Annotated in this window: 52 protein-coding genes and 1 other RNA gene (1 of these 53 running past the window's edge); 36 read left to right on the top strand and 17 right to left on the bottom strand. The window is 53.0% G+C overall.

Features of this window, described 5'->3' with window-relative positions:
* On the bottom strand, positions 1-925 hold the 5' portion of the coding sequence (locus tag SA339_05265; protein ID MDW5562618.1) for a glutathione-independent formaldehyde dehydrogenase. The gene continues 257 nt to the left of window position 1, outside the view; only the first 925 of its 1,182 coding nucleotides appear in the window; it begins with the start codon at positions 923-925; the stop codon falls past the left edge of the window.
* Between the two features lie 199 nt (positions 926-1,124).
* Here SA339_05265 and SA339_05260 point away from each other — a divergent pair, with 199 nt between their 5' ends.
* The 5 genes from SA339_05260 (at position 1,125) to SA339_05240 (ending at position 5,793) form a co-directional block, all read left to right on the top strand.
* A complete protein-coding gene (locus tag SA339_05260) occupies positions 1,125-2,510 on the top strand; it encodes an FAD-binding oxidoreductase (GenBank protein MDW5562617.1) in 1,386 nt (461 codons plus the stop codon).
* A 102-nt stretch (positions 2,511-2,612) separates the two neighbouring features.
* Positions 2,613-3,410, top strand: coding sequence for a hypothetical protein (locus SA339_05255; GenBank protein ID MDW5562616.1), 798 nt, complete (start codon positions 2,613-2,615; stop codon positions 3,408-3,410).
* A gap of 327 nt (positions 3,411-3,737) precedes the next feature.
* Positions 3,738-4,029, top strand: an RNA gene (gene rnpB, locus SA339_05250) — RNase P RNA component.
* Positions 4,030-4,301: 272 nt separating this feature from the next.
* A complete protein-coding gene (locus tag SA339_05245; protein MDW5562615.1) occupies positions 4,302-4,775 on the top strand; it encodes a DUF835 domain-containing protein in 474 nt (157 codons plus the stop codon).
* Between the two features lie 127 nt (positions 4,776-4,902).
* Positions 4,903-5,793 carry a hypothetical protein gene (locus SA339_05240; GenBank protein MDW5562614.1) on the top strand — a complete coding sequence of 297 codons (891 nt, stop codon included), beginning with the start codon at positions 4,903-4,905 and terminating at the stop codon, positions 5,791-5,793.
* On the opposite strand, the gene SA339_05235 is transcribed toward SA339_05240, so the two are convergent.
* A complete protein-coding gene (locus SA339_05235) occupies positions 5,794-6,012 on the bottom strand; it encodes a 4Fe-4S binding protein (GenBank protein ID MDW5562613.1) in 219 nt (72 codons plus the stop codon). It lies immediately after the preceding gene.
* Positions 6,013-6,136: 124 nt separating this feature from the next.
* Between SA339_05235 and SA339_05230 the strand changes: the two genes are divergently transcribed.
* From SA339_05230 to SA339_05220, 3 genes are all read left to right on the top strand, one after another.
* Entirely contained in the window at positions 6,137-7,903 is a 1,767-nt protein-coding gene (locus SA339_05230; protein ID MDW5562612.1) for an adenosylcobalamin-dependent ribonucleoside-diphosphate reductase, read from the top strand.
* Positions 7,904-7,969: 66 nt separating this feature from the next.
* Entirely contained in the window at positions 7,970-9,289 is a 1,320-nt protein-coding gene (locus tag SA339_05225) for a TrpB-like pyridoxal phosphate-dependent enzyme (protein MDW5562611.1), read from the top strand.
* 153 nt (positions 9,290-9,442) lie between these two features.
* The gene (locus SA339_05220; GenBank protein MDW5562610.1) at positions 9,443-9,985 is read left to right on the top strand and encodes a DUF835 domain-containing protein; all 543 of its coding nucleotides are present in this window, start codon (positions 9,443-9,445) and stop codon (positions 9,983-9,985) included.
* Positions 9,986-10,100: 115 nt separating this feature from the next.
* Here the strand turns inward: SA339_05220 and SA339_05215 are convergent, their stop codons facing one another.
* On the bottom strand, positions 10,101-10,640 hold the full coding sequence (locus tag SA339_05215; protein MDW5562609.1) for a DUF835 domain-containing protein: 540 nt from the start codon (positions 10,638-10,640) through the stop codon (positions 10,101-10,103).
* A 119-nt stretch (positions 10,641-10,759) separates the two neighbouring features.
* Here SA339_05215 and SA339_05210 point away from each other — a divergent pair, with 119 nt between their 5' ends.
* Positions 10,760-13,447, top strand: a complete 2,688-nt coding sequence (locus SA339_05210; protein MDW5562608.1) for a tetratricopeptide repeat protein — start codon at positions 10,760-10,762, stop codon at positions 13,445-13,447.
* A gap of 64 nt (positions 13,448-13,511) precedes the next feature.
* Here SA339_05210 and SA339_05205 read toward each other — a convergent pair whose 3' ends face one another.
* Complete coding sequence (locus tag SA339_05205) at positions 13,512-13,823, bottom strand: hypothetical protein (protein MDW5562607.1); 312 nt, start codon at positions 13,821-13,823, stop codon at positions 13,512-13,514.
* A gap of 129 nt (positions 13,824-13,952) precedes the next feature.
* Between SA339_05205 and SA339_05200 the strand changes: the two genes are divergently transcribed.
* On the top strand, positions 13,953-14,657 hold the full coding sequence (locus SA339_05200; GenBank protein ID MDW5562606.1) for an HAD hydrolase-like protein: 705 nt from the start codon (positions 13,953-13,955) through the stop codon (positions 14,655-14,657).
* 24 nt (positions 14,658-14,681) lie between these two features.
* Entirely contained in the window at positions 14,682-15,062 is a 381-nt protein-coding gene (locus SA339_05195; protein ID MDW5562605.1) for a RidA family protein, read from the top strand.
* Here SA339_05195 and SA339_05190 read toward each other — a convergent pair.
* A complete protein-coding gene (locus SA339_05190) occupies positions 15,057-15,641 on the bottom strand; it encodes a winged helix-turn-helix transcriptional regulator (protein ID MDW5562604.1) in 585 nt (194 codons plus the stop codon). The two genes, SA339_05195 and SA339_05190, sit on opposite strands and share 6 nt — an antisense overlap.
* Before the next feature lie 183 nt (positions 15,642-15,824).
* Between SA339_05190 and SA339_05185 the strand changes: the two genes are divergently transcribed.
* Positions 15,825-18,308: a heavy metal translocating P-type ATPase gene (locus SA339_05185; GenBank protein ID MDW5562603.1), complete on the top strand. Its 2,484-nt coding sequence runs from the start codon at positions 15,825-15,827 to the stop codon at positions 18,306-18,308.
* Positions 18,309-18,600: 292 nt separating this feature from the next.
* Here the strand turns inward: SA339_05185 and SA339_05180 are convergent, their stop codons facing one another.
* The 8 genes from SA339_05180 to SA339_05145 all read right to left on the bottom strand — a co-directional run bounded on the left by SA339_05180 (position 18,601) and on the right by SA339_05145 (position 26,403).
* A complete protein-coding gene (locus SA339_05180; GenBank protein MDW5562602.1) occupies positions 18,601-20,199 on the bottom strand; it encodes an FAD-binding oxidoreductase in 1,599 nt (532 codons plus the stop codon).
* A 505-nt stretch (positions 20,200-20,704) separates the two neighbouring features.
* Positions 20,705-21,022, bottom strand: a complete 318-nt coding sequence (locus SA339_05175) for a GIY-YIG nuclease family protein (protein MDW5562601.1) — start codon at positions 21,020-21,022, stop codon at positions 20,705-20,707.
* Between the two features lie 97 nt (positions 21,023-21,119).
* Positions 21,120-22,049, bottom strand: a complete 930-nt coding sequence (locus SA339_05170; protein ID MDW5562600.1) for a methyl-coenzyme M reductase family protein — start codon at positions 22,047-22,049, stop codon at positions 21,120-21,122.
* Positions 22,049-22,606, bottom strand: a complete 558-nt coding sequence (locus tag SA339_05165) for a methanogenesis marker 17 protein (protein ID MDW5562599.1) — start codon at positions 22,604-22,606, stop codon at positions 22,049-22,051. The genes SA339_05170 and SA339_05165 overlap by 1 nt, the downstream gene beginning before the upstream one ends.
* Positions 22,606-23,838: a methanogenesis marker 15 protein gene (locus SA339_05160; protein MDW5562598.1), complete on the bottom strand. Its 1,233-nt coding sequence runs from the start codon at positions 23,836-23,838 to the stop codon at positions 22,606-22,608. The genes SA339_05165 and SA339_05160 overlap by 1 nt, the downstream gene beginning before the upstream one ends.
* Positions 23,835-24,269, bottom strand: coding sequence for a methanogenesis marker 5 protein (locus SA339_05155; protein MDW5562597.1), 435 nt, complete (start codon positions 24,267-24,269; stop codon positions 23,835-23,837). The genes SA339_05160 and SA339_05155 overlap by 4 nt, the downstream gene beginning before the upstream one ends.
* Positions 24,266-24,667, bottom strand: a complete 402-nt coding sequence (locus tag SA339_05150; protein MDW5562596.1) for a methanogenesis marker 6 protein — start codon at positions 24,665-24,667, stop codon at positions 24,266-24,268. Before SA339_05150 ends, SA339_05155 begins: the two co-directional genes overlap by 4 nt.
* The gene (locus tag SA339_05145; GenBank protein MDW5562595.1) at positions 24,664-26,403 is read right to left on the bottom strand and encodes a methanogenesis marker 3 protein; all 1,740 of its coding nucleotides are present in this window, start codon (positions 26,401-26,403) and stop codon (positions 24,664-24,666) included. The genes SA339_05150 and SA339_05145 overlap by 4 nt, the downstream gene beginning before the upstream one ends.
* A gap of 465 nt (positions 26,404-26,868) precedes the next feature.
* Between SA339_05145 and SA339_05140 the strand changes: the two genes are divergently transcribed.
* The 9 genes from SA339_05140 to SA339_05100 all read left to right on the top strand — a co-directional run bounded on the left by SA339_05140 (position 26,869) and on the right by SA339_05100 (position 34,036).
* Positions 26,869-27,000, top strand: coding sequence for a hypothetical protein (locus SA339_05140; GenBank protein MDW5562594.1), 132 nt, complete (start codon positions 26,869-26,871; stop codon positions 26,998-27,000).
* Positions 26,940-27,299, top strand: a complete 360-nt coding sequence (locus SA339_05135) for a hypothetical protein (GenBank protein ID MDW5562593.1) — start codon at positions 26,940-26,942, stop codon at positions 27,297-27,299. Before SA339_05140 ends, SA339_05135 begins: the two co-directional genes overlap by 61 nt.
* A 668-nt stretch (positions 27,300-27,967) precedes the next feature.
* Positions 27,968-28,606: a hypothetical protein gene (locus SA339_05130; protein ID MDW5562592.1), complete on the top strand. Its 639-nt coding sequence runs from the start codon at positions 27,968-27,970 to the stop codon at positions 28,604-28,606.
* Positions 28,603-28,935, top strand: a complete 333-nt coding sequence (locus SA339_05125; protein ID MDW5562591.1) for a hypothetical protein — start codon at positions 28,603-28,605, stop codon at positions 28,933-28,935. Before SA339_05130 ends, SA339_05125 begins: the two co-directional genes overlap by 4 nt.
* Positions 28,932-29,174 (top strand): hypothetical protein, encoded by a 243-nt coding sequence (locus SA339_05120; protein MDW5562590.1) that lies wholly within the window; start codon positions 28,932-28,934, stop codon positions 29,172-29,174. The genes SA339_05125 and SA339_05120 overlap by 4 nt, the downstream gene beginning before the upstream one ends.
* Positions 29,174-29,983 carry a DNA cytosine methyltransferase gene (locus SA339_05115; GenBank protein ID MDW5562589.1) on the top strand — a complete coding sequence of 270 codons (810 nt, stop codon included), beginning with the start codon at positions 29,174-29,176 and terminating at the stop codon, positions 29,981-29,983. The genes SA339_05120 and SA339_05115 overlap by 1 nt, the downstream gene beginning before the upstream one ends.
* A gap of 293 nt (positions 29,984-30,276) precedes the next feature.
* Positions 30,277-31,023 (top strand): recombinase family protein, encoded by a 747-nt coding sequence (locus tag SA339_05110; GenBank protein ID MDW5562588.1) that lies wholly within the window; start codon positions 30,277-30,279, stop codon positions 31,021-31,023.
* A gap of 208 nt (positions 31,024-31,231) precedes the next feature.
* Positions 31,232-31,423 (top strand): hypothetical protein, encoded by a 192-nt coding sequence (locus SA339_05105; protein ID MDW5562587.1) that lies wholly within the window; start codon positions 31,232-31,234, stop codon positions 31,421-31,423.
* A gap of 243 nt (positions 31,424-31,666) precedes the next feature.
* On the top strand, positions 31,667-34,036 hold the full coding sequence (locus SA339_05100; GenBank protein ID MDW5562586.1) for a hypothetical protein: 2,370 nt from the start codon (positions 31,667-31,669) through the stop codon (positions 34,034-34,036).
* A 76-nt stretch (positions 34,037-34,112) separates the two neighbouring features.
* Here SA339_05100 and SA339_05095 read toward each other — a convergent pair whose 3' ends face one another.
* Positions 34,113-35,252: a hypothetical protein gene (locus SA339_05095; GenBank protein MDW5562585.1), complete on the bottom strand. Its 1,140-nt coding sequence runs from the start codon at positions 35,250-35,252 to the stop codon at positions 34,113-34,115.
* 146 nt (positions 35,253-35,398) lie between these two features.
* Positions 35,399-36,517, bottom strand: a complete 1,119-nt coding sequence (gene alr, locus SA339_05090; GenBank protein MDW5562584.1) for an alanine racemase — start codon at positions 36,515-36,517, stop codon at positions 35,399-35,401.
* Positions 36,518-36,734: 217 nt separating this feature from the next.
* Between alr and SA339_05085 the strand changes: the two genes are divergently transcribed.
* The 14 genes from SA339_05085 (at position 36,735) to SA339_05020 (ending at position 55,757) form a co-directional block, all read left to right on the top strand.
* A complete protein-coding gene (locus SA339_05085; GenBank protein MDW5562583.1) occupies positions 36,735-38,399 on the top strand; it encodes an AAA family ATPase in 1,665 nt (554 codons plus the stop codon).
* A 16-nt stretch (positions 38,400-38,415) separates the two neighbouring features.
* On the top strand, positions 38,416-39,585 hold the full coding sequence (locus tag SA339_05080) for a hypothetical protein (GenBank protein MDW5562582.1): 1,170 nt from the start codon (positions 38,416-38,418) through the stop codon (positions 39,583-39,585).
* A gap of 405 nt (positions 39,586-39,990) precedes the next feature.
* Entirely contained in the window at positions 39,991-40,236 is a 246-nt protein-coding gene (locus SA339_05075) for a hypothetical protein (protein ID MDW5562581.1), read from the top strand.
* 210 nt (positions 40,237-40,446) lie between these two features.
* The gene (locus SA339_05070; GenBank protein MDW5562580.1) at positions 40,447-41,715 is read left to right on the top strand and encodes a hypothetical protein; all 1,269 of its coding nucleotides are present in this window, start codon (positions 40,447-40,449) and stop codon (positions 41,713-41,715) included.
* 173 nt (positions 41,716-41,888) lie between these two features.
* Positions 41,889-42,344, top strand: coding sequence for a hypothetical protein (locus SA339_05065; protein ID MDW5562579.1), 456 nt, complete (start codon positions 41,889-41,891; stop codon positions 42,342-42,344).
* Positions 42,345-42,735: 391 nt separating this feature from the next.
* Complete coding sequence (locus SA339_05060) at positions 42,736-43,038, top strand: hypothetical protein (protein ID MDW5562578.1); 303 nt, start codon at positions 42,736-42,738, stop codon at positions 43,036-43,038.
* A gap of 9 nt (positions 43,039-43,047) precedes the next feature.
* Positions 43,048-45,237 (top strand): hypothetical protein, encoded by a 2,190-nt coding sequence (locus tag SA339_05055; GenBank protein MDW5562577.1) that lies wholly within the window; start codon positions 43,048-43,050, stop codon positions 45,235-45,237.
* A 39-nt stretch (positions 45,238-45,276) separates the two neighbouring features.
* The gene (locus SA339_05050) at positions 45,277-48,717 is read left to right on the top strand and encodes a putative Ig domain-containing protein (protein MDW5562576.1); all 3,441 of its coding nucleotides are present in this window, start codon (positions 45,277-45,279) and stop codon (positions 48,715-48,717) included.
* A complete protein-coding gene (locus tag SA339_05045) occupies positions 48,714-50,192 on the top strand; it encodes a hypothetical protein (protein ID MDW5562575.1) in 1,479 nt (492 codons plus the stop codon). Before SA339_05050 ends, SA339_05045 begins: the two co-directional genes overlap by 4 nt.
* Positions 50,179-50,682 carry a hypothetical protein gene (locus SA339_05040; GenBank protein ID MDW5562574.1) on the top strand — a complete coding sequence of 168 codons (504 nt, stop codon included), beginning with the start codon at positions 50,179-50,181 and terminating at the stop codon, positions 50,680-50,682. The genes SA339_05045 and SA339_05040 overlap by 14 nt, the downstream gene beginning before the upstream one ends.
* Before the next feature lie 7 nt (positions 50,683-50,689).
* Positions 50,690-52,096, top strand: coding sequence for an AAA family ATPase (locus SA339_05035; GenBank protein MDW5562573.1), 1,407 nt, complete (start codon positions 50,690-50,692; stop codon positions 52,094-52,096).
* 376 nt (positions 52,097-52,472) lie between these two features.
* The gene (locus SA339_05030) at positions 52,473-52,979 is read left to right on the top strand and encodes an archaellin/type IV pilin N-terminal domain-containing protein (GenBank protein ID MDW5562572.1); all 507 of its coding nucleotides are present in this window, start codon (positions 52,473-52,475) and stop codon (positions 52,977-52,979) included.
* Positions 52,980-53,131: 152 nt separating this feature from the next.
* Entirely contained in the window at positions 53,132-55,321 is a 2,190-nt protein-coding gene (locus tag SA339_05025) for a P-loop NTPase fold protein (protein ID MDW5562571.1), read from the top strand.
* Between the two features lie 214 nt (positions 55,322-55,535).
* Entirely contained in the window at positions 55,536-55,757 is a 222-nt protein-coding gene (locus SA339_05020; GenBank protein MDW5562570.1) for a hypothetical protein, read from the top strand.
* A gap of 61 nt (positions 55,758-55,818) precedes the next feature.
* Here SA339_05020 and SA339_05015 read toward each other — a convergent pair whose 3' ends face one another.
* Positions 55,819-56,682 carry a hypothetical protein gene (locus SA339_05015; GenBank protein MDW5562569.1) on the bottom strand — a complete coding sequence of 288 codons (864 nt, stop codon included), beginning with the start codon at positions 56,680-56,682 and terminating at the stop codon, positions 55,819-55,821.
* 6 nt (positions 56,683-56,688) lie between these two features.
* Positions 56,689-56,982, bottom strand: a complete 294-nt coding sequence (locus SA339_05010; protein MDW5562568.1) for a hypothetical protein — start codon at positions 56,980-56,982, stop codon at positions 56,689-56,691.
* Positions 56,983-57,304: 322 nt separating this feature from the next.
* On the opposite strand from SA339_05010, the gene SA339_05005 reads away from it, so the two are divergent.
* Positions 57,305-57,646 (top strand): hypothetical protein, encoded by a 342-nt coding sequence (locus SA339_05005; GenBank protein ID MDW5562567.1) that lies wholly within the window; start codon positions 57,305-57,307, stop codon positions 57,644-57,646.
* The last annotated feature ends 25 nt before the right edge of the window (positions 57,647-57,671 follow it).

The raw sequence follows: 57,671 nt of genomic DNA, 5'->3' as shown, positions 1-57,671 counted from the left end.
GGTCCTCCTTCATGTACACGCCGATCACACCCAGATGGCCGGCCGGGTTGATCAGCCTCGCCAGATCGCTGAGCACCTGGTTGGGATTGAACTGCTGAGGGTCGGCGCGGTCGTTGGCCTGGTAGCCGACGGCATCGATGCCGCACTCCACCCCCATCAGCTTCTCCTCGGGATGGAGGGATTTGCTCACCACCGCGGTGCCCTGTCTGAGCTCCATGATCTGCTTCACCGGATCGCCCTCAGTGAAGTTGATCGGTATGGCTCCAATTGACTTCGCTAGCTCAAGCCTCTTCTCCGATCTATCCACCACGTACACCTCGCTCGCGCCCTTCAGAATCGAGCAGTACGCCGCCAGCAGCCCGACCGGACCGGCACCGAAGATACCCACGGTACGACCCGGCGCAACCATGGCCATCTCCGTGGCGTGGTAGGAAGTAGGAAAGATATCGGCAAGGAGCACGTAATCGTCTTCCTTTTCGTCACCCGGCTTGCCTGGTAGCGGTAGGCATGCCCAGTCCGCCTGGGGCACCCTCAACAGCTCGGCCTGACCGCCCGGATAGGGACCCATCTCCACATACCCGTACGCCGCCCCCGCACTGGCCGGATTCATGGTGAGACAGGCGCTGCTGTAACCCTTCAGGCAGTTCAGGCAGGTGCCGCAGGCGACGTTGAAGGGCATGACCACTCGATCACCCTCCTTAATCATCTTCACACCCTCCCCGACCTCCTCCACTACACCCATGGGCTCGTGGCCAAGGATCATCCCCGGTTTGGCCGGAGTATGCCCATCATACATGTGCAGATCGCTCCCGCAGATTGCGCTTGTTGTCATCCTGATAATCGCATCGTTAGGTCCCTCTATCCTGGGGTCTGGTACCTCCTTGACGTCCACCGAACCCGGTCCATCGTACACAACAGCTTTCATAGTCCTATTGGTCCTCCCCCGGAGGGGGAAGTCACGTTCCCATTGCTGGGTATTTCCACTTTCGCTATCACCGGAGCGATGGGGTCGAGGGCGGGACGATGGTCGGGCGGCCGACGGCGGGACCGGATCGCACCCTCAAACGGTACGATTGAACCGTTCATATCCTTCCATATACGTCCAAATATGAGATGATGCCAAAATGGATCGGATGGTCAACGAACTTAGGGGGAGCACACTGCATCGGACGCAGGACGAACTAGCCGGGATAAGAGGTGAGGTCCTCCGTCCAGGAATGATGGCCTACGATCGAGCGAGGGCATTATACAACGGCATCGTCGATCGCCGCCCCGCCATGATCGTGAGGTGTGCGGGGTCCGAAGATGTCGTCCGCTGTGTTCGCTACGCCCGCCAGAACGATGTTCAGGTATCGGTGCGAGCAGGTGGTCACGGAGTCGCTGGAAACGCCCTTAACGATGGTGGACTGGTGATCGATCTTACCGCCATGAGGGGGGTTCTCATCGATCCCACTGAACGGACGGCCAGGGTAGGAGGTGGCGCCCGGTGGATGGATCTCGACCCCGTCGCCCAAAGACTGGGTCTTGCCACCACCGGAGGGAGGGTATCCTCCACCGGAATCGCTGGCTTCACCCTCGGAGGAGGGGCCGGTTGGCTCATGTCTCGCTTCGGCCTGGCGTGCGACAACCTCAGGGCAGCGACCCTGGTCACGGCCGACGGGGGGATGGTAGCGGCCAATGATGACGACGAGCCGGACCTGATGTGGGCGCTGAGGGGGGGTGGCGGGAACCTGGGAGTGGTCACCTCCTTCGAGCTCGCATTGCATCCCATCGAGGTCACCCTGTCCGGCCTGCTCCAATGGCCCCGCTCGCAAGCCCGTGAGGTCCTGCGGACATTCCGCGACCTGGCCATGGAAGCACCGGATGAGCTGGGCCTCGTGTTCGCCTGCGTGACCGATCGGGGAGGACGGCCGGCCATCACTGTCACGGTCTGCTGGACGGGCGGACTAGAGGAGGGCGAAAGGTGCCTCTCTCCGCTACGCTCCCTCGGTCCCCCGGAGGTCGATACCATTGGGCCGATGCCCTACGACAAAGTACAGAAAATGCTGGATTACACAGGCGTGTGGGGATCCCGCAACTACTGGAAATCCGGCTACATCCCGCAACTGACAGATGAAGCTATGGATGAGTTGGTGGCAGGGACCGATGCCATGCCCTCCCCCCTCTCCGCCATCCACCTGTGGGCTCACCATGGCGAGGCTAACAGGGTACCCGAGGACGCTACAGCCTTTCCCAACCGCGGCTTCCCCTTCAACCTCCACATCATCGGGGCCTGGACCGACCCCCGTGATGATATGGGGGGCATCGCCTGGAGCCGGGAGTTATACGAACGCATGCGGCCCCATTTCTCAGACCGCAGTTATGTGAACTTCGACGATCTCAGGGAGTCTGCCAGAGTGGTCAGCGCCTACGGGTCCAATTACCAGAGGCTGGTCGATATCAAGACAAGATATGACCCTGATAACATGTTCCGTTCCAACCAGAACATCAAGCCCCGTCCGGCGAGGTAGCCGGGAGAAGGTTTCTACTGCCGTATAATATATTTCATTATTGATAGAATCAGTATCTCAGCAAATAAGGCTTAGATACTTCCTAGGGAAGATTAGGGCCTCATGGCAACGGAATCGTTGCGGTGCAGCAAGTGCAGTAAGCCCTTCGTCAAGATGAGGGCGGCCAACGGTGTCAGGACAATCTTGAGCGTGATCACCATGGGCATCCTTTTCCTCGGCATCATGGAATTCGCTTGGGAGGAGCCGCTGTATCCTGGGATCACCTTCGCCAGCCTTAACACGATGATCGCCGCCTTCGTCGTGTTCGTGCTGGTGAACGTCGCCGCGGACCAGACCATCAGGGACGAGAAGAAGAAGCGCACGGTGAGCGGGAGCTTGTTGTGTGACGAGTGCAAGGTGAAATACAACGCTGAGGTCGAGCAGAAGAAGGTCGACGAGCAGAACGAGCTTCAGCGGTGGATCGCCGAACTGGAAGCGATGAAAAGCAAGGATCCCGCACTTCGTAACATTATCGTGGAATGGAGCACTGCCAATGCCGGAGCGACCCCCGACCGCGGGACCGTGGGCGAGTTCCAGACCGCCATGAACCTGGAGAAGGCTGGTAACTACGAGGGGGCGGCCCAGATCTTCGAGAGACATAAGCTGTGGACCTACGCGGGCAAGGCCAGAGAGAAGGATCGTGTACAGATGATCAAACATGTCACCGTGGACATGAACCAGCTGCTGGAGCAGATCGGCACCAAAGGTCTAGCCATTCCCTACAAGTGCCAAAACTGTGGGGCAGGCATTACCATCGACAAGAATTCCAGCGCATCCGGCCTAAAATTTTGCTCGTACTGCGGGACGGCTTACAACATCGAGGACATGTCCCGGATCGTCCAGGAAGCCCTGGCGATTTGAAGGCCCGGAAGGAACGCCGAGCGGTAGGAAGGACGAAGAGACCCTCGCTCGGTTCAAACCACACCCTCAATTCGTAACCGATTATAGATCCCTTCATCTCGTCCGGCCTGCCGTTCCCTATATATTATATCTGATAATATATTATGATAATTAGAATAATAGAATGCATGAAATGTCGGACATCAATGTTATATAATCACAGAATATGTCCGACAATTGTCTGTCATACGCTCGCGCAGCGGAAATTATACTAATTTGTAAATATATACATAAGTCCTGGCACCTGTGAGAATGTTATTATATGTCCTTGGCTTAGGAAAGGGTGTCAGGAGAGGGAGGGCGGCCGACGGTAGGGTCACAACCCAGCTGAGGAAGGTCCCCCCTCCACGAGAAAGGTGGGTCGCGCGAGCGGCCTGGTGAGAGCCAGGGCAAGGGCCCAGAAACGACACAGCCATGATCAAGGATGATCTGCCTGGCAGTGACGCTGGTCATGGATTTGGTGAAACGGCGACTCCCCACCGGAGCAAGCCCAAACAGTCGGGATGACGGCTCAGGACCGACGGGTAGGGTGCTTAGTTGAATGCTGCCTGAAACAGAAGGGGGCCTACTACCCTCACCTGACACTTTTTCCGTCCATATTTTTTTGTACCCATTTTTACATCCACTACCCAGCATTCGGTGGTAGAGCATGTTATTATCGTTATCAATAAGATTAAGTTTCTATTGATACGTTCACTTTTTTGACTATGCCAGATTTTATTTACGTATTAATAAAGTGTAAAATCACGCTCTTACAGCGGCGTCATTATCACTTTTTGATAATTACTAACGGGCAACCAACTAATATTCACACGCGCTCATGGAATTAGTCCTGATAACGGAGGTAACCAAATGAAGCTGTCCAAGGGGAAGTTCTATCTGTTCGAGGAGCGCGTACCGTTGAGGACTCACCAGGTCCTCAGAAAGGAACTCGATAAGGGTCGCAAGGCACTCTACATATCCAAGAACCCGCCCCGACTTCTCAGGAGCCAGCTCGATTTCGACGAGCAGATGCTGGAGACCATGTGGCTGAGCACCAGGCCGAACCCCGAGTGCATCCCGCCGATGAACCTCCAGGCGTTCGAGAAGTACATCAACAGCTTCCTATCCGACAACAAGGAAGGGATCATCGTCCTCAACGGCCTGGACGTCCTGGAGATGTGGAACGGATTTCGTCCGGTCCTTGATGTGCTGGCGAGGGCCACCGGCAAGGTCAACGAGGACGGAAGCAACCTGATCATCAGCCTCGATCCCCGCAACCACTATCCTCAGAAGCTGGAGAAGCTTGAGCATATCTCCGACGAGGTAGTGTCCAGCTACGCGTAGGCAAACCCATTCCCTTCGCCCCGTTTTACTGACCTTCTCATTCGTGCCATCACCATTCTTACGCTGACCAGGGACTGGGGCTGCGCTATGGCCAACGATTAAATGCGGCTCGAAAGATGACGTAGCCATGGACCCCCGCCTATCTGAGATCGCGGAGACCCTGGCCCGTGATGCCGCGTCCGGGGCCGCAGGAATGCACGCATCGATCCTCAACGGCCTGCTGTCGATGCCTGAGCAGGACCTAGTCACCATACCGGCCCCGGAATGGGAGGATTTTGCCGTGGCCATCCACCGCGCCAAGCCAAGCATTGCCCCGGTGTTCAATGTTGCCAACACCATCATGCTGATGACGGCTCAGGGGGCAGGAGGTCCAGCATCCCTGAGAAAGGCGCTATCGGAGGCGCTGGAGCGGGAGAAAGGAAGCGGCATGCGCATCGCCGAGCACAGCGCCAGGCTCATAAAGGGTCGCTGTTTCATGACGACATCCTACTCCGCAACGGTGGCCCAGGTGCTCTCGGCCCTGGCTAAGGATCGGGAAATTAGGATCACAGTAGCTGAGTCCACGCCCGGAGGGGAGGGGCGTCAGTTCGCCAAGGTCCTCGCGGCGCAGGGCATGGAGACCGAGGTCATCTACGATTCCACGGTCTTCGCGAGAATGGGGCACCTTGATGGAGCGATTGTGGGGGCGGACTCGGTCACCGCTTCAGGCCTGGTGAACAAGGTGGGCACCAGATCCCTGGCGGAGGCAGCGGGGGCTTATGAGCTCAAGGCCTATGCGGTCTGCGGGTGGAGCAAGATATGTCCGGTGGTCCTATCCGACCTGTCGACGTCCACCAAGACTCTGGGCGACCGGCTCACTGAGCATGTGCAGGTCTTCGAGAGCTCCCCCCTCGAGCTGTTCTCGAGCATCATCACCGACCAGGGGGGGCTTACCTCGGCCGACCTGCGCAGGGAGCTGAAGGTGAGAGAAGTGGCCCAGGCCTGGTACTCCCGAGGTATCCTCCAGAGAACGGACTGATCAACACGAAGAGTGTTTGATGGCGCCGCGGGGGCAAGCGTCCACGCACTGGCAGCACTCTATGCACTCATCGATCCTTACCGGGACGGCCTTCCCCTCGACCAGATCATAGACGTTCGTGGGACAGACATTGATGCAATCCTCTTGAGCATCGCAAAGCTCCTGGTCTACCTCGATGGTGAAGCTGTTGCCCGAGTTCTCGTATTTCTTGACGGTCATGGGAGATGTTCTCCTTGCGAACAGATACGGGCGGGTACTCTATAATAGAATATTGAGGCCGCCGTCTTCCCCGCCCGACGATCTCGAGATAGGGATATAGCTCCCGATCATCTATCGTAGATCGATGCCCGATCTACCATCGTTCTCTCCTAACGCCCTCCAGGTCCTGGAGAGACGGTATCTGAGTAAGGATGAGAACGGAAAGGTCCGAGAGAGCCCGGACCAGATGTTCAGGAGGGTATCATCCAATATCGCTGCGGTGAGCGAGCGGTACGGGGACCGAAGGAACGAAGAGAGGGAATTCTACAACGCCATGCGGTCGCTGGAGTTCCTTCCCAACTCCCCGACCCTGATGAACGCCGGGACCAACCTCCAGCAGCTCTCCGCCTGCTTCGTGATCCCGGTCCTGGACTCGATCGAAAGCATCTATGATGCTATCAAGTTCGGGGCGGTCGTGCAACAGACTGGGGGAGGAGTGGGGTTCTCGTTCTCCCGCCTCCGACCGGAGGGCGACGTGGTCCGCTCGACGGGAGGGGTCGCTTCCGGACCAGTGTCGTTCATGAGGGTATTCGACGCCGCCACCAATGCTATCAAACAGGGGGGGCGGCGTAGGGGAGCGAACATGGGGGTGCTGAGAGTGGATCACCCCGACATCGAGAGGTTCATCGCCGCCAAGGACGACCTCTCCTCCCTGCCGAACTTCAACCTCTCGGTGGCGGTCACCGACGACTTCATGGCCAAGGCGGTGAGGGACGAGGACTACGACCTCATTAACCCCCGCGATGGCCGGAAGGTCAGGACCATCTCCGCCTCCTATGTCCTGGACCGCATAGCTGCCTCGGCCTGGCGGGGAGGGGACCCCGGAACGCTATTCATCGATACGGTGAACCGCAATAACCCCACTCCTCAGCTGGGGGCTTTCGAAGCCACCAATCCCTGCGGAGAGGTACCTCTCCTCCCATTCGAGGCATGCAACCTGGGCTCGGTGAACCTCGACCGCATGACTGAGGACGGGAGGGTGGATTGGGACCGGTTGGCGAGAACGGTGGACCTGGGGGTGAGGTTCTTGGACAACGTCATCGATGCCAACCGCTATCCCCTGCCCCAGACGGCCGAAGTGGTCCGAGGCAACCGCAAGATCGGCCTGGGGATCATGGGTTTCGCCGATCTCCTTGTTCGATTGAAAATCACCTATGGCAGCCCCCACTCACTGGAACTGGCCGACCGGCTCATCGAGTTTATTCGACGGGAGGCGGAGCGAGCATCAAAGGCTATCGCCGAGTCCCGGGGCAGCTTTCCGAATATCGAGAGGTCGACGATCACGGGACCGCAGCGCAACGCCACTCTACTGTCCATCGCGCCCACCGGTACGATAAGCATGATCGCCGGATGCTCGTCGGGGATCGAACCATACTATGCCGTGTCGTTCGTCCGGAACGTGCTGGAAGGGCAGCACTTCGTAGAAATCCTCCCTCTCTTTCTGGAGGCGGCCAGGGAGGGCGGCTTCCTAACCGACGAGTTGCTGGGGAAGCTCTCGTCCAGCCCCTCGGCCCAGCACCTGGCAACGATCCCGGAGGAGGTGCGACGGCTGTTCGTTACCGCTCACGATGTTCCTCCAGGTGCGCAGGTCGAGATGCAGGCGGCCTTCCAGAGGCGAGTGGACAATGCCGTCTCCAAAACTATCAACCTGCCTGCCGGCACTCCCTGGCAAGAGATCCGTCAGATCTTGGTCCACACCCACCGCCGGGGGTGCAAGGGAATCACTGTCTACCGGGAGGGTTCCAAGCCAGGCCAGGTATTGACTGCTATCGGGGACGCTCGCTCCTGCCAGGTATGCGGTCGCACCCTTCACGGAGAGGAAGGAGCGATGCAATGTGATACTTGCGGATGATAATGTACAATATTATACAACGTTACGCATAGTTGTTATATACTCGCCTGACTTTTCTCCCCGAACATGGCAATAAATCCCAATGATAAGGTCATGCTCAACGTCGACGACATTCCCCGCCAATGGTACAACATCGCTGCCGATCTCCCGTTGCCCATCCCGCCGCCGCTGAATCCCCAGACCATGGAGCCAGCTAAGCCGGAGGACCTGGCGGCCATCTTCCCCAAGGCGGCCATTGCCCAGGAGATGTCCACCGACCGGTACATCGATATCCCCGAGGAGGTCAGGGACGCCTACCTTATGCTCGGACGACCTTCCCCGCTGCAGCGGGCTAGGAGGCTGGAGGCATATCTCAAGACCCCGGCCAAGATCTACTTCAAGCGGGAAGACCTGTCTCCCGCCGGCTCGCATAAGCCCAACTCGGCCATCGCCCAGGCATACTACAACATGAAGGAGGGTGTGGAGAACCTAACCACGGAGACCGGGGCTGGGCAGTGGGGAAGCGCTCTGGCCCTGTCCTGTGCCCACTTCGACATGAACTGTACCGTGTTCATGGTCCGAGTATCGTACGACCAGAAGCCGTTCCGCCGTCTGATCATGGAGACCTATGGTTCCAAGGTGCACGCGTCACCGAGCAGTGTCACCGAGTTCGGAAGGAAGGTCCTGAAAGAAAGGCCGGACCACCCCGGAACGCTGGGCATAGCTATCTCCGAGGCTATCGAGATGTGCGTGAGCCAGCCCAACACCAAGTACTCCCTGGGGAGCGTACTGAACCACGTTATGCTGCACCAGACGGTCATCGGGCAGGAGGTCAAGAAGCAGCTGGAGATGATCGATCTCGTCCCCGACTATATGATCGGCTGCGTAGGCGGCGGCAGCAACTTCGCCGGTTTCTCCTTCCCCATGATTGGAGATAAGATAAAGGGAAAGATCGACACCGAGTTCATCGCCGTCGAGCCATCGTCCGTTCCCTCGATGACCAAGGGCGAGAACCGCTACGACTTCGGCGACACCGCGGGCATGACCCCTCTGCTTAAGATGTACACCCTGGGACATGACTTCGTACCCTCCCCCATCCACGCCGGCGGGCTAAGGTACCACGGTATGGCTCCAGCGGTCTCTGCGGTCGCCGCTCAAGGCTTCGCCAGGGCGGTCTCTTACGAGCAGAACCAGACCTTCGAGGCGGCGGTCACCTTCGCCCGCACCGAGGGCATCATCCCCGCGCCCGAGTCCTCGCACGCCATCAAGGCGGCCATGGACCTGGCGCTCGAGGCCAAGCGGAAGGGCGAGGAACAGACCATCGTGTTCAACCTCTCCGGACACGGCCTGCTGGACATGGGTGGCTATGCCAAGTACCTCCATGGAGATATGAACGGGTCCCAATGAGGGCCCCAACCCTCTTTCCCCCCCTTCCCGGCGGACGGCAGGGCTGAGATATATCTAAAGTCCAAAATGTTTATGTGGTTGGTTTTTTATATGTCAAAGCTAATGTTCAATATGCACCAGAATTGATTCTGGGAATATGGAAGTGACCTCCCTTTGCCCATTCCCCAAAGAGGCCATACGAATAGCATCAACGCCCTGGGCGTCAATTCAGGGGACCCAGAGTTCCTGTTCGATTATGGCAGGATATACCTAGTCTGCGAAAAGAGACTGGACCGAACGCTGCGCATCCTGCAGGAGTTCCATTACTCGGGATCCAAGACCCTCTGCGTTACCCGTCTCCATCCCGACCTGTTGCAGGAGAGGATGCCCGGAATGACGGTCGAATCTGCCTGGCTGAGTGAGCGTTACGGCATAAACAACATACCTCCAAATCAGTTACAGAGGATCTCCCAGCGCATAGGCTCGTTCCTGCTGGGAAAGAAGAATGCCGTGGTCCTCCTCGAGGGCATTGAGTACCTCGCCACATTCAATGATTTTCTCAAGGTCCAGATGTTCCTCGAGAACGTCAACGACCAGATCATGTCCTCCAAGGCCATTCTGCTCGTACCTCTGGACCCAGAGTCCATGGACATGAGGTCGATGGCCAAGCTGAGACGTTTCGCCGAGGTCGTCGCCCCCCAGTACGGCGCCCTCTGACCTGTCCCCGACGTTCTACCGTGATGGTCTCGCCCCTAAAACGTTCGAAAAAGGGGCGACGATAAGTCGGAATTGGTCAAGCAGCGATAGTAGAAACAAGGGGGGGGCCCCAGGCTCAGACCCTAAGGCTGGCCTTCTGGGGCGCGTTGGCGGTCCTGGCCGCTACAGCCGGGCCTTCGCCCGACACTTTGGCCTTAATCTCTTCCGCAGTGTAGTGAGGGAAGGCGGCCCAGAGGGTGTCCAGGTCCTTCTGCTCGAAGGTCAAGGGGTCCATAGCCACTATGAGCTCCACCTTAGCATCCTTGAGGAGGGAATCAATCTGCTCGAGGATGCCCAGGACCTTGTTCATGTCGTTGAAGAGGAGGAGGTACTCCAGCCCATCAAGGAAAATCGTACCCCCTGACCGGCCCCGGAGCTCCGTGCGGATGACCTTGAGGAGCTGGTTGAGGGCTTTAGGGGCGATGACATCATCCCCGCTCTGTCCGCTGAGCCAATATCTCTTGGACATCTCCAGACCGTACTTCTGGGCCACATAGTCGGGGTGCAAGCGAGTGATGCAAAGACCGCTGGTGGACCGACCCACCATCTTAGAGTATAGCTGGTAACCGTTGCGGGGATAGTCCTCGATGAGCAACGATATCTTTGAACCGTTCATCAACTTGACCACCTATCTATTTTCATACCCGGTTTCGTTTTGTGCGTATATAAAACAATTTTGAGCATGCTCCTTTTCATCTAGAAAAATATTATTCCTACAACCCACATCCATCCTCGTTGAACCGTTCATCCAGGAAGGCCCTTCTTACAGTCCGAGAAAGGGTCATGTTGCATCTCCTGGCTTATCAAAGATACCTGCAAGATTCGGACGCTCCGGCAGCTATCACTCAAGAAGGGATAGCTGAAGCGGTCGAGGTTGGACGCAACAATGTCTCCAAGATCGTCAACACCATGAGCGACGAGGGCATTATCGAGGTCCATACAAAGCATGTTAAGGGGTTCGCCAGCGTCAAGAAGGTGTATTTTCTCACCCAGAAAGGCTACCAGGACGCCCTCAATCTGAAGGTGGAGATCGAACGTACAAGAATCAACATCGTGGATTTTGACGGCAAGGTCCACGAGGACGAGATGGGCAAGCTGTCCTTGTACCTGCCCAAGAGGTATGCGTTTCTCGACCTCGCCCTGGGTGTCAGCCGAGGCAGCTTCGACTGCTCCTCCTTCCACGAAAGCAAGGTAAAGGAGGAGCGCAGGTTCGTTGATTACACCGACCGCAAGCCCATGGTGCGCACCTTCTATGGGCGGCAGAAGGAGCTGCAGGAGCTCAACCAGTTCCTGGACTCGGGGACATCGAAGATCACGGTAGTTTGCGGTATCCCGGGGATCGGGAAGACCACCCTGCTGGCAAAGTTCGTGCAGGACATCCGGGAGCAGCGGCATGTGTACTGGTACCGGGTCCATGAATGGGTCAATCTGAAAATCCTCCTTACTCCGGTGGCGGAGTTCCTATCCCAGCTGGGCAAGAAGGGGCTGGAACGATACCTGTCGAGGACGGAAGGGCCAGCGGTGGGGGAGGTGTGCGCCATCCTGGAGATGGACCTCAAGGACCTCCCCACGGTGTTCATCATCGACGACGTACAGAAGGGCGACCGTACCGTGCAGGAGTTCCTGGGGGCGATGGTCAACGTCCTCGAATCGCTGGAGCAAGTCGCAATGATCTGCACCAGCCGAGAGATACCTTCGTTCTACTCCCGCACCGCCGTCTTCAAGGGCCTGGTCCACGAGATGATGCTGGAGGGCCTGGACGTGGAAAGCTCCCTCCGGTTGATGAGGAACAGGGAGCTGCCGGAGAACGAGCTGATGGACATCTATCGCGCCACCCGTGGGCACCCGCTCTTCCTCGAACTGGTGGACGACCCTCGGAGCGCGCTGGGTAAGAACGTTAGAATGTTCATCGAGCAAGAGGTGTACTCCAAACTGGACATCACCGAGAGGCGGATCATGGACATCTCCTCGGTGTTCCGATATCCCGTCCTGGTGGATGCCTTCTTCACCATGGAAGAGGAGATCGCCAAGGACCTGGGAGTGGTGCAGAAGGAGATGGAGTACAAGGACTATCTGGTCGACTACGATACCATCGACTCCCTCCTTTCGAAGTCCCTGCTCCATGAGTCGGTGGGCCGGATGATCGGCATGCACGACCTGCTCAGGGACTTCTTCTATTCCCGTCTGTCTCCCAGGCAGCGCATCACCTATCACAAGGCAGCGTCCCGGTACTACCTCCTCGACACCTCTGCTCCCGCGCATGTGGAGGCGCTGTACCACTGCCTGATGGCGAAGGAGTACAGCACCGCCATACGCATTGCCGCCAGCAACGGTCGGGAGATCATATCGAAGGGGTATAGCCTGCCGTTCGCTCCCCTGCTCACCTCGCTCCGCGCCCAATGCGAAAACATCGATCGCAGCGAGAAGATGGAGCTCCTCCTGCTGGAAGGTGATATCCTGGAGGTCAGGGGAGAGTGGGACCAGGCTATCGCCCGTTTCGAGGAGATCATTTCCCTGACCGTGCCGGAGAAGGACCGGAGGCTACTGGCCGAGGTCAATCGCCGGCTGGGCGTCATCTACCTGCGGCGGTCGGCGTTCGACAAGGCCGAGGAATACTTGGTCCGCAGCCTGGGCCTCGCTGAGGATATAAAGGACCCCCACGCCCTGGTGGAGACGTACTACGACCTGGGCGGAGTGCTTCAGAACCGTGGCCGCCACCAGGACGCCATGGCCGCCTTCCGCCGGTCCATGGAGCTAGCACAGAGCACCCTGGACGACATGGGGCTGGGCATGGCCCTATACGGCATAGGCAGAGTATACTCGTCGCTCATCGATCACACTCAAGCTATAAAGTACAAGAAGGAGGCGCTGGAGGTCATCGAGCGCACCGGGGACGTGGATAACATTGCGAGGATATGCATCGGACTGGGCACCAGCCTGGCGGAGATGCGTAACTTCTCCGAGGCGGTGAAGTACCATGAGCGGGCGGTGGAGATGGGGCGGACTTCAGGCAACCTGGAGCTGCAGGGCTACGCCCTCCGCAACGCCGTGGTGGTGTACGTGGAGATGGATGAGCTGGAGCAGGCCCAGGAGTACATCAACCAGGCCAGCAAGATCTTTGAGAAACTTGGCAACCACGTGCTCATGGCAGACATGCACCTGATGCGGGGATACATCTACAACAAGCGGATGGAGTGGGAGTGGGCCAAGGTGGAGTTCGCCGATGCCCTGGAGACCATCCGCAAGCAGGACGCCCCTCTCCTGCTGGGCCGCTGGCTCTACGAGATCGCCCAACAGTTCATAAAGAACGGGGACAGGGAGGGGGCCATGCGGCTTTTGAACGAGGCGCTGGAGCTGACCACCCACGGGTCCGCGGAAAACCTGAAGAAAGAGGTCGAACAAGCTTTGGCGAGCATAGCGTGATTATCTTAAAAAATGAATAAAACAAAGGTCCACTGTCCCCGAAGGGAACAGTGAGGCCATCGGTTTAGTGGGGGTCGATACCGGGTATTATGTGGGGATCGATGCCCGGGATGATGTGGGGGTCGATACCGGGTATTATGTGGGGATCGATGCCCGGGATGATGTGGGGGTCGATACCGGGTATTATGTGGGGATCGATGCCCGGGATGATCAGGTTGGCGATCGACAGGTCGAGCGCCATCACGATCATGGCGAACGCTGCTATGATCAGAGCTGCGAATCCTATCAGGGTTATTGTCCGGATTTTCATTTTCCTCACCGTTTCTTGCTGTAGACAGCGTGTGGATTTGTGAATATAAAAGAGGTCGTTGAGCATGCTCCGAATACCTTTAAATATCATAACTGCGAAAAACGGTGATTTTATGGTCATCTGGCCAACCACTTTTATTCGTGATAATTGTTGGTCGTGAACTTTCCTAAATAGGAGGAGAATCATGGGGCGGGCGTGAGAGCGCCCATGCTATACGGACGGGAGGTCCGGGGGGTCGTCCTGGACCTTGATGGAACGCTGGTCAACACCACCGTCGATTTTATAATAATGAAGAAGCGGGTGACCGCCGAGCTGGTGGACCGAGGGATCCCAACATCCCTCCTCGATCCTAAGCGGACGACCGCAGACCACATCGAGCGGGCAGCCGATTACCTTGAGGCCAAGGGGCGAGGAGAAGAGGTCGGCAATCTGCACCGTTCGCTTCGGGAGATAATGAACAACACCGAGATGGAGCATGTCTCCGCGACCACCGCGGTACCTGGGGCCGGGGAGTGCCTTGGCCGACTCAGGGAAGGGGGGCTCAAGCTCGGGGTCCTCACCCGGGGTTCCCGTGGGTATGCCCTCGCCGCCCTGCGCCATGCCGGCTTGGACATGCACTCCGAGGCCATCGTATGCCGGGACGATTTTCCCGAGGAAGAAGCCAAGCCCAACGGCAAGGCGATGGTCCGGACGGCGGGCCTGATGTCCCTCCGCCCCGCGGAATGCATCCTCGTTGGGGACCACGCCATGGATCTCGCCTGTGCCCGGTCGGTGTCCGCCAGCTTCGTGGGCGTGCTCAGCGGCAGCTTCAGGGCTGAGGACTGGGCTCGCAGCGGGTGCGAGGTCGTGATCGACAGCGTAGCATCGCTTCCGGGACTGCTCTTTGACGGCAAGGCCTAAGAACGGTAAGTCCGATGTTGGGGCATGAAGAGGACCATAGCCACGGACCAAGCCCCTCGAGCGATCGGCCCATACTCTCAGGCGGTCAGGGCGGGAGAGCTTGTGTTCTGCTCCGGTCAGCTCGGTATGGATCCGGGCAGCGGGCAGCTGGTGGGACCGGATGCGGGGAAGCAGGCGGAGCAGTGCCTGATGAACCTCCAGGCGGTGCTGGAGGCGGCGGGATTTGGTCTGGAGGACGTGGTTAAGACGACGGTGTTCCTGACCGACATGAATGATTTCGGCGAGGTGAACGCCGCCTACGGATTGGTGTTCACGGTCGACCCACCGGCCCGCAGTGCTGTTGCCGTAGCCGCCCTGCCCAAGGGGGCGAAAGTGGAGATCGAAGCCATCGCCTGCCGCTCATGAGCGGCCGTGGGAGCGCATGGCAGCCCTGCATTCTTCAGAACATAAGAAGTGTGTTCGGACGCTGTCCCTAAGCCGCAGGGGCTCGTCCCGGATCTCCCTGCCGCAGTGCCCACAGAGCATTATCGGATTGACACCGGGAGCCACCACCGCCCGGTCCAGTTCCTTGTCCACGCTGATGACGCTGGCGATATCATATTCTAAGACCTGGGGTATGGACGCCAGCCGAGCGGCGAAGTCGTTGATCATGTGCCCATCGATAAATGTACATACGAGCAATAGTCTGCCGCTGCTGAGATGGAACACCTGGCGGACCTGATCGTCCCGATCGAAGTTACGCGCCACCTCCGACAGCTCGGAAGGCCTCGCCTTGACCGTGACCATCACACTGATCTCACCCATCCTCTCGGGGTCCAGTTCCGCGTGGTATCCCCGGATGACGCCCATGCGCTCCAAGTTGCTGACTTTATTGCTGACGGTGGGCACCGAGATTCTCACCCGCTCCGATACTTGGCGGAAGGATAGCCGGCCATTGCCCTGAAGTACGTTTAGGATGTTCACATCGTTCTCGTCTAGGCCCATTACGAATTGTTTGAGAGCATACAATTTATATTGTTTTTCCAACGCTCGAACGACAGCGAGCGTTGACCTTCCGTTCGTACGATCGAGCCGCCGTGTTTCCAGCTCTCGTTTAGGGCAAAGGTACTAGGGCTGCCAAGAGAATTACTTTGTGTGAAAGAACCCTGTGACGAGGACGTTTGCCCGATGCCACCGCCCAAGCCATTACCGGGATCGACCAGGTCGGCGACGTTCGGAGTAACCGGGATGACCTGCGCATCGTGCGCGGGCATCGTAGAGGAAACGATCTCCGGGCTGCCGGGAGTAAGGGAGGCCACGGTGAACCTGGCCACAGAGAAGGCCCGGGTGTCGTACGACCCCGCACTGATCGATGCGGAGAGGATCGTGGAAGCGGTCCGGGCCGCAGGTTACGGCCTGGCGGTGGACCAAGTGACTCTGGGCATCAAGGGAATGGTCTGCGCATCCTGCGCCAGCGTCATCGAGACGGCACTCATGGCCGTCGACGGGGTGTTCTCTGCCAACGTCAACCTCGCCATAGAGAAGGTTTCCGTGCGGTTCAACCCCGAAGAGGTGACGGTCGCGGCCCTCAAGGCGGCAATCGTCGAAGCTGGCTATGAAGTCATCGAGGCCGAGACCCTGGACACGGAAATGGCTGAGCGGGCGAGAGAACAGAGGAAACAGCTCACCCTGCTGGTGTTCTCCCTCTCCCTCAGCGTGCCGATCATGATCCTTATGCTCGGGTTCGACTACCTGGGATGGGCCGACGCGCTGGGAATCATGGGCAGCGAAGGATACATCCTCTTCGCCATGGCTACTCCTGTCCAGTTCATCGCTGGATACCAGTTCTATGTCGGCACTTACTACGCGTTCCGGAACCGCCGGGCGAACATGGACACCCTCATCGCCCTAGGTTCTTCGGCGGCGTACCTATACTCCGTGGCGGTGGTCTTCTTCCCGTCGTTAATCCCCTTCCACCAGCACACTTACTTCGACACCTCGGCGATGATCATATCCCTGATCCTGTTCGGTAAGTACCTGGAGGCAAAGGCTAAGGGCCGGACCTCCCAGGCCATCCGCAGCCTGATCGGATTGCAGGCCCGCACCGCCCGGGTGCTAAGGGACGGACAGGAGATCGAGGTTCCGGTCGAGCTGCTGAAGGTCGACGATCTGTTCGTCGTCCGCCCCGGAGAGAAGGTCGCTACCGACGGCATGGTCGTGGAGGGAGGCTCGGCGGTCGATGAGAGCATGATCACCGGGGAGTCGATACCGGTGGACAAGACCGCTGGTTCCCCGGTGGTCGGAGGGTCGATCAACAAGAACGGGGTGCTCAAGGTCCAGGCCTCCAGGGTGGGCAAGGACACCGCCCTCGCCCAGATCATCAGGCTGGTGGAGGACGCTCAGTCGTCGAAGGCGCCGATCCAGAGGTATGCCGACAATGTCTCTGCATGGTTCGTCCCAGCGGTCATCGCCATCGCCACGGTCAGCTTCCTGGCGTGGTACCTGTATGCTTACGGAGCAGTGGTGGGAGGGGATGAGGAGTTCGTCTTCTCCCTCATAATCTTCATCTCCGTTCTGGTCATCTCATGTCCCTGCGCCCTGGGGCTGGCGACCCCCACTGCCATCATGGTGGGTTCGGGGAAGGGGGCGGAGAACGGGATCCTATTCAAGAGCGCGGAGGCGCTGGAGATCACCGGGAAGGTCCAGATAGTGGTCATGGATAAGACCGGGACCATCACCAAGGGCGAACCGGAGGTGACCGACATCTTCGTGGTCAAGGGCACCGAGGCCGAGGTCCTGACGACGGCCGCGGCGGCGGAGAAGGGGTCCGAGCACCCACTGGCCGAAGCCATCGTACGGCGGGCGCAGGGAGATGGTCTCTCCCCCCCTGACGCGTCTGACTTCGAAGCCGTGCCCGGGCTGGGAGTGAGGGCCGAGGTCAACGGCCGGAACGTCCTCATCGGCAACCGCAAGATGATGGATGCCAGTAATGTAGACATCTCGGCGGCCCAGGCCGACCTTCGGAGGATGGAGGAGGACGGTCGCACCGCTATGCTCGTTTCCTCGGACTCCCAGCTCATCGGGATCATCGGCGTGGCCGATGTCATCAAGGAGACATCCCGGGAAGCGATAGCTGAGCTGAGGAGGATGGGCATCGAGGTCATCATGCTCACCGGCGACAACCCGAGGACGGCCAAGGTCATCGCCTCCCAAGTGGGCATCGACAAGTACATTGCCGAGGTGCTACCAGAGAACAAGGCGCAAGAAGTGGCAAGGTTACAGGCCTCGGGTAAAAAGGTCGCCATGGTTGGTGATGGGGTGAACGACGCCCCCGCTCTGGCGCAGGCCGACGTGGGCATCGCAATCGGCAGCGGGACCGACGTGGCCATGGAGACCGGGGACATTGTCCTCATACGCAGCGATCTCATCGACGCCGTGGCCGCCATCCAGCTGTCCCGAAGGACGATGACCAAGATCCGCCAGAACCTATTCTGGGCCCTCGGCTACAACTCGGCGGGAATACCGATTGCGGCGGGAGTTCTATACCCATTCTTCCACGTGCTGCTCAACCCCATCGTGGCCGCCGCGGCTATGGCCATGAGCTCGGTGTCCGTTGTCTCCAATGCCGCGCTGCTGAAGAGATACACACCAGAGATCAAGAAAAAGCCCTGACCTATTGGTCACGTCCTTCCGCTTCGAAAAGCCTTGGCGAGCTTTCCTGCCCATACCCACAGCCCTAGGTATCGAGATGCCGACGCCGACGTAACTTGCGAAATGGACGGAGCGCGGTCCTAGATCGGGCACGAAGAACGGACGCACATATGCATCAATTGTACATTGGTAAAAGTTCGAGGCCGCTCATATGGGCGTCTAAGAACTCGTGAACGGGAGGTACGGCGTCGTTCAAGCTTCAGATGTCAAGAAAAACGAGATCGAAGGAGTTTGAAAGGAAGAGGTTTCGACCTTACTCCTTCTTCAGGGGGTCGTTCTTGTGCTGATCGAAGCGCTCCTTCTCCAGCTCTTCGAGGGCGAGCTTCTTGGACTTTTCATCGATCATCTTGTCCTTGGGCAGGGTTTTCTTGGCGAGGGACATTGCGCCCATACCTGCGCTGAACAGACCTGCTCCGACCTTGAGCTTGAAGCGAGTCTCCATCCCTAGCAGCTTGCCCGGGTTCATGATCTCCTTGGGGTCGAGGGCGTTCTTTATCGCCATCTCGATCTCGTAGCCCTCGCCGCGGAGAGGCTTGAGCTGGGAACTCATGAACAGCCCGAAGCCGCCCATCAGCCTGCCCCCGTGCTCCTTGGCGACATCTCCCGCCTTATAGGCGAACGACAGGGAGGTCATCGACTTGGTTAGGGATTCCTTATCAAAGAGGTAGTAGGGCATGAACATGACCGAGTTGCGGTCGACCGCGATCCCGATGATCGCTCCCTCCATCTTCATGTCGTCCATGAGCTTGTAGAGGCCCTTCACCATGTCCGCGTAGGCGCTGACCGGCACTAAGGTCTCCGAGGCGCTGGTCCCGAGGCCGAGCATGGAGCTGCGGTACTCATAGCAGCGCTCGTCCCACTCGTGCTGGGCGAGCTCGTAGCTCTCCTTCTTGCCACCGTGCTTGGCCACGATGTCGTCGATTATCTTCTCCTCGTAGTCGACCATGGCCTTGTCACCCTCCAAAGTTACCAACCAAAGGCAGCCGACCTCGGGGGCATGGTGCCCGATCTTGCGCAGGTACTTGAAATGGTTCCCGTCGGACCAGGCGACATGAAGCGGCTGGACCTTGGTGCGGGTGAGGTCCTTCATGGGCGCGCCCACCTTATCGAGGCTCTCGAAGGAATAGGCGAGGGGCTTGAGGACCTCAGGCTTGGGGAACAGCTTCAGGGTGACCTCGCAGATCACGCCCAGGGTGCCCTCGTTACCGACGAACAGCCTGTTGAGATTGTATCCCGTCATGTTGTCGGCCAGGGAGTCGAAGCCGGTGTTAATGATAGCCCCACTGGGAACGACGACCACCATGTTGCGGATGTTGTCCGCGGCCGAGCCATACTTGTAGTTGCCCATGCCCACACCGCTCATGGCAATCCATCCCGCCACGGAGGCGTTGGGGAAGCTGCTGGGGTAGGAGCCGAGAAGGAATCCCTTCTCCCACGCGGCATCATACACCGCCTTCCACGATGCTCCTGCCTGGCAGGTGATGGTCATGTTATCCTCATCGACCTTGATGACATTCTTCATCCTGGCGACCATATCGATGGATATGCCACCGGCCGCTGGTACGCCCGCTGCAACGTATCCGGTCGCAGCCCCCCTGGGGGTGATCGGCACGCCCGCTTCGGCCGCGATCTTCACGATCTTCTGGACGTCCTCGGTAGAGCTGGGACGTACCACGACATCGGGGACGACCTTGAACCCCAGGTCCACTTCCTTGGGCAGGCCAGTCGAATCATGGCTGTAAAGCAATCTCTCCATCTCGCTGGTCTTGACGTTCTCCGCTCCGATGGCGGCCACGAGCTTCCTCACATAGGGTTTCTGTGACTTCTCAGAAGTATCGGCAACAGCTTCCATATAATACCCTCTGGGTGTTGGGAAATCTTGACCTGATAGTCGCATTGATGTATAAGAAGTCTATGCCCGTTTAGGGACCACGAAATTAATACTGGAGGCTGTGCCAGGAAAAAGCACGCCCAGGGTTTGCGGAGCGCATTTGAGCGGTCTTTTTGGGAACCTGGCAATCACCTCGCTCGGTCCCAAAGAGCACCATTCCCTACGGATCGTCCCTAATCAGGAAACGGATCCAATTACTGGGTAGACATAGGTCGTTTTTAAGCTTCATATGAAGCTTCATATGAAGTCGGCCCACGTACGATCTTTCGACCGTGAATGGAACCTGATGGACCTTTGACCGTCGTTTAACGGACACAGGTTACTTCAGGCCGCTCTGGTGCGTCTTCCGCCCCTGAGCATTATCTGTTTAGATATTCATCATACTAATATGTTCTGGACCTACCAATCACACAGGCGCAACAATAGGCGTTGACGCACTTCTTCCGCATGCTTTCCATTTCTCCAGTTACGCGGCTGGAACCCATTTCCTCACTGCAGTCACAGCCCTGCGGTCCAGGCGGAATAGGTGGGAGCGGCATCGGCAATCCGAGCTTCCGAATCCCGCGATCGGCTCGGCGGTTCCGGGCAGGGCCCGCAGGCGGAAGGCCAGGGAACACTCAATGTCATCTCCTGATGGGAAAAGTAGCGCTTCCTTATCCTCTGCCATCCCCATCAGATAATCGATGTGCCAACGCTTCTTCCCGGTTCCCTCCAGATGGCGCCCGGTCCTCGCTTCCAGGCCGTTCCGGGCCGATCCCACATAGGCATACCTGCCGGCCTTCAGGGCGAAGACTCCGAGGCGGCCGATGCGGACCGAGCAGGACGAGGGGAGGCGGAAAAGGATTATGTACGCCCCCGGGGTCCTGCCCTGAGGTGCGGCCTCAGGAGGTCTTCCGGCGGTCGTGGTCCTCGACCTCGGACTGGGTCTTGATGCGGATCAGGGTGCTGCCCCCAAGGCGGGAGTCGGAGATGGTGGCGATGTCCCCCAGCCGATGACCGTATACCTGCACGTCGGCTATCTGATCCTTCCATTCCTTGTATGGGATCTTCACCCTCAGGCCGTCCAGGTGGAGCACCACCGGCGCAGGGCGCAGGCTCCGTTGCACCGGCTCCAGCTCAGTTATGCGGTCCTTGACCTCAGCGGGGTGGACGAAAAGGGGGTCCTCCTCCAGCACCCGGCGCTTGTCTTTGACCACCTTCTCGATCGCCACCGACACATCGTCCAGACGGCCGATCTCTTCCTCTCGGCGCATCCGCTCGACCTTGCGACCGACACCGCAGACGATGGCCTCGCAGTTGGGGAGGGACGGGATCTGTGGCCCGCACACCGCCACCACCGGGGTCTGGATGTCCTCGAACAGGTGGATCTTGTGCTCGAGAATGCAGTCCTTGAAGTTGCCGAGCACGAAGACCGCAGCGTCGTACTCCTCGATTATGGCCTTCTCGTCAGCGCTGATCTGCGAAGTACGTCGCCCTTTCCCTCGGGCGAGGCCCATGACCACGGTTATCGCCCCGAGCCTCCGAAGCTGCTCGGCGATGTCGCAGGTGGGGTGGGGCATGTGGTGTCTGCCCAGGGTAGGCGCGACCACGGCCACCTCCGTGCCGGCCAGGGGGACGTTGACGATCTTACCCCCCAGCTCACGGGTCTTGGCCTCGATGGACGGGCGCTCCTCCTCTGGTACGGCCATTGTCACCAGGATCTGTACCTGAATCTGGGTCTTCTGGATGACGAAACCCCCGACGTCCTCCACCAGCTCGTACAGCTCGTTCACGCGGTACACGCCGCCGTCGTACATCAGGACCTCGTACATCAGTCCGCCTCCTTGACCTGCATCTCCTTATGGACCATCTGGGCGACGTTGACCCACTGGGGGCTCATGTCATGCTCCGTGCCGATGATGGTCATCGCCCTGTCGTCCACGATATTGTACCGGACGGTGAAACCTTCTGGGAACAGCCGCCAGACGGCGTCCAGGACCTTGGCCTTCAGCTCCTCCCCTGGATCAAGCTCCATGGCGGAGACCTCCTCCAGTTCCGCCCCCCGAACCAGTATCTCGAACCGGGTCAGCTGTTCTACCCTGTCCCGTCCATATTTCTGCCACAGCTTGTTGAGCAGGGCCGGCGCCCACGCCTCGTCGGTTATGGTGATGGCCGTGCCCCCGGTGTGGGTGTTGAGCTGCGACATGTCAGCTACCTTGATCGCCGAGCGCGCTCGGCCCAGCCGGACCGATATGAGGAAGTATGGCGCCTGTGGATCAGCCACGATCCTGAACGCCAGAACGCTTCGGGTGATCCCGAGGTCCTGCAGGATCTGGCGGAATATCGACTCGAAGTTGTCGTAGGCGAAGCTCTCGTCGGTCAGGGTCATCAAAGCCCCTCGAGGAAGCCCGAAGCCAGCAGGGCCGCCCCGGCCGCTCCGATGAACTGCGAGTTGGCCGGGATGATAGGCGTGGAACCTACCATTTCCCCTACCGCGTGCACCAGGCCGCTGATCAGGCTCGTTCCCCCTACCTGGATGACCGGCTGCCGGACGTCGATCTCCTGCAGCTGCTGCTCGTACACCTGTTCGGCGACAGAGTGACAGGCCGCAGCGGCGACATCCTCGATGGTGTTGCCCGCCGCCAGCGAGGTAACCAGGTCCTGTATGCCGAACACCGAACAGTAGGAGTTCATGTTCACCTTGTGCCAGTTGCCCTTGTCTGCCAGGCCGCCGAGATTCTCGATATCGACCTTGAGGCGCTTGGACACCATCTCCAGGAATCTTCCGGAAGCGCCGGCGCAGATGCCCCCCATGGTAAAATTGTCCGGTATGCCGTCCCTGACAGTGATGGCCTTGTTGTCCATCCCCCCGATGTCGATGATCGTCGCCTCGCCCTTCTGGCGATCGGCGAGCCACACGGCGCCCTTGCTGTTAACAGTCAGTTCCTCTTGGACCAGCTTGGCCCCCAGCTTCTTGCCGATGAGGAACCGGCCGTACCCGGTGACGCCTATGCCTTCCAGCTCGCTCTGCTTGACCCCGGCCTCGGTCAGGGCCTTCTCTAGCACCTCGATTCCAGTCTCCAGCACCGGTCCGGTGGGCATCCAATACTTGCCGATGATCTCATTGTCGCGCAGGATCATCGCCTTGGTGGTCGAGGATCCTGAGTCGATGCCCGCGGTGAGGCCTACCTGCCGCTCTCTGGCCAGCAGTTCCTTCTTCTCCACGATGGTGACCAACGCCTCCATCCTGGTAAGGAGCTGAGCGGCCTTGAGCCGCTCGGTGAACGAATAGGTGACCACGGGGAGCTTGGTGTGCTCCTGAATGTAACGGCGGATCTCGTTTCTCACCAGCGCGCCCTCGGCGCACCGGAAACAGCTGGCGATGAAGACAGCATCCGCGTCGTAGTGGCCGTCGGCCAAAGCCTTGGCGCGTGCGATCATCAGACGGAGCTGGGGTGAAGCGGGCTCGAAACCGAACTCCTCGACCGAGCGGTTGATGTCATCGAACGCCACGTCCGGATAGACCATCTTGCCTCCCACGGTGGTGGCGGCATGCTCGATCTCCGACTGCACGCCCGAATACTCTGTCCCACAGGACAGCTGGGCGATCTTGATGGTCATTTCAATCCCTCCAGGAAGGCCTTTATCTTTGTGACCATGACCTTGGCCTCCTCGTCGTCATGGGGGTAATGGACCTCGAGCGTGGGGATCTTCTTCCGCCGCACCATATATGTCAGCATGAGGTTTGTGCGGTGGCATCCTACGCAGCCGAAGGTGTAGGGCATGTCGTGCATGATGATGGCCGCCTCGGCCTGGTCGACCATCGGCCCCCAGATGGCCAATCGTCCCCGCACCCCCGAGGGGACCTCGATGCCCGCGTACTTCAGCCCCTTCATGATGTCATCCTGGGAGAGGTTGAGCGGAGGCGACTCGACCTCCGGTCTCACCACGTGCTCGCGTAGCTCGCCCATAAGGGAGAGGGGCTGGTGGCCGAACCGTTCGACCAGATCGTACAATATAAGACTGTTTGGCGGGATCATGAAAATCTTCATTTGGTCACCTCGTCTACTATCTCCTTGAGTCTTTTGACCGGCAATTCCTTGGGCTTGGGGGGAAGTTCACATATCTCCCCCCGGTCCGCGGCGCACAACCCGGTGTCGATCATGGAAAGGTCCCTCCACTCCTTCTCGACCTGGTTGAACCCGGGACGGGAGCCATGGTGCGCGCGGCATCGCCGCTCATCGCCGATGGGGAAGGCCCTTACCTTGGAGAATATACGGTTTGGATCTAGCTTCCTCACTTCGGCCAGCGCCTTGCGGACGACGTCCTTGGAGCCTTCGATGTTGGCGCCGTAACAGGTCTCTTTGATATTGAGGTTGAGGCCCAGGGAGTGGATGAACCGAGCTATCTGGTCCGGTGTCAACTCCGAGCTGGGCGCGATTACGATCATTCTTGTTTCGGTCTCTTCGCTCGTGGCCTTCCCCCCTTCTTTCCTTCCTCCTTACCTGAGGCTTTCCGCTCCCCTGTCTCCCCGGACGCTCCCTGGAACGGGCCGGCGGGAGGCGTGTGCTCCATGAATTCGGCCTGACGGGCGATCTCCGATATTTCGTCCAGGGTGATCTCCTGCTTCATCGGGGCCTCGGCCGCCTGAGGCGCGAAGACCTCACCTGGCCGACGTTCGCGGAGGTAAACGATGTCCCCGTCCTTGATGTCCCGCATGAGGACTCCGAGGTCTGATAGCACCGTGCCCACTACATTCGTCCCGTAGCGCTCCTCCCCCGTCGGCCCGAACTCCGGACTGCCATCGAGACGTATTCCGATCGTTCCCCGATTTGGCCTCGACATATTGGTTATGCCGACCTGACCCCTCGGGGACGCGTCTTCGAAGGGGTTCTCCGGCAGGAGGACAGAGGCTTCCTTTGCGTTGCCTACGAAGGTGATCGTGGGCATCTCGGAGTAGGTGAAGAAGACTTTCAGGGTACCGATAGGTTTGTGGTCCAGCCCGGTCATCTTGCGGAAATAGTGCGAGCTCCTGGATGCCTTCTCGTCGTCCAGTTCCCAGACCGAGACCTTCTCCGGCAGCACACCGAAGGTCTCGACCTCCGAACCGTCCTTGATCTCCATCGTCAGCTCTGGCTCCTGTTCACCTACCAGGGCAGTGTCGTCCACCAACCCGGTCCGCTTCTGCCTCAGCCCTCTGGCCTCGAGGAAGGCCTGGGCGTTCCTCTGGGTCATCCCGATGGTCATGATCCTCGATGGGTTGGATAGGATAGTGATGAAGGAGTCCAGGGGGGCGAGGCGGACCAACTCATGACCGGCGACTATCTTGCCGACAAGGTTGTGGGCCGGTGATTGCTGACGGCGCCTGCGGTAGAAGTAGATACGGCCAGTGAAGGAACCCTCATGCCGAACGGTAACGTCCCCATCCTCCCGGACCGCGACATGCTCCGGTATTAGGGTCACGTCCATGCGCTTGGAGTTGCCCGAGTAGGTCGAGGTCCGATCGGTGATGTCCAATCGCCCGCTCCCGGTGACCACAAGGAACTGTTCGCAGCTTATGGGAGAACGACGATCGAGGTCAACCTGGACATAGGTCTCCACCGACATTCCTTCCTCCAGACGAAGGTCCATGTCCTTGGTGGGAAATGCATCTTTATCCGAGAGCTCCAACACGACCGGGCGTATCTCGACGATCCTCTCGCCCTCTTCGATCACCCCCAGCAGGTGTCGGCCTCGGGTGATGCGGCCGATCCTGCCTTCCGCCACACCATAGGCGCCATCGTGATCGATCTTGGCGATCATCATATATGTGGAGCGGTTGTCAAACCCGCCCAGGGAGAAGTAGCAGTCGTATTTCGAATAGTGGTACCGCCCTCTGTCGACTTCCAGCGTCGATGGGAAAGAGCCGACCGCCAGCACTTTGTTGCTCTGCCACCTAACGGAGCTCCCGACCATCTGGGGGACTAGGTTCCTCCATGTTTCAGCGAACGACGAACCGTTGAGTCGTAGGAACAGCGAGCCCTTGGCGGTGACCAGCTCGAACTCGTTGGTCTCCTTCTGGATGGAACTGGTCGAGCGGGTGACCGCAACCGTCGCTCCTGGTTCGTAGGGCTCTCCGACGATGACCTCCCCCAGCCGCGCGTTCTCGCTGACCTGCTTTTCCTTTCCGTTTACCTTCAGAAGCATCTGGTCCCATTGATAAAGTGAATGGGGGTAGATATCCTTATCCCCCAAAGTTTACTGGCTGTTCAGGAAAGGTACAATAATCATATAGATAAGGTCACGGCGCGGGCCATCGCCGATGACCTCGCCGCCCTCCTTTCGACGGAATGTCCTCTCTGCGGAATACCTCACAATGGAGCCTGCCGGAACCCTCTCTATCCTCTTCGTCGGGGGGTGGGCCTCTGAGCGGGGAACTGATCTTCAACGATTGTTGTGATTTCTGCCAACTCGTCGACGGGAACGGCAAGGAGATCAACGCCTGTTCCACAATGACGGAGCGTTGTAAGGGGGATAGCTGCGACAACTGCGCCCGTTGTAAGAGCTTCGTTCCGGTCTCAGGCTTCGTCAACGCCGATAGGCTAGCTGCCACAAGGTCAAGGGTCGGAAACCGGCCTAGGGGCGCCAGGAAGCGGGTTCAGGGGGTTCTAAATGTCTAGCGTTGCCCCTGAGCTGAGAAAGGGCTCGATCATCGCCCGGCTGCTCTTCCTTTTCGCCATGCTGTGGTTCGCGGAGTTCGTCGCGCTGCTCCTGATCCTGTCCTCTCTGGGGGTGAACCTCTGACCGTCATAGATGGAGACTGGGAAGAGGACCATTACATCAGGGACCGCTACAACGCGGGAGTTGACCCCGGAACCATTGCTGAAGAACTGGGTAACGGCAGAAGGATAACCGACGTCACCAGGCGCTTGAAGGTCCTGGAGCGCGATGGTGAGGTCAGGAGGCGAAAGGGCAACGTGTTCACCTATGGCTATCGTTGCCTCCTGCCCCATGACCAACGGTTCTGTTTCGTTCTGAAGCCGGGCAAGAACGTTCACAAGTGCGTCGAATGCGAGATTCGCGGCACTAGCTACAGGGGGTAAGGCATGGTTTTTAAGTCAACTTTTAGGTGGACAAACTGCCTAGTCGGTCAACCCCTAGTCAACCCCCCGAGTCAACCCCTCTTTTCTGCTTGCTGGAAGAATTCGAGTCAACCCCCTGAGTCAACCCCCCCGGTTGACTCGGTTGACGGAGGGGGTGCTATCCCATGCAAAAAGTAGACCCCTCACCCACCCGCCGAAGCATCTATCACTATGCCGTCGACGGCCTAACTCCTAACTCCGGAATGTGCCCGACCAGCATCGTTAAAGCGCTATCCGAGAAGGGCATCAAGATAAGCAAGCAAGGGGTCGATAAACACCTTCGGGCCTTGGAGTCGGAGCGCTTTATCGCCCGGATCAAGGGAACACGTAACCCAGTTCTCTATACTCGGGGGGAGCGGGCGAGTATACTGGATGAACTATTATCATCCGCGAGTCAACCCCCGAGTCAACCCCTTTGCGATGGGGGTCGGAATGAACAAAATTGTTGTCAACCGGATAAAAACCCCTCCGGAGCCGTCATCATAACCGGCGAGACTCACATTGACGGACGGTTCATTTATCCGGTTCTGCGACAAGGCGATCTAGAGCACCCCCTTAAGATTAGGACCGAGGAAGGGGAGACCGTCCTGCCCGTCTTTGAGCGGACCCCTAAGCACCTGGAGAACGGAGTGACCTTCTACATGGGCCGTATCTCCCTGGAGGACGGGGATGTTAAGCTTCAGTTCTGGGACTACCCCAACGGCCAGGCTATGCACGTCTGGCCGTCCCCGGTGGAGATGCTGCCGGGTCGGGCGATGGAGTCTAGGCAGGACCTAGCGGATAGGGCTCAGAGGGCCGTCAACATCCTCTCCAAGTTCGGAGGCTGGCAATTCGGGGAGCCCAAGTTTGTAGGGGAGTTCCATCACGCTACTAACGACTCCGCGATCATGGGGAACTTCCCGGTTGGCTTTGTTCCTGCAAAGGAAACCGGATACTGGCGGGATTCGACCCCTGGCCCCGATGCCCTTGAAACTAAGGACGCCGCCCGGGCGGACGCCGTTACAAACTTCTACGGAGTGACCAAGGAGCTTCGGGCCAGCATGGCCAGTATCCGTCACGACATGGCATCGGAGAAGGCCAACGTCGAGGGATGGATGCTGGAGAACTATCGACTACTGGCAGAGTTCGGGGAGCTTCAGCACAGGGTGTTGGAGTTCGCCAACCTGGAACTTCAAAGGGAGGCCATGACCGCGATGGCCCGCCAGGGTGCTACGGCCCAGGCAGATCAACAACCAGCGGTGGACAATTCTGGAGGCATGTATCAATGAGCATTGCTGATGATCAGTTCAAGAAACTCTTAGGTATGGTTGAGGAAGGAAAGAAGGCCCCAAGGGAGCGCACCGAGGCCGAGGAGGATCAGATGGCCCTTCAGCTCTTTATCTTGGAGCATGAAGGGGAAGAGTCATTGAAGGAATATTTGGCCAACCCGACCAGGAGAACCCTGAAGGTTTTCGAGCTCCCCCCTCATCAGCGGGAGATAATTGAGCGGGCGAGGCTCGATCAAAAAGACTTTCCCAAGCCAGTATTAGGGACCATCTACGCCCCTAGGCCAGCGCAAGGGGCACAGGACGAATGCCAGGGGAGGTGTTCGATTTGAGGTTTTCTAAGCTGGCCAGTGTCATTGAGGCTGCTGGGATTCATCAGGTCCGGATCAGGAAGCGGAACTGTGCTTACTGCCATGACTTGTCCAGGAAGTACCACTGTTCCCGCTACAATGGACTCTGGGACCGATACACTAAGCGCCGGTTCGCTGGTCGGGAGGAAACAAAGGTTCCCTGCCCAGACTTCATGGCGAGGCCGGACGGCCAGATGTTCGATCCTGCGGGGGATGACTGATGGCCGCTCTTACCGTGGGTTCTCTCTTCAGCGGAATAGGGGGAATAGACCTTGGGCTGGAAAGGGCGGGTATGAAAGTTAGCTGGCAATGCGAGCATGACCCGAAATCAAAGAAACCGTTTGGAGAACAGTTCAACCAGAGGATTCTAGGACAGCACTGGCAAGGAGTGGAGCTATATGGCGACGTGTGCGAGATCGATACAGACGACCTTGAGCGAGTGGACATCATCGCTGGGGGTTTCCCCTGCCAGGACATATCCCAGGCTGGAAAAGGTGTCGGCATTTCCGGACCGCGCTCTAGCCTCTTTTTCGAGGCCATGCGAATTGTTCGGGACCTACGACCTCGGTTCGTGCTCCTGGAGAATGTTCCTGCCCTCCGGTACCGTGGACTTGGACATGTGTTGCAAGAGCTGGCCTTCTGCGGGTATGATGCGGAATGGGACATTGTATCAGCGGCCAGTGTTGGCGCGCTCCATCGCCGCGACCGGATGCTTATCGTGGCCTACCCCCACGGTGGCGGACACCTTCACGGCGAACCTCAGGAGCAGCCAGCAGAAGTTTGGCTCCAATCATTCGGTGAACCTGTCCCAGGCGGTCAGGATGTATCAGTGTTCTCCTATCGGCCGTCCGATTCCCATTCCTATCCCAAGTGGGCTGACCTCTGGGGAGCTGAACCCGGAGTTTGCCAGGTGGCTGATGGGGTTCCCGCCAGGGTGGACCAGCTTAGGGCGCTAGGTAACGCTGTGGTTCCGCAAGTGGCCGAGTTCGTCGGCAGCTTAATCGTAGAGGCCGAACGGAGGGTGGCCTAAGATGATGCATGAAACTCGGATGCTCTCCTATGGCCCCATTCCAGAAGATCTGATGCGGGAATATTGTAGGCTAATCGACGTCCCGATCCCTCGCCCGTATGTCATCGAAAAGAGGCTCTTAGAGGTAGAAGACAGAATGCGCGAGCTGAGGACGGCCGAGTTTACTTCAAGGAGGCTGGTCCAGTGAGCTATTTATCATCTGTCGAAACAAGGCATTTTCTTAAGAAGACTGTCTGGCTTTTCGACCTCTTTTTCATCCTTCCAATCCGCATGTTTGTAGGGAGGTTCCTCCGTTGAAGGCTGCAATTTACGCTAGGGTCTCGACCGACGACAAGGACCAGAACCCGGAGACCCAGCTCCGCATCCTTCGTAAGCTTGCAGAGTCTAGGGGCATGACCATCTTCCGTGAGTATGTTGATGAGGGATGGTCCGGTGCTGATAAGGGACGGCCCGGCATGATAGCTCTAAGGAGAGATGCCAAAGCGCACAGGTTCGACGTTCTCATGGCTCAGAGCGATGATCGACTATGGCGTGATACGGTTCCTTCCATCGAGTTCGTGAATGAACTCCTGGGAATGAAACCTCCGATCGGTATCGTGTTCGCCAATCAGTCCTTCGACCTGGAAGACCCGACCGGGATGACTCAATATGAGCTGTCAGCGGTGTTCTCATCGTGGTTTCGGCGACAGAATTCCAAAAAGGTCAAACAGGGCCTAGCTAGGGTGAGGGCCGAAGGGAAAACCCTCGGTCGACCGAGGGTTAACCTCGATATCGAGACGGTTATCCTCGTTCTCGAGGCAGGCGGGGTGAAATCTCGGCTCGCCGGAGATCTCCGTGTTTCGCAAGGTACAATCAACAAGTACCTACACGATGCCGGGCGGGACGATCTCGTAGGTAAGGACTACAAGAGGGCGCCCATTCTCTCAAAACGACCTGCAAAAAACCTACCCCTCGAAAACGAGGAGGAGTATATAAAGAACGAGCAAAAAGAAGAACCTGCACAAAACACCTGTTTTATGCAGGCGAGGGAGGGGCAATGAGCAAAGCTCCCCTTTCAAATCTCCTGAATGATCGCACCGGCTGGAGGTCTACATACATATTAGTTAACCTTCGGCCTCTTGCGGTCTTTGCCTCCTTGGTATCCCTCCCCCTCTTTCTAGCTATATCCTACATTCGGAGGTCTCGAAAATCACTGGTTAAACAGACTGAATGTTTCTTAGTACCCCCACTTAAACCTGGGGGTCAATCATGATCTCCAATCAAAAGGCAAAGGGCGACGTGGTAGTATTACAAATCCGTATCTCCCCCAAACAGGCTGAAAGGTTGGAGAAGATATACCGTATCTTTGGAGTGCCCAAGAGTGATGTCGCTGAAATCGCCTTAGAGGAATATTTTTCGAGAACCCAGACATACAACCTAAAGAAACTGCGGGAAAGATGATGATTAGATTCTTGTAGACTATATATGGACATATTTATGGGACAAAGGATAGGGAAATCATATGAGGGATAATATCGATATCTAGGGCATGTACCCTATGTACTGATTGATGGTTGCTATTTTCCTTGAATCGACAACATGGCTTTAAATTGGGCAGTATCGCCTTCTTCATGTACTTTTTGGGCGATGATTTTATTTGAATGGATGCTCTCATCAAAATGCTCAACCTAACGGAGAGCCGATATGATTATTGGTTTGATATGCGGCGGCCCGTCTAAAGAACGTGGTGTCTCCCTTAATTCTGCATGCTCGATAATGGATCATCTGCCTTCATTGGGATGGGGTGTTATCCCCTTCTATTGCGATACAGAGTGCAATTTTTATCAAATATCCGTCGCACAGTTATATTCGAATACTCCAGAGGATTACGATTTCAAACTCGAAAGCATAGGAAAGCCGCTGTCGCATGAAGAATTTATAAGAACGTTGAAGAAGCATAATGTCGATATCGTTTTTCCGACAATTCATGGGGCGTTCGGTGAAGATGGTACACTTCAAGAGCTTCTCGAAGTGAACGGGATACCATTTGTTGGTTCCTCATCGCAAGCCTGCCGCCTTATGTTCAACAAGCTCACTGCTAATGAGCATATGCAAAGACTCCACTATCCAACACTTCCAAATTGTCAGTTCAGCATAACTGATCCACCTAGTTCACTCATAGAAAAGATAACAAATTTTATCAAATATTATCCTGGAGACAAATATGTTGTAAAGCCCGCCGAAGGCGGATCTAGCATAGGTGTGAAGTCGGTCCTGACCATCAATGAGGCGGTAGAACATTTACAATATATATTCTCGAATAGACTTGGCAAAGATGCTATGATTGAACCTTACTGCCAAGGCCGCGAGTTTACAATTGTAGTCTTAGAAAATAATCAGGGCGAACCAGCCTCTTTGATTCCGATGGAGAGTCGGCTCATAGGCCATGATATATTGACATATAGAGATAAATATATGTTATCCAGGAATGTTGAAAACGATTGCCCAGCAAAGATGAACGATGTAGAAATAGGCAATATTCAGAGGACCGCTGAAAGACTCTTCAGAGAGTTCGACATGAGCGATTTTGCTTGTTTTGATGGATGGCTCATGCCTGATGGTAGAATCATCATCTTCGATATCAATCCAATAACTGGATTGGAGCAGTGTAGTAATTTATTCGTTCAAGGTAGTCGCATTGGGTTTACGCATAGAGATATGTTACAATACATTGTTGAGCATGCTGCAAAACGTTACGGATTGAACTGCTCTACAAATCCACGTATTAAAAATACTAATGCAAAGGAAATATATGTCCTTCTGGGCGGTAATACATCCGAGCGCCAGGTATCGGTCATGTCGGGAATCAATGTTTGGTTAAAGCTCATGCATTCGCATGACTACATTCCAACACCCTTTCTCCTTGCCCCCAACGGTGACATTTGGCAACTACCATACATCTTTGCGTTGAGCTATACAGTTGAAGAAATCCAAGAGGATTGTTCCAATGCAGAGGACATTGTTTCAAGAATCGAAATCCTTTCAAAGCCCGTGTGCAGACACCTTGGCATTCAACAACTAGGACATAAAGAACTGATGATGCCTCATAGAATGAACCTTGAATCATTTTGTAAAAAAGCTGCAAACGAAAATGCATTCGTATTTATTGCCCTCCACGGTGGCGAAGGTGAGAACGGCGGCCTTCAAGCTATATTTAATACATATGGTATAGCCTTTAATGGTTCGGATGTATGCGCTTCACACCTTTGTATGGATAAATATCGGACTGGTGAGGTGATATCCAACTTAAATGATGACATTTTAATATCGGCATCGAAGGTTATCATAAACCCTGAACATCACACATCTGTGGGGAGTGTTTGGAAAAAGGCAGTTGAAAAATTAAATACTGCCAATATATTGGTAAAGCCAAGATGTGATGGGAGCTCGACGGGAGTTGTGCATTTCAATTCTGAAACCGACTTACAATTATATTTACAGGCAATCGAAAAAGGGCAATCCACCTTAGCCTCAGGAACGTTCTCTCAACAGCCACTCGCAATAGAGATGCCTATGTGCAAAGATGATCTTATCCTAGAACCATTTATTATGACGGATAAAATCTCCATTTCTGGGTTCGATTTAACGCATGTGCCCATTACAGGTTGGATAGAGCTGACTGTCGGCATTTCGGAAGATAACGATGAATATCACTCTCTCACTCCAAGTATCACTGTAGTTGAGAAGGGGGATGTATTGTCATTGGATGAAAAATTTTTGGGTGGAACAGGGGTAAATCTCACTCCCCCTCCAGAGAGCATTATAACGTCAAGTCAAATAACCATAATAAAGAAGAATATTGAAAAGGTAGGCAGAGCTCTAGGGATACAAGGTTATGGGAGAATAGATATTTTTTTCAACAGGATAACTGGCCAGATTATGGTAATCGAAGCGAATACCCTTCCAGGCCTTACTCAAGCCTCTGTGATATTTCATCAAGCCTTCGTTGAATCTCCACCTCAAAATCCTGAGACATTCTTATCCAGCATTATTTCAGCCGGAATTAAGCGTTGAATGATTATGATTTGCAATACATAATTACGTTCTATGTTTCTTTATATTAAGATTCATCATAACATAATACTAAACCTTAGTGAGTTTTGACTTTTCTAATAGGATTTACCATCAATATCACCTCATATGGCTGTAGGACCCCTTCATTCGATGCGATATCAAAATAGATACTATATTCAGTACTTTGTTCAACACGAGGGGTTGTTAGATGGATTTTAAAACGTTCTTCTTCCATATAACGCAGACTCGTTATGACTGGAGGTCGTCGTTCAGATGGGTCAGGAATATAAATATAGTGCCAGCATATCTTCTCTCTCGATTTATCATTTACCCTCCTTTCATGTAATTTAAATCTACGATATCTTGGCCTGCCTCTTATCCATCGAATAGGTTTTTTTAATATGCTTTCATTCAATGGCTTAATATGTTGAGCCCCTACTGGCTTTGTTTCCTGATCTTCCTGCAATGACTTTTTCTTAAGAGACCAAGGCCTTATAGACCACCTAAGTATTTTTTTAATAATATTCGGTTTTGAATTTCCTTGTCTATTAAAGTGTGGATTGATGCATTGAGGGTTTTTTTCAAAAGGATTTAGGAATTTTTTAAATTTATCACTATTTATTTTTAGAAGAACATATTTGCAAAAAGCCATCTTAAATTCATAATAGTCCTGTAAGAAGTTTATTGATTGCGGAGATAACATCTGTTTATAGAGAAAATCACCTTTATCGAAATGATTAAAAACTACATTATTGGTTGCATTATGGCGCTGGGTGCTTAGCTTCTGAATATTTTCACTGCAATACACCATTATCGATATATCTGTTAATGCCGTTCTTTTTTCAAGTAAGCAAAGGACCCATAATGATCGCTTACCTACATTCCTAATGGCAAATGTTAGATCAATTTCCTTATCTGAAGGAGCATAAATTGTATCCGTATCCTCGTCATAGTTGATTCCATTTGATGAATCAGTGTTTTCTATGTCGGGCGTAGGGCAGGTAATTTTAAAATTAGATGGATTGCCAGTCGACTTCGTACTTGGTGGATTACAATGACAATCATCTTCTGTACTTTTTTTCTTACTTATCGGTTCCCTATATTTTATCTCAATGGTGGGAATTATCCATTCCCATACAGAGCCATATAAAGATATTCCTCCAATACTGATGGCAATACCAACAATAGCAGTGATGGCATCCATTAGTTCGACCATTGAATATCGAAAATGAAAAGAATAATCAGGTAATTAATAAGTTTTGTAGTTTATCTAATTTGATAAAACGCTTAAGAGTAAAACGTAAATAACAATGTCTCTGTTAGTTGTTAAAAACTAGATTCTATATCGAGAATTGAGCATTACTACATGAGATAGGTCCTACAAACTGCATTCCCAACAGCAGTTAATAAATCGTATGGGAGGCGACCATTTACTTTGGCTACATCTGCAACCGACAAATTACTATCCCATAAGGTTACAGGTTCGGAGATATCGACATCAGGAAATGAGCTTATGTCGATTGCCATTGAATCCATCATGACGCGACCAACTATCGGACAAAATTCTCCCCTCACTCTGACATTTCTTGTAACAGATGTCGTAGTAGGGTAATGGGTTTCATGGTTTACGGTAGAAGGATATCCCCCCCCATACCCAATTGCTACAATTCCTATCTTAACATCCATTAAACACCTGATGCCGTCATAGCCAACCCTATCCCCCTTTTTTAGTTTATGAGTTGATACAATCTCTGATTCAAACGCCATTACTGGTTTCAATCTTGAGGCCAATGGCGAGATGCAATTCAGAGGAGATACGCCGTAAAGTGCGAGACCTGGACGCACCACATCGTAATGTTTTTCTCTGGGAATGGAATAAATGGCTGCCGAATTGCATATGCTTCTTTTTGCACCAGGATATTCTCTTGTAAGTTCATCGAATTTTTCAATCTGTTCTCTATTCATAATGTCGTTAGGCGTGTCCGCACAGGCGAGGTGGGTCATGAATCCCATCGATTCACAATCGACTTTCCCACTATCCGTTAGGACTTGCATTGCATGTTTTATCGATTCATCGGATGAAAAACCGAATCTATTCATCCCAGTGTTTATCTTCAACCACTTTATCCCTAGCTTATGACAAAGATACCCATTTTTTAATAAGGCGATTTGATAATCGTTGTGAAAAACAAGAGAAACACCTAAGTCGGATGCTTCCTTTAGTTCCTCAAGAGAATAAACACCTTCAAGCAATGTGATGTTAACCGGCTCTATACCGGTTTTTACTACTTCTTTTGCCTCGGCAATTGAGTTTACTCCAAAAGAGTTTATTTTGCCTCTTAAAAAACTGGATATTTCCCCAATGCCATGACCATATGCATTATTTTTCACTATCGCCATGACATCAGCGTTGGTATTTGCCCTAATTGCTTCAAGATTTCCAATAAGATTTTCTTTCGATAATTTACAATGAGCGATCATTCTACCTAAAACATCAATAGCATAATTGGTTCGTATCCATATATCTTTCTGAATTAGGGTGCTTTCCTAAGAACTCAAATCCATGGCCCATGTTTATCCAAACCAATATTTCACCCTCTTGTGAAAATAAGGCTCAACAAATGGTTGATATTCTGAATAACGCCATATTATTTTATCGACCAAATGGAGATACTATGGCGGCATAGGGGCAGTTATCATGGATTCTACAAAGCAAGCGGTAATCTCCATTTCGGAAATCTCCAAGGAGATCATCGCCAACGGGTTGGTTGGCAGCAGGATATTGAAAAGCACCCCCGATAATGAAAGATACAACAATATAGTACCGCCGGCGGTCGCTGAATATAAGATACGATTTGAACAATCCCCTGAAAAATATTTAGAAACGCTGCTCTACGCGTACCTGGCTACGAGGTCCGTAACAGTAGACTTTGAAGCAGAGGGGATGCCATTCTTTGGTCGTGTAGTTCGTGCGTATGTTTGGGCGGCCATCACTCCTAAATATCCAAAAAAAGTAGAGGTCAAGGTCAGCCACTTTCCCCAATTATACGTGCTGGTTGGCGATTTTGGAGTAAAGTTCGGGTTCGACTATGGATATAATGTTCCAGAGGACAAACGGTCGGTGACCATCGTCGCAACCGATAAGGATGCTTCGGACCAAGTATATCGGGCCCTGAGCATGGATCATGACCTGGGGTTCTATCCTAAGGACGATAACTCGATGAAAGAGGAACGTCCTGGCATAGCCTACAGGCCTGAAAGCGTTGAGGACTTGAGAAGTCATTGGTCTAGGGACGTTCATATCATGAAATGGTTCCCCGCGGACAGCGTTCCCGAGGACATCCAAGAAGAGATTTTCAAGACCTTCGATCTGCTTCTCCCTTTGTTTAAGATAGTGAGCTCTCATAGAGGCGACCCACCTGCGAACTATATTGTTCAACTTGAGGAAAAGGGAAGAATCGAGAAACCTCCAGAAATTCCTCCAAGAAAGGAACCTGTGCAGCGACAGTTGAAAGAGATGTATGGGCTTGAGGATTTTTGCATAGAAGCCGGCTATTCCAGGGAGCGAGCTGAAACGTGGTTACGTGCCCTCAGCAGAAAGCGACAGGTCATATTCCAGGGCCCTCCAGGCACTGGGAAGACCTTCCTTGCTAATAAGCTGGCCAAACTAATCATCTCCGACTCCGATGGTCTCACTGAGACCATACAGTTCCACCCATCGTTCGCCTATGAGGACTTTATAAGGGGCTTGCGGCCTAAATCAGGCCCTAACGGCATCTCTTACGAACTTGTGGATGGTCAGTTCCTAAAGTTCTGTTCCAAGGCTAGGAAGAGGAAAGGACCGTGTGTCCTCATCATCGATGAGATAAATCGAGCGAACCTCTCAAGGGTTTTCGGCGAGCTTATCTATCTTCTCGAGTACCGGGAAAGGGAGATACCATTGGCTTCTGGGGGCGAGATGTTCTCGATCCCGAATAACGTGCTCATTATAGGGACAATGAACACAGCGGACCGGTCCATCGCGCTGGTCGACTATGCGCTTAGAAGGAGGTTCGATTTCTTTAGGCTAGAGCCTGATTATGGCCTCCTGGAGAAGCGCTTGAAGGATCAGGGGCTCCCGTCGGAAGCTCTCATCAGCGTCCTCCGAGAGATCAACGAGTCCGTCATCCGTGACCCAAACTATTCCCTGGGGATTTCCTACTTCATCAAGGATGTGAATAACCTGAAGCGGGACATCCAGGACATTTGGACCGGTGAGATAGAACCATTATTGGAGGAGATTTTCTACGATGACCTGGAAAGAGTGAACCCATACAGGTGGGCCACCCTTTCGAAAACGACCTTAAAGGAATGGAGTGTGTGATTGCTCCTTGGCTAAGGTGCTTACGATTGACGAGGGAAAACCACTCATCATACCGAAGAATGAGCTCGATGAGAGGTTGGCTAACTCATTGTTCCAGAGATATGGCAAGATAATATCAATCGAATTCCCCAGTATCGCTACTCGCGGATGCTACATCCTGAGATCTACGAACTACATCGGCAATCTGAGCATAGGGAGAGATCTGATAGTTCGAATGGCCCCCAAGGTCCCCATACATGATATATTTCGGATGCTGGAGTATGCGTATGGCCTACAGCCACTTGATGGGAGGGTGAAGGTTGATCGGCTCGACGAGCTCTATGAGCACCTGGCCTTGCTGCTAGCAAGGATGGTAAGGGATAGGGTAAGAAAAGGCCTATACCAAGGATATGTTGTCAAAGAGGACGCTTTGCCCTACTTTAGAGGTAGGCTCTCGATTCCCATTACGATTCGAAACGAGATGAGAGGAGCTCCTTGGATCGGTTCTGAATATGAAGATATTTGCACTGACATCGAGGACAATCGGATCTTGGCTTGGACGCTCTATATCCTTCCAAGGCTGTATATCGAACGGCCAGATGTTATACACGAGGTACGAATGGCCTACCATGCTCTCGCGGGCAGCGTAACGGTCAGGCCAATAGGGGCTCAAGTGCTGATAGGTCGGTCATACTCTCACCTGAACGAGGACTACAGACTAATGCATTCCATCTGCAAGTTCTTCCTTGATAACTGTGGTCCGACAATGGCCTTAGGGCCTAACGAATTCGTTCCATTCCTTGTTAACATGCCATTATTGTTCCAGAACTATGTCGCCGAATGGCTGAAGGCCAATATGCCTAAAGGTTGGGTCGTACATGAGCAGTGTCCTTTTCGTGTCCCGCTTTATGGGACCTTCCACATGGACATGGTAATCACGGACATAACGAAAGGACCACTCCTAGTGCTGGATACAAAGTACAAGGACGGAGAAAAGCCTCAGGCAGCAGACATACACCAGATGGTCTCATATTCACATATGGCCGGTGTAAAGAAGACCGTTCTGGTCTATCCATCTGATGTAAAATTTTCAAGGCTGAACGTTAATGGCATAGGCATCGATGGCTTATCCTTTGACATTAATAAAGAACCTGATGTTGCTGGCCAGGAATTCTTATCAAAAATCCATATTCTCATGGGCCATTAACTCCTCAACCGTCTAGACTTCGCAACAACTCAAGAGGTCACAGAGGAAAGCTGAAGAATCTCCGTGTCCGCATCGTGCCAGCAGCCATTCTCATTCTTGTCGTGTTGGCCTACGGGCGGAATTTTCTGACTAATAAACCAGCGGCCACAAAGTAGGGGTCCGGTTTTTTAAGTGCAAGGGGGGTCGAAACGTGCTAGGGCAAAAAGACTTCTTTTTGACCGCTCATTTTCGGAGATTTTCCTGGCTCCCCGTCTTCGTCCGGCTCCTAGCGGTCCTCGCCTCCTTTGTTTCTCTTCCTCTCTTCCTAGTCCTCTCCTACATCCAAAAGTCCAATGATTCATTGGAGAAATCTGTCGAGACTGTTTTACTTCCCCCTTTAGTGAGTACCAAACCGGGAGGTAAGTTATGATCTCCAATCAGAGGGCAAGGGGCGATGCGGTGGTATTACAGATCCGTATCTCACCCAAGCAAGCTGAGAGGTTGGAGAAGATATATCGCATCTTTGGAGTGCCTAAAAGTGATGTCACCGAAATCGCCTTGGAAGAATACTTTTCGAAAAACCAGACCTTTAATCTAAAAAGGATTAGAGAATTAGAGAAAATGAACGATGATACAACAGATGATCCCAATATCAACACCATTCTTCCCTAGTTCCCTTCTCCGCGATTATACATATCGTTCGTCAAATTCCAATCATTTTTTACCAATAAGCTCAGCAGGAAATATTTGATTTTCTGAAATAAATTAGCTTTATAAAATGATATTCATATGTAGGGTCTGGGAAGAAGAGAAGGTCATTCGCCAGATTTCGGAAAATGAGTGCTGAACTAGCGAATGCTTTGATTCCCAAATGGTGGAAATATGAAAGGCATTGAAATAGTGAAAACTATGGCGGCATTTCTAATCTTGGCATGCCTGATTGTGCCGGGAGTGGTCCTCGCCCAGCCAGTTAGCCAATCAAGTAGTGCTATGTCTGCAGATGAAAAGGCAATCTTATCGGAGAAGCCGATTATCAAGTATCAAGATAAGCCAACATACTTACTGGGCCAATCCGAAAACACAGACAATATCATCAAGGGCCTCAAGATTGGAACATCTAAGGTTCAGCCAATAACCGCGACAGATTATAAAGCACAGATTGCGCAAAGTAAAGGCGTAGTTGTAATTGATGCGAATTATCTGCGCAATCTCTCGCAAAAAGAAGCAATCGCGACGATACGGGAAATACTTGTTACTGGTACTCCAGTAATATTTTATGGCATCGTGGATGATTTAATTGAAAAGGTAGGATTGACCATAGATCATGCCAATTGGCCTGTGTACAAGAATGCTACAGTTTCCGGCATGATGTACTGGCCCACAAACAAATCAGTAAAGTCATGGTCGAGTGTACTTGAAGCGGACTCGATTAAGATTAAGGATCAATTGAAGGCCTACAGAGTTGCTGATCTATATGATTGGGCTAATGGGCTGCTTCAGTCGAGTAATGTAGAATATGGACCAATTACTGCAAGATCCATGAGTGACTTTTATCAATATGCGACGATGAGGAACTCTGCGTCACAATATCCATATGGTAAGGGTAATGCGGATGTATTTTGCAGGAAATATATAACTGAATCAAACCCTTCGGTGGATTGGTACGTTTATACAAATGAACTGTCTATCACACCGGGAAGGGCTCTGGGATGGTCAAACGAGTGGTACAATTATAAGTTGACGAATTCAGATGACGTCGATTATCTATCCAGCCATTCAAATGATATGATGTATAGCTATGGGCCACAGGGCACACAAACCGGTGGAACGGTTTCTGTCTCTCTTGGAACGGGGGGCCCCAGCTATTCGTATTCGTATGCTATCCCTAGCGTAAGAGTTGTGTGTCTGTGCGTACCTGGTGATGATTATGCACGTTGGGATCATTTTTGGGATAACCCATCGAACAATGGTGCCTCCTCACAAACAAATTGTGAGCAGCCGGGGTGGACAGTTCAGGTGCCTCAGGGAGGATCTACCTTTGTCGACGAAAGAGTAGAGTTCCAGTTTGCCGACTACGTCTTCGGGTACTATACCATGCATAACATACCAGACGCTTGGGTGACGGGCTACTTTGGTCCAGGGGCGCCCTGAGAAAACTTCTCTGGAAGGTGAGAGCTTCAAACCTTTTCATTTTTTTCATCTCATTAAATGCCCCAGTTTTTGGATAACACTCAAATGCTGATGGCAATTCTCTCGTTATTGCTAATAATCACTATCGGGGCGATTTATTATATTGATGGATCCCATATAGTAATTCGAGTATCATGAACGTAAATACGGTGGGGAAGAGTGCTCATGCCTGGAAAAATAATCGCCTACTAATGGCAGTGACATTAGTAGTATTATTTCTGGCGGGCTTTTACTATGGTGGGGGATGGATATCCGAACCATATGGCTCCTGGTCATTGAAGGTCGTCCTGTTCTTCTTCGCTTCAGTAATGGCGGTTGGCGCGATTATCGTCCTCCGACGATCTGTTGCAAAGAACATAAATCTAGAGGCAATGGAAAGGAACATAGCTAATCGGAATCTAGGGGTGGCTGAGTCCTGTTTTGTTAGTTCAATATTAATTGCAGCGATCTTGCTAATGTTCACGAACTCTATCGATCCTATAGATTCTGTGATGTATGCCCTGTACGGAGGAATGCTCGTCACATTAGCATTCGGTATTGCCCTGACATGTATCTTTGTGGCATCTACCCTGCAGAACAGTATACGCTAGATTAACTCAATGCTAGAGGTTAAAAAACGGTGATGAGGTGTACTGATAAGTAGATGAAATAAGGTAAACTATTGGTCTTGAGAAGGCAACGGTAGCTATCTGGAGAGTAGTCTTCTAGTGTGGTTACCGCCCCTCTGATACCTTTTTTAGTTCTAATGGATTTGATGGATTAGGAAGTCTGATTCATGAATAAAGGTCCTTGTTTACTCCAGTCAACACTCCTTAGTAGTCAATACTGGAGCTAGTTATCGTTCATGGTCCAAACTATGAATTATGGGCACCTTACCTTCATAATAATATATTTATAATTATACTCACATCAGCTATTTAGTCATTTACAGATAAATGATGGCACAACCTTAGGATATTTTCAAGTTATTCCTATCTGGCGATGTCCAAACTTAGGAACATCACCAAGAGGGTTCGGAGTAAGCTCAAGAACCTCCGCGCCCGCATCGTGCCAGCCGCCATCCTCATTCTTGTCATGATGGTTCTGGCTGTTAGCTTTGTGACTGACACGGCATCGGCCGCGACCTCGGATCAGGAGATAAGAGTGGGTGCTCCGATAATCACCTACATTTTCCTAGCCGTGGCCGTAGGTTGCCTAATCCTCTGGAAGCTCACCGAGGAAGCGCTGTTGCTGTACGGGCTGTTCATCTTCGCCGCTCTGGCCCTAGTGACCTATTACTTCTGAGGTGCGAAGATGGATGGCACAAAGATTGAGATGGAAACGACCGGGGATGTCTCCAAGCCTCGTAAGGCGTGGAACGGCAAGCATTCCAGGATTACGGTCCTGGCCGCTGTCCTGGGGATCATTGGCGCTTTCCTATGCCTCGCCATAGTGGCGCCCCCTACGATCCAAGCGGCCTCATGGGAGGACGCTGTAATAGCTGGCGCCGTAACCGGCGGTACCATCGGAGCTATCGGAGGTTCAGCTGTTCCCGGCGTCGGTACGCTTGCGGGAGGGATGATAGGTGTTGCTATCGGTGCCTCAGCTGGTGCCATCGGTTATATCATCGGTGGATGGGGTCAAGACAACACCGGAGAGAGTGCCGCAGCTCTGAGTAAGTGGCTGGCTAACGACCAGCGCAACGAGACATATTCCAAGCTGGTCTTAACCGAGACTAACGCGAGGAACGTCGCAGAGCTGGCCCAGAGATCCGGAACCTTTTACCAGCGCAGCGCCTACTATGCCGCCTCTCAGCTGTACGCAGATCAAACCGATAACGACCAAAGCCACATTTACAACGCTGATTATGTGCTGGACAAGTCGCACGTATCGGATGAAATGGTGGGCTCCGTCGCTGGTTCCTACGCTGTGACTAACAAAGTTCTGAGACAGCTGGATAGCGTAGGAAGCGGATACATCGGAGACTATTCTAAGAACTCTATGAGCGTCGGCGTTCAAACCTTCGGTATGAGCCAGAACACCGCGACGACATATGATAACCAGCAGTATGTTAGAATGCTCTCCTTCTGCAACACCCCAACGGGTAAGTATGTCTGGCTTAACGAAACGGACACCATGATCTTCTGGAACCTGGGGAACACGGCCCAGACGGGTAACGTCGTGATAACTTCGGCCTCCGGAGATGTGGTTTACAGTCAGGCCATTACCCTTACCGCCATGTCCGGCTATGCCCTGGACCTGGGAACCGTTGACGGCTTAGACTCCGGCCGGTTTAACGTCCAGCTTCCATATAACAGCTGGATCTGGACCGCCAACGCTGCCGAGGACTATTCTGGTTCGGGAGTTGTGGCGCCTGGGATAGCCGTTTACACTAAGACGAATGACGGCCTGGTGTTCTCCTGGGGATGGGCCATGTTGCCCGCAGATCAAGGATTCTCGACCTCCGGCGTCTGGGTGTTCTATCAGAACTACCCCTGGAAGCAAACCGGCATAGAAGACCGCTATACAAACAAGGGTTACCCATACCTGACGTTCAACTATCCAGACGGCTCACACACCTTATCGACTGATAGGGTAAGCCTTCAGCCCATGATTGAGGCAATCTGGAACGTTAGCCGCGCATGGAGAACGGTCACGTACGGCGCAGCCCTGGCCGGTCAGACCGCATATCAGGTGTTGCTGGATAACGGGGGAGTGGGCACCGATGGCACCTCGCCGGATGTGCTGTATCCTCCGACAACGATCGTAATGCCAGATTACGACCAGCTAAACAACATGACCTCTCAACAGCTGCTAAGCATCTATTACGCCTACCTAAACCAGCTCAATAGCACGTTCCAGAATCACACGATTATGTCACCGGCAACGGTGAACGTATCGACTGATTCCTTCGACTTGCTGGTTCGGGGAACGGTGACATACAATGGCGTTGAGGTCATCGGGAATAGTACCCCGTTCACCATCTACACCACCCTCGAAGGGTTAGACCTGGAAGTAGGTAAAACGGTGGAGCTGGATAGCACCGGATACATCATTACCTGGGCTAACGGGTATGACTCTCTGGCCGACTATATCGCCTCAAAGGGGAACGTCCAGGAGCCAAACATAACCTACCATGACGTAGGCATTGGATGGGCGATCCATGTTGACGAGATAGCGTATGAAAACAAGCTGGTTGCCAGTCATACGCTGACCGTCGATAAGCTGGAAACCTACGTTCCCCCAGATCTACCGGAAGAATCTCCCCTGCCCCAGATCGGAGATGTCGTGAGCGACCCCGCCAACATTTGCCTAGTGGTAATCATCGTTGGCGCTATCTGCCTAGTTGCTGGCCTGGTCTTCGATTATCAGACGTTGACCATTCTGGGCATTGTGGCTATAGTGATAGCTGCGGCCGCCTGGTACCTTCTGACAAACCCGCCAGACCTAGGACTCTGGACCCTAGCTCACACCCCGGAATACCTACACAGCTGGTGGAGGTAAACCCCTGAAACCTTTTTCTTTTCTTTCTCGAGGTGAACCATGAAGCTACATTCTCTAATTTCTCACAGACGTTCAAGGAAGGCCCTTCTAGGCATCGTAGCGGCCCTAACCGTGTGCCTAGTCGTCCTAGCGGCTCTACCCCCTGCTAGCGCCGTTTATCCGACGTCCCTCGTTGAATCAACGTCCTACAACTACACCGGCCTTTACAGCAGCCTCGCCCTAGACCAACAGGGACAGCCCCACATAGCCTATTACACCGGGACCACTGGATTACATTACGCTTCAATGTCCGGGGGAGTATGGAGCTATGTAACCATTGATAGCGCATCGGCGACAGCTGGAAAATACCCCTCGCTGTGCATCGGTTCGGATAACGTGCCCAAAGTGGCCTATATCACCGACAACACGATTCGATACGCCTATCTGGACGGCTCCACCTGGATAACGTCGAACATTACGACCGTTGGCACCGCCGACCGATGCGCTATGGTCCTGGACCATAACAATAACCCATATGTGGCATACAAGGACGTTAGCACCTCTGGCCGATGTGTTAAGTGTGCCCATTGGACCGGCTCGACCTGGAGCCTTGAACTAATCCAGGATGGGGTCGCTAACGTTTGCGCTGGACTGAGCATAGCCCTGGACAGCAACGGAAACCCCCATATCGCTTATTCGGGGCCATTTGTAACCGGCTATAAGGCCCTGGTCTACTACGCCTCGAAGTCATATGGCGTTTGGACCTACCAATCTACTGGCGTCTATTGCTATGCGCTCCAAAGCGGGAGCTATTATGAACAATGCTCTGGAGTTAGCCTGGCCATAGGCTCCGATGACGTGCCCCGTATAGCCTGCGCCAGTCCTGGCGGTACCGGATGCACCTATCTCTATTACAATGGAGCCAGCTGGACCTCTCAGAGCATAACGACAACGAACTTCGCTACACCCTGCCAAATCGCTCTGGATTCCAGCAATAACGCCTATGTTGTTTTCATGGCATCGTCATCGATCGGTTTCCAGATCGCCACAAATGCCGGGGGGAGCTGGTCCGTAAAAGTGGCCACGACGTTTTCCTATGTCGGAGGGGATAACTACGCCGGGACCATCGGCCTAGCAATAGATCCATACGGCTTGGTCCATCTGTCTTACCCTTCATCGCAACAGATGAGATACGCCGCCCCGGCCCATTGGAGCCCTTCCTTTTCGACCAGTCCAGTAACTACGGCGACCGTTAATCACGCCTACACCTACCAACCTAGCCTTAACGAGACTGGCACGATAACGGCCGTTACTAAGCCTTCCTGGCTCACCTGGGACGGCTCCAGACTGACGGGAACGCCTAACGCTCTGGGCTCATTCACCGTTTCCTTAAGGGGAGTGTCCACCGCTGGCATGGGTTTCACCGTCCAGACTTTCGACATAACGGTTACTGGATGGCGTCCGGCATTCACCACCAACGCCCCGAATACCCTGATAGCTGGCCATACCTATCATTACACTGTGGGGGTCAATGAATCGGCCTCTATCACTGTAATGGATAAGCCTAGCTGGATGGACTGGCAGAGCGCCAATAGTACCTTCTGGGGAACGCCCACGGTACCAGGGAGCTATTCGCTCTCGATACGGGCAACATCAACGAATGGCCTCATGTCGGCCTGGCAGAACGTGACCATTGCAGTAAACCAATGGGCGCCCAGCTGGACCTCCAGCCCTAGCTACATGGCCACGGTAGACCACGCCTATAGCTACCTACCGACCACAAACGAAACGGCAACCCTAACGGCGCTATCTGTCCCGTCCTGGATGACCTGGGACGGTACCATTCTAAGCGGTACCCCGGACACCTCGAAAATCGGCGCCTGGGCTGTGTCGCTGTCGGCCGCTGGTCCGGGAGGACTGACGGCATATCAGAATTTCACCGTCACCGTTTACGACCGGGAACGCTGGATGCCTATGGTTTCCAGCTCCCCGGCCGATACGATAAAGGTGGGGGAGCCATACAGCTATCACCTAACGGCCAACGAAAGCGTTTCCATCGTCTATTCTGGGTCGCTGTGGCTCACCTGGAACCCGGACACCATGACCTTAGAGGGAATGGCGCCAACCAGCCCCCAGACCGCTCATATCAGCCTGGGGATAACGAGCATATCCGGCACCCTGACTTATTGGCAGAACTGGACGGTTTCGGTTACGGCCGACCCCCCGCAGATCGAGAACCCGCCTCAATCGGGAACTCAGCAATCGGGTAGCTCATACAGCTATTCGTTTGGTGGCTCTGGATGGGGGAGCGCTGCTAACCCCGGCCCCCTCCGCTTGAACGTGCCCAACGCTCCGGAATGGCTCCATTATGACCCCGAGAACGGTACCGTATGGGGAACGCCCTACGTCCCTGGAGACTATCCCGTTACTGGCATAGTCACCAACCAAACGACCGGCTTAAGCAATCAGACCGACTGGGTTATCCATGTGCCAGCAGATCCTCCGGAGGTCACTAACGACCACACCAACACGACCACCGGCGAAGGGGGCATAGCTCAGCCTCTTGATATCATCTGGACGGGGGAGCAATACGGGTATGTCCTCAACGTGAACCCCGCTCGATGCACCGTGACCATAACCACGAGTGCCAGCTGGCTAACCTACGACGCGACCAATAGAACGGTTAAGGGAATGACCCTAACCGCTGGCACCTGGAACGTTAGCGCCGCTGTATATGACCCACTGACGACCCTAACCAGTTATGCAAACTGGACCATTGAGGCTATAGCCCCGCCCCCGGTCATATCCTCGGCCGCATCGTTCCACATCCTGACTAATGGGTATTGGTCCTACACACTGGTCTATACTCCGTCGAATGGGATTGTGAACATTACCGGCCTACCGTCCTGGATGATCTACTATGACCAGCTGCACACCTTTAGCGGGACGCCAACCCAAGCTGGTACCTATGCCCTCCAGGTGACGGTGACAAACGCAACGTCCGGAATTCAAGCAACCCAGACCGTAACCGTCTATGTGGACGACGACGCCCCCCAGATATTCGCTAACCCGCTCCTTAAGGGTCAAGAGAGAACCCTGTATCGCTGGACCGCTTCGGCCGACCAAGCGGTTACCTGGACCCTCACCACTGACGCCGGTAGTTGGCTGACCATCGGGAGCGATTCCGGCCGATTGAGCGGGACGCCAACTAAGGCCGGTTCCTACCACGTCACCATAACGGCCACGAACAGCCGGGGGATTTCCTCCAGCTATTCCTATGATCTGACCGTCGAGTCATATGGGACAAATGGCGGGAACAACGGAGGCTCGAACAATACTAGCGGGGGAAGCATAACCCTGCCTGGCGGTATCACCATACCGACCGGAGGCAATGCCAGCTATTCGACCACTATGAGCGGTTCGGTCCTCGCTCTCTTCCTGATCATAATCATCCTCGTCCTGGTGGTTATGGCCAAGCGTCGGAAGGGGGGCAAGAGATGAGACTGGCACCGACGCCCGCCGATGTTCGAGGTCCAGGAAGTGAGCGAAAGAAAACGGCAACCGTCGTAACGTTAGCCTTGCTGGCTACCCTTTTCCTTTCTCTTTCCCTTGGTGCTGGGACAGCATCGGCGACCACGCTTAACGGCTGGTCCTCGCACACTGGGCCAGACTATGAGCTGTATATGGCTAACTCCGACAAAGTAGGGCCTTACGAGCTGGTAGAGCTGATTAACTACGATGTCCACGCCATAACGCTCCAGCTCTGGCAGGTCAACGGCTCAATGATCCAGTCTGAGAGCGTGGACCCGGCCAGCTCTAAGATCATCGAGCTGGATTATGGGTCGGTCGATTGTCGCATTGATGTCGTGAACTCCTACTATGGCCTGGAGGGGAGCTATAACCGATACCATTACTATGAGATGCTGCCCCAGGTGAGTGATAACGGTAACTGGGGATTGAGCCCTCCGACGTCCGAGGATTCGGCCAAGATATATTCGGCCGATGATGTGGCCTCAATGCTGACCAGCGCATTCCTGGAGAACATCGTTCAGACCGCCATCGCTCTTTCCATCGGCGTCATCGTCGGAGCGGCGATTAAGCACGTTACCCGGTTCTGGAGGCCGAAGGACTTCCTTTCGATGGGCATCTTCTCCCTGGCCGGAGCTGACGTGTTCTTTAACCTCAGTCCGTGGGGCTGGGTGTGGTCCATAGTATTCGTGGTCGGTTACATCCTGGGCTTCATGCTCCGGCCGATCGACAGCGCAACCCCGCTCACCGTCGACCCCCAAGCTAAGACGTTCTGGTTGATTCCTGAAGCGGTCTATTGGCCGAAGGATACCACCGGATGCTGCATCCAGGACCAGACCAATCGGGCCCTGTTCAAGCGCCTGGTGTTCGGGATCCATCACCGACTTGAAACGGACGTGGGCATTACTTCAGACTGGACGGTTGTGGCTCAGAAGCCAGGCCGCGCCACAAGGATGAAGTTCCGTATGTTCGTGGTCGAAAAGACCGAGCAGCTGGAGACCATACGAAAGGGCTGGATTCTGAAGTATCGGGAGATAACCACGCGGTTCAAGATCGGTTATGCCAGCAGGATCAGCCTTATCGAGTTCCTGGTGGACATCAACAATTATTACCGCATCCAGGACCAGCACGAAGACAAGGCTTCCAGGCTGGCCGAGCTGGAACTGCGCCGGAGGACCGACGCCGCCGACACCGCAGCGAGGTATCACGAGATGGCCATGCAAGTATCGCCCCTCCAGGCTCCGAAGAAAATCTTTGCTCGATACAAGGACGCCACGCCGCTTATCGAGACTCCCTGGCACACCTTCAAGATGAAGGATACGACCGCGACGATAGCGCCGGTCCAGGTCAAGCGAGAGAGCGAACAGAGAACAGAGCTGCTGAACGATAAGGAACCGGAGCAAGCGGAGGAAGAGGAACCGAGGGAGGGAAAGAATGGGTCAGATTAGGACGGCCGATGTTATCCAGAAGCTCCACTTCGATAGGGAGCTGCTGGAGCCTGGCCTACTTCAGTCGATGTACCAGGATACCAAGGTGTTCCTGCAATTCACCGATCTGGTAGAGAACCAACTGAAGATACGGCATGCCAAGCTGGAGCAGACGGTAGAGGCGTTCCAGGTCCACGCCGGACGACTGGCCGAGACCAGGGAAGGGAAGCATTACCTGGACATCGACGGGCCGGTCGATGAGGTGTGCAGGGTAGCGCTTCAGTTCTCGAAATCTCTCCGGGCTCAGGATCTCATTGAACGGAACGAGCAAGCCCAGACCGATCTGGAGATGCACAGGGTGTTCATCGAGACTCACGGACTAAAGGGAGGATTGGATGAAGTGAGGAAGATCTACAGCGACGACCCCACGCTGTTCGCGCTGATGCTGTCCAGCGCGACATCCTTAGCCAGCAAGAAGGAAGCACAGAACAGTTTGAGCCCCCCGAGGTGATGGCGACATGGAACCTTTCGACCAGCTGATGCAGGGGGAGATACTGCCCCGGACGGTACCCCCTGCCGTCAAACCCCTTTCCATGCCTCGTATCGGGTTCAACATCTCCGGGGGGTACCTTCACACCTCGCAGTTCATCCACCCCTACGACGGCCTTAAAAACCTCACGGAAACGGCTCTTAACGGGCTGATGCCCCCCATGCCTACCTGGGAGGAAGTGAAGCTAAGGCATCTCGTAATCGTTGGCGCTATGGAGTCCGGGAAGACCTCCTACGCCCGAGCCATCGCTAAGAAGGTTGGAGAGAGGTACAAGGACTACAAGGTAAACACCATCTTCACCGATGACATAGAAACGGCGCTGGATAACATCAACAAGGACCCGGTGCAGCTCATCATCATTGACGACGCGGTGAAGAAAGGAAGCTCACGCCAGGGCATGAGCAATAAGCGTAATCTGGACATTGGTAACTTCCTGGAGATCAGGCACGTTTACGAGCGAGTAGCGAAGGTCAAGACAGGTATCGTTGTCGTCGTCTATCTCACTCAGCGTTTCAAGATGCTGGATATAGTGTTCAGGTCCGGGCATATCCTGATTTTCAAGTCCACCAGCACTGACGCTAACGACGAGAAGCTGATGAAAGAATACGTGACCGGCGCTGCTTACGCCGAGCTTGGGAAGATCAGTTACAGGATGTTCCTCCAGCATGACAACAGCGCGAAAAGTGATTCCATCGTAGCTATACCCATTGGCGGGGATGCCTATGGGAACGACCGGCCGTGTGGACGGTTCCACCTGGATTATGTGTCTCCGGATGCCTACCCACTTGTCAAGATAGGGGAGCGGCCAGACGGGGATGTGGAGTTCTTCTTTGACAGGGAGATTGCTCTGGCGGATTTGCTGAAAGAGAAGAACTGGAAGAAAAAGGCCAGAGCTTACTTCCTCTCAGTACGGGAGCCGGACCTAACTCAATCCGAGATCGCGCTGAAAGTGAAGTATGCGAATCAGGCCCAAGTGAGTAAAGCGATAAGCGAGGTCCGGGGCGAGATATGTCGGCGGTCCGGTTTGGAGTTCGAGAAGTATATGGAGGCCAACCTGCTGAGTAGAGGCTTTGAGGCGAGGCGGCTGGGCGGGGATAGAGAGCCTGATATCTTAGCCACAAGTCCGAAAGGGTTGAAGTCGGTCTACAGCTGTAAATGCCTAGACTTCGATAAGCCGTACCGGATGGCGGTACGGGGCGATCAGGGAATGAACCCCGAGCTGAAATATATCAGCGACCCGGAACACAAGGACGCCGCACTTTACCTCTCGGTCTACAACTTTCACGTCCGGGACATGAAGTCTTACCTGATCGACCTCGATAAGCTAGGGGAAGTCATCGAGATACCGGCCGATCTGAAGGAAATCAAATACTAAACCCCTTACTTTTCATCTCATTTTGGTGCGCTTTTGTCCTCCTCAGACTCCACTCCCCTCCCAGAATAAATCGTAGAATAAGTCAACCCTAGAGTACCTATAGCGGTTGAAATTATTCATCGGCCGATCGTCTGGTTAGTTATCGGACTTGGTAACAAATACAACGCTAGAAATCGGGAAATTATTCATTTTTCAACTTTATCATAAAATGTAAAACTAGCTAGCCAAAACTATCTGGAAAAGATTTCTTAACAGATAGAATGAATACATTTTGAATAATCTTGAATATTCTTATCTGGACACGAATCGTTATAGATATTATTTAATCATAGAATATCGATATTAATACTATAAGTATATTCTTTATACGATATTAATGAAGGTCAACAATCGTGGGGAAATGGGCGTCGGAACGATGATAATTTTCATCGCTGCGGTCCTAGTATCAGCCGTCTCTGCATCCGTTCTCATAAGCACCGCCAATGTCGTTAGAGAACAGGCCACAGAGACGGGGAACGAAGCAATAACGTCAGCGTCTACCGGTTTTGTTCTCGACTACATCTATGGCGACGTATCTCATAACAGAGTAACTGACCTTTGCGTGTACCTCAAGCTTGCTCCTGGAAGCGCCTCTATGGATGTTACTGGAACTGTTGTTTCTGTTACCATTTCTGCGGGCGGTGAATCCATGAGCGCCGATTTGGTTTTAGATCAGACAAACACGGTAATCCTCAATGATAGGGTTGAGTTCATCATAAGCGGCTTATCTATTCCTCCATCATCCTCGATCTCGATCGATCTGATTCCGGCACATGGATTCACATGTTTTGTGACATTCACGACACCAGATGTCATGACTGAAGGAATCATGTACTTCAGGTAAGTCTGATCTCGACTTATCATTCCAACTTTTTTTAATTAGCTAGAGGATTAATGATGGCCGCGGCAAAGTTTTCGCCACCCTAGTGTATGCGCATTCCAAATTATTATTGAATAATACTACATTCCATCAGCAAATGGTGGAGTGATTCCCTGATGATTATTTCTGATGAACCTTGTAATGAGATAGATCAAGATGCTTTTGGATATAGCGATCTTGCCAACAATTTAGCATTGGGTATAACTAAGATGGATATCAGGGAAGGGTTTGTCATTGGAGTTCACGGGGCCTGGGGTTCTGGTAAAACAACTTTTCTACGTTATATCGAGCATTATTTAAGTAATAATAAAAAGAAGCAAGTAACCATCGCTCATTTCAATCCTTGGTGGTTCTCAGGCTATCAGGACTTGACTTATCGCTTCTTCGAGATGCTCCGTTCTCAGATATCGTCAAAATGGGGTAAAAAGTGGAGAAAACTCAATGGGTCTTTAGCATCATTTGGGGAGGCTGTGGCTTCTGCTCCAATAAATGGGGCAGAGTTGGCTGGAAATATCCTAAAACTAGCTTCAAGTAAAGGCAGAGATTTAAATTTAGAAAAAAGAAAAGTATGCAAGTTGCTCGAAAAATATCCTGAGCCCATTATTGTTTTTATCGACGATGTGGACAGACTTTCACAGCAGGAAGTAACGGAACTCTTCCGTTTGATAAAATCTGTAGCAAATTTCCCGAACATCATCTATATAGTTGCTTTTGATAGGGATGTTGTAGCCACAATGCTCAGTGACAAAGGGTTTATTGACGGTCATGATTATTTAGAGAAGATCATCCAAGTTTCTTTCAACTTACCACTAATTGAGCAGCAATCAATGGCTTCATACCTAAACAAGAAGCTAAGCCAGGTAATAGGTCAGGGCTACATTGATATTCAAAATACAACATATTGGAACAATTGCTATTATGATGGGATACGCCCATTAATAAGAACTCCCAGGGCTGTAAATAGGTTAGCGAACAACCTTTCACTTTCTTATCCAATGGTGTCAGGAGAGGTGAACGTTTCAGACTTTATCTCGATAGAACTGATTCATATACTCTACCCTCAAGTCTATGATGGAATAAGAGAGAACCTAGACATATTCACAGGCGTGATCGATTACTCATTTAACGGGCCAGGTGAGAAGGAGAGAATAAAAGAGGTATCGGACAACATTATTGGGAGAGTCGATTCAACCGATATGAATTCAGTAAAAAAATTGCTCATTCATATTTTTCCCAAACTTAAGGCAGTATACGAGAACAGTCACTATGGAAATGAATGGATGCCGGAGTGGTATGAGGAAACACGAGTATGTCATCCAGATAGGGGCGTATATTATTTTAAGCTCGTCTTTCCAAACACATATCTTTCAAAAAAAGAGTTGGAAAAAATAATCAGTAATATTGACGACCCGGAAAAATTTGGTTTATCAATGGTCGATCTTGTAAATGCCGAGGGCCAAGGAAACTTATCAAAATTAGTGCAATTCCAAAAATATCTAATTAATCATGATTTTTCTGATCGTTCTGCAAAAAATACCATTTTTGCATATTTCCAGGTTGGAGATAGATTGTATAATCTAAATGATGAATTTTATGATTCATCCATCTTGGGCAGCAATCGACATAGAATGATATCGATAATTATTCAAGCATTAAAGGCGGTCGATGATGACTGTCGAGCGATATTTTTAAAAACTGCTATACAGAATGGCTCTTCCATATCGACAATGATTGGGACGATGTTTTCACTTGGCTATCCATATGGAATGTATGGCCATGGGCCTGGAAATAATCAGGCCATTAATCCATTAGTCGATATGCAGACCATACTGGATATCGAGCAAATATTGCTAGAAAAAATCAACGATGCAAAGCAAAACGGCACTCTGATCGAAGTTCCATATCTCCCTAGTGTTGTATCATACTGGGAAAAATTAATCCCTGATAAGAAAGTTATACCTGATTGGATTGCTGAAGCTTGCATCGATGATGAAAACTTGTTGACTCTTCTTGAGATGGGATTGAATCCTAGCAGAAACCAGGTTTTGTCGGAGTCGTTTTCGTCAACCACTCTACAATTTCCAATTGATTGGATTGAGAAATATGTAGATATCGAGTGGTTAAGATCTCGTGTGGAAGAAATCAGGAGTAGGCAAACATTGACAGCGAACAATAAAGTGGCAATTGAGATTTTCATCCAATGCTACAATCAAGGGAAAGAGAGGAAGAATCGAAAAAATGAAGAAGAGACGGATGATGACCCAATAACAATCGCCAATGAACATACTATGGGCAGTCCAACATAGAAATGATAATGCGCTTAGGACTGCAACAAAAACACTTTCGGACCTCCTTCGTTATAGAATTATCGATCATAATGCATGGGAAAATACGTTGGCCATCTCCAGTTTCAATAAACGTAGATTCCCATTTTAGATAATATGGTCTTTCGGGCACCTCCTACCGATATCTATCTAAGCAAATCGATTTTTATTGGGCTTATCCACAGGAGAAAGACATATGGATCAATACAAGCTGGAGAAGTATACCGAATGGATCTATTCGAGACTTGAAAGAAGAGTCAAGCCTAACAAGCGTTCAAAGTGTGGAGCGTTGGACGAAATGAGACAGATCACCATTATGATAAAGGACAAGAATCTTGACGCGATGGACGTTGAGTTCGGGATGCCAAGTATGGACTCTTGCGATCAGTGCGACGGTGAATGCTTCAGAGACGATTAAGATCGTCTACACTACCGAACACGTATCAATTCATAACTTTTTTATTATGCTAACCTGGATGTTATTTCTTACTTAATCGAACCCCCTTTTGTTGTGATCGTTCATTTAGAAAATTTATCCATGCCGAACAGGTGATAATGCAAAGTCTTGCCTCTCCAGGCGTAACATTAATCGATTCAGTGGAACCGTGACCGACACCTTCCTTTGTATTCCGGAATGCCCAAATTTTTTCTATTGAAGCCATAAGGACAGTATCTATCCCAAGCTTCTTCGTTACAGTTGGTAATGCTTGACCAAGCGTTTTACTCCCATCGCCTGCGATTGTTTTACACAAGGATTCAACCGCAGATATGGAGTCCTTAATCGAATTAGGATAATCAGGGGCATTTCGATCCGAATACTCCCTCAAGGATTTGTTAAATAATTCTCGGACGGGGTCTGCAGGGCAGTTGAGAGCTTTCTCAATTTCCTTAATATCTTCGGAAGATATGATATCGGTTAGTGTATTATCGATGAATCGATAACCACTCTTCTCCGTCTCAAGAACATCATTGCATAGCCCAACAAATTCCCTGGTTTTTGTTTCACTATCGTAATTTTCCACTACGAATTGGCAAAATTCATACGCCAAATCCCAATCCATCTTGAAGAATTTTTCTCGAATCTTATTATATCTGTTCATGTCTGACGCAGGAATTATATCGATAGGCTCTCCATAGAAATTATGCCAGATCCTACTTGTTAGGTTACTTAGTGGAGTGGATGCGGGAATATCGTAATATTGCGCTATTTCACGATATTCATTAAAAAAACAGAGTGAAAGGCAATTCCAAAGTCTGTTCCGAAGCCTATCATCCATTTCCTTTAATTGAATATCCACTCTTTGTTTCCTCCCACCATACTTAACCGAAAAAGGAATGGCCAACGCTCATCACTCCTTTGGCACATCCCCGATTATTTTCCTAATCTCCCTGAGCTTTATTGCTACTTTCTTACCCTTCTCGGTGAGTCTGTACTTATAAGTTAGATACGGCTTTTCAATAAGCTCCACTTCAATAATTCCAATACCCTTTAAATCATCAAGAACCTTTTTAAGCCTGTAATAACCCCCTGGCACATTCCTGATGTCTACGGTCTGGATTTCTCCCTCTCTATCAATGAGTGATATAAGGTTAATTGCCCCTGCCTCGCCTAGAACATCCATGGAACGCTCGCTATTTTCCAATGCTAATCCTCAATCAGAAATCAGAGTTTAAGAACAATATAACTCGGTTTCCAAATACTGATTACCATTTAGTAATCATTTTATACAATGCCCTAGCATTATCTGATAACTGATTACCAATCAGTATTCAGAATGGTGGACTCGGTAGCGTCGTGGTGGACCAGCTACCCCTTGAACCGAGGATGAAAGAAGCTCAAACGAACAACATCACGCTGACCCTGGCCGGGACCTAGCGCTTCTTTTCCTCGATAATCCCCGGAGTTCCACCAACTCCCCCGGCCAGGCTAACAACCTCAACATAAAGCTGGAGGGGTATGGAAACATGGAAGCGAACGAGCTTGCAGAGCTTTTCGAGCGCAATGGATTGAGACGTATCGAGGCCAAGGCCCTGGCCATCTTCATAGATGGTCGACCAAGATCTTCGATGGAAATCGAGCTGGAAGGTAACTTACGCCAACCAGAGGTGTCATTTGCGATGCCTCGCATGGTCGGTCGAGGTTGGTTTACCGTCCAACATTTCAGGAAGGAAGGTAAAGGGCGGCCATATTTTACCTATACTCTGGCCAAAGCATTCGATGACATATGCAAGGACATTGCTGGCCAGCAGAGCATCAAGATTGCTGCGATGATGAATGACCTTAATGCCCTTCGGACGGTGGCATGATGGCCATTCGGACGTTTACCTTTAC

The sequence above is a fragment of the Methanomassiliicoccus sp. genome, assembly GCA_033485155.1.
Lineage (GTDB): Archaea > Thermoplasmatota > Thermoplasmata > Methanomassiliicoccales > Methanomassiliicoccaceae > UBA6.
Note: the sequence above shows the minus strand (reverse complement) of the source record. Positions and strands in the feature narration are given on the sequence as shown.

Bases quoted from the DNA above. Each gene is read 5' to 3' on its own strand.
- SA339_05145 (MDW5562595.1), bottom strand. From the start codon at position 26,403: ATGCTTCTGAAGGTAAACGGAAAGGAAAAGCAGGTCAGCGAGAACGCG.
- SA339_05070 (MDW5562580.1), top strand. From the start codon at position 40,447: ATGAAAGGCATTGAAATAGTGAAAACTATGGCGGCATTTCTAATCTTG.
- SA339_05185 (MDW5562603.1), top strand. From the start codon at position 15,825: ATGCCACCGCCCAAGCCATTACCGGGATCGACCAGGTCGGCGACGTTC.
- SA339_05025 (MDW5562571.1), top strand. From the start codon at position 53,132: ATGATTATTTCTGATGAACCTTGTAATGAGATAGATCAAGATGCTTTT.
- SA339_05140 (MDW5562594.1), top strand. From the start codon at position 26,869: ATGTCTAGCGTTGCCCCTGAGCTGAGAAAGGGCTCGATCATCGCCCGG.
- SA339_05060 (MDW5562578.1), top strand. From the start codon at position 42,736: ATGTCCAAACTTAGGAACATCACCAAGAGGGTTCGGAGTAAGCTCAAG.
- SA339_05190 (MDW5562604.1), bottom strand. From the start codon at position 15,641: ATGGGCCTAGACGAGAACGATGTGAACATCCTAAACGTACTTCAGGGC.
- SA339_05085 (MDW5562583.1), top strand. From the start codon at position 36,735: ATGGATTCTACAAAGCAAGCGGTAATCTCCATTTCGGAAATCTCCAAG.
- SA339_05205 (MDW5562607.1), bottom strand. From the start codon at position 13,823: ATGCTCAACGACCTCTTTTATATTCACAAATCCACACGCTGTCTACAG.
- SA339_05035 (MDW5562573.1), top strand. From the start codon at position 50,690: ATGGAACCTTTCGACCAGCTGATGCAGGGGGAGATACTGCCCCGGACG.
- SA339_05235 (MDW5562613.1), bottom strand. From the start codon at position 6,012: ATGACCGTCAAGAAATACGAGAACTCGGGCAACAGCTTCACCATCGAG.
- SA339_05055 (MDW5562577.1), top strand. From the start codon at position 43,048: ATGGATGGCACAAAGATTGAGATGGAAACGACCGGGGATGTCTCCAAG.
- SA339_05240 (MDW5562614.1), top strand. From the start codon at position 4,903: ATGGACCCCCGCCTATCTGAGATCGCGGAGACCCTGGCCCGTGATGCC.
- SA339_05215 (MDW5562609.1), bottom strand. From the start codon at position 10,640: ATGAACGGTTCAAAGATATCGTTGCTCATCGAGGACTATCCCCGCAAC.
- SA339_05095 (MDW5562585.1), bottom strand. From the start codon at position 35,252: ATGGTCGAACTAATGGATGCCATCACTGCTATTGTTGGTATTGCCATC.
- SA339_05195 (MDW5562605.1), top strand. From the start codon at position 14,682: ATGAAGAGGACCATAGCCACGGACCAAGCCCCTCGAGCGATCGGCCCA.
- SA339_05100 (MDW5562586.1), top strand. From the start codon at position 31,667: ATGATTATTGGTTTGATATGCGGCGGCCCGTCTAAAGAACGTGGTGTC.
- SA339_05255 (MDW5562616.1), top strand. From the start codon at position 2,613: ATGGCAACGGAATCGTTGCGGTGCAGCAAGTGCAGTAAGCCCTTCGTC.
- SA339_05115 (MDW5562589.1), top strand. From the start codon at position 29,174: ATGGCCGCTCTTACCGTGGGTTCTCTCTTCAGCGGAATAGGGGGAATA.
- SA339_05180 (MDW5562602.1), bottom strand. From the start codon at position 20,199: ATGGAAGCTGTTGCCGATACTTCTGAGAAGTCACAGAAACCCTATGTG.
- SA339_05160 (MDW5562598.1), bottom strand. From the start codon at position 23,838: ATGACCATCAAGATCGCCCAGCTGTCCTGTGGGACAGAGTATTCGGGC.
- SA339_05150 (MDW5562596.1), bottom strand. From the start codon at position 24,667: ATGATCGTAATCGCGCCCAGCTCGGAGTTGACACCGGACCAGATAGCT.
- SA339_05245 (MDW5562615.1), top strand. From the start codon at position 4,302: ATGAAGCTGTCCAAGGGGAAGTTCTATCTGTTCGAGGAGCGCGTACCG.
- SA339_05125 (MDW5562591.1), top strand. From the start codon at position 28,603: ATGAGCATTGCTGATGATCAGTTCAAGAAACTCTTAGGTATGGTTGAG.
- SA339_05050 (MDW5562576.1), top strand. From the start codon at position 45,277: ATGAAGCTACATTCTCTAATTTCTCACAGACGTTCAAGGAAGGCCCTT.
- SA339_05225 (MDW5562611.1), top strand. From the start codon at position 7,970: ATGGCAATAAATCCCAATGATAAGGTCATGCTCAACGTCGACGACATT.
- SA339_05045 (MDW5562575.1), top strand. From the start codon at position 48,714: ATGAGACTGGCACCGACGCCCGCCGATGTTCGAGGTCCAGGAAGTGAG.
- SA339_05155 (MDW5562597.1), bottom strand. From the start codon at position 24,269: ATGAAGATTTTCATGATCCCGCCAAACAGTCTTATATTGTACGATCTG.
- SA339_05260 (MDW5562617.1), top strand. From the start codon at position 1,125: ATGGATCGGATGGTCAACGAACTTAGGGGGAGCACACTGCATCGGACG.
- alr (MDW5562584.1), bottom strand. From the start codon at position 36,517: ATGATCGCTCATTGTAAATTATCGAAAGAAAATCTTATTGGAAATCTT.
- SA339_05040 (MDW5562574.1), top strand. From the start codon at position 50,179: ATGGGTCAGATTAGGACGGCCGATGTTATCCAGAAGCTCCACTTCGAT.
- SA339_05230 (MDW5562612.1), top strand. From the start codon at position 6,137: ATGCCCGATCTACCATCGTTCTCTCCTAACGCCCTCCAGGTCCTGGAG.
- SA339_05030 (MDW5562572.1), top strand. From the start codon at position 52,473: ATGAAGGTCAACAATCGTGGGGAAATGGGCGTCGGAACGATGATAATT.
- SA339_05020 (MDW5562570.1), top strand. From the start codon at position 55,536: ATGGATCAATACAAGCTGGAGAAGTATACCGAATGGATCTATTCGAGA.
- SA339_05170 (MDW5562600.1), bottom strand. From the start codon at position 22,049: ATGTACGAGGTCCTGATGTACGACGGCGGCGTGTACCGCGTGAACGAG.
- SA339_05075 (MDW5562581.1), top strand. From the start codon at position 39,991: ATGATCTCCAATCAGAGGGCAAGGGGCGATGCGGTGGTATTACAGATC.
- SA339_05065 (MDW5562579.1), top strand. From the start codon at position 41,889: ATGAACGTAAATACGGTGGGGAAGAGTGCTCATGCCTGGAAAAATAAT.
- SA339_05165 (MDW5562599.1), bottom strand. From the start codon at position 22,606: ATGACCCTGACCGACGAGAGCTTCGCCTACGACAACTTCGAGTCGATA.
- SA339_05105 (MDW5562587.1), top strand. From the start codon at position 31,232: ATGATCTCCAATCAAAAGGCAAAGGGCGACGTGGTAGTATTACAAATC.
- SA339_05005 (MDW5562567.1), top strand. From the start codon at position 57,305: ATGGAAGCGAACGAGCTTGCAGAGCTTTTCGAGCGCAATGGATTGAGA.